The sequence below is a fragment of the Breoghania corrubedonensis genome, assembly GCF_003053845.1.
GTDB lineage: Bacteria > Pseudomonadota > Alphaproteobacteria > Rhizobiales > Stappiaceae > Breoghania > Breoghania corrubedonensis.
Genome location: NZ_QAYG01000001.1, coordinates 1,145,336 through 1,203,006 on the forward strand (window position 1 = coordinate 1,145,336; position 57,671 = coordinate 1,203,006).

The 57,671-nt window shown below is 65.3% G+C and carries 40 protein-coding genes and 1 pseudogene (2 of these 41 running past the window's edge); 10 read left to right on the top strand and 31 right to left on the bottom strand.

Going from position 1 to position 57,671, the window contains the following annotated elements; translation table 11 throughout:
- A protein-coding gene (locus C8N35_RS05040; RefSeq protein ID WP_107988465.1) for a methyl-accepting chemotaxis protein crosses the window boundary here: on the bottom strand, window positions 1-1,483 show its 5' portion. 191 nt of this gene lie to the left of the window's left edge; 1,483 of the gene's 1,674 nt are visible here — the first part of the coding sequence; it begins with the start codon at window positions 1,481-1,483; its stop codon lies beyond the left edge, outside the window.
- Between the two features lie 562 nt (window positions 1,484-2,045).
- Between C8N35_RS05040 and rpsO the strand changes: the two genes are divergently transcribed.
- On the top strand, window positions 2,046-2,315 hold the full coding sequence (gene rpsO / locus C8N35_RS05045; protein ID WP_107988466.1) for a 30S ribosomal protein S15: 270 nt from the start codon (window positions 2,046-2,048) through the stop codon (window positions 2,313-2,315).
- Window positions 2,316-2,659: 344 nt separating this feature from the next.
- Entirely contained in the window at window positions 2,660-4,777 is a 2,118-nt protein-coding gene (gene pnp / locus C8N35_RS05050; protein ID WP_107988467.1) for a polyribonucleotide nucleotidyltransferase, read from the top strand.
- Window positions 4,778-5,226: 449 nt separating this feature from the next.
- On the opposite strand, the gene C8N35_RS05055 is transcribed toward pnp, so the two are convergent.
- The 7 genes from C8N35_RS05055 to C8N35_RS05085 all read right to left on the bottom strand — a co-directional run bounded on the left by C8N35_RS05055 (window position 5,227) and on the right by C8N35_RS05085 (window position 18,805).
- Entirely contained in the window at window positions 5,227-10,644 is a 5,418-nt protein-coding gene (locus tag C8N35_RS05055; RefSeq protein ID WP_107988468.1) for a DUF7933 domain-containing protein, read from the bottom strand.
- Between the two features lie 637 nt (window positions 10,645-11,281).
- On the bottom strand, window positions 11,282-11,689 hold the full coding sequence (locus tag C8N35_RS05060) for a F0F1 ATP synthase subunit epsilon (protein WP_107988469.1): 408 nt from the start codon (window positions 11,687-11,689) through the stop codon (window positions 11,282-11,284).
- A 98-nt stretch (window positions 11,690-11,787) separates the two neighbouring features.
- Window positions 11,788-13,212 (bottom strand): F0F1 ATP synthase subunit beta, encoded by a 1,425-nt coding sequence (gene atpD, locus C8N35_RS05065; protein WP_107988470.1) that lies wholly within the window; start codon window positions 13,210-13,212, stop codon window positions 11,788-11,790.
- 131 nt (window positions 13,213-13,343) lie between these two features.
- Window positions 13,344-14,225, bottom strand: a complete 882-nt coding sequence (locus C8N35_RS05070; RefSeq protein ID WP_107988471.1) for a F0F1 ATP synthase subunit gamma — start codon at window positions 14,223-14,225, stop codon at window positions 13,344-13,346.
- Window positions 14,226-14,255: 30 nt separating this feature from the next.
- On the bottom strand, window positions 14,256-15,788 hold the full coding sequence (atpA, locus tag C8N35_RS05075; protein WP_107988472.1) for a F0F1 ATP synthase subunit alpha: 1,533 nt from the start codon (window positions 15,786-15,788) through the stop codon (window positions 14,256-14,258).
- Complete coding sequence (locus C8N35_RS05080) at window positions 15,788-16,348, bottom strand: F0F1 ATP synthase subunit delta (protein ID WP_107988473.1); 561 nt, start codon at window positions 16,346-16,348, stop codon at window positions 15,788-15,790. The genes atpA and C8N35_RS05080 overlap by 1 nt, the downstream gene beginning before the upstream one ends.
- A gap of 273 nt (window positions 16,349-16,621) precedes the next feature.
- A complete protein-coding gene (locus tag C8N35_RS05085) occupies window positions 16,622-18,805 on the bottom strand; it encodes a primosomal protein N' (protein ID WP_428977086.1) in 2,184 nt (727 codons plus the stop codon).
- A 160-nt stretch (window positions 18,806-18,965) separates the two neighbouring features.
- On the opposite strand from C8N35_RS05085, the gene fsa reads away from it, so the two are divergent.
- The 4 genes from fsa (at window position 18,966) to C8N35_RS05105 (ending at window position 22,775) form a co-directional block, all read left to right on the top strand.
- Entirely contained in the window at window positions 18,966-19,622 is a 657-nt protein-coding gene (fsa, locus tag C8N35_RS05090; RefSeq protein ID WP_107988475.1) for a fructose-6-phosphate aldolase, read from the top strand.
- A gap of 260 nt (window positions 19,623-19,882) precedes the next feature.
- The gene (locus tag C8N35_RS05095; protein ID WP_170122025.1) at window positions 19,883-21,181 is read left to right on the top strand and encodes a DUF1835 domain-containing protein; all 1,299 of its coding nucleotides are present in this window, start codon (window positions 19,883-19,885) and stop codon (window positions 21,179-21,181) included.
- Window positions 21,182-21,293: 112 nt separating this feature from the next.
- Window positions 21,294-22,241, top strand: a complete 948-nt coding sequence (locus C8N35_RS05100; RefSeq protein ID WP_107988477.1) for a tyrosine recombinase XerC — start codon at window positions 21,294-21,296, stop codon at window positions 22,239-22,241.
- 75 nt (window positions 22,242-22,316) lie between these two features.
- Window positions 22,317-22,775, top strand: coding sequence for a hypothetical protein (locus C8N35_RS05105; RefSeq protein ID WP_146177345.1), 459 nt, complete (start codon window positions 22,317-22,319; stop codon window positions 22,773-22,775).
- A 159-nt stretch (window positions 22,776-22,934) separates the two neighbouring features.
- Here the strand turns inward: C8N35_RS05105 and hmgA are convergent, their stop codons facing one another.
- Window positions 22,935-24,293: a homogentisate 1,2-dioxygenase gene (gene hmgA / locus C8N35_RS05110; RefSeq protein ID WP_107988479.1), complete on the bottom strand. Its 1,359-nt coding sequence runs from the start codon at window positions 24,291-24,293 to the stop codon at window positions 22,935-22,937.
- Window positions 24,294-24,415: 122 nt separating this feature from the next.
- Here hmgA and C8N35_RS05115 point away from each other — a divergent pair, with 122 nt between their 5' ends.
- Window positions 24,416-24,904: a MarR family winged helix-turn-helix transcriptional regulator gene (locus C8N35_RS05115; protein WP_245926659.1), complete on the top strand. Its 489-nt coding sequence runs from the start codon at window positions 24,416-24,418 to the stop codon at window positions 24,902-24,904.
- A gap of 47 nt (window positions 24,905-24,951) precedes the next feature.
- Here C8N35_RS05115 and xylB read toward each other — a convergent pair whose 3' ends face one another.
- The 11 genes from xylB to C8N35_RS05170 all read right to left on the bottom strand — a co-directional run bounded on the left by xylB (window position 24,952) and on the right by C8N35_RS05170 (window position 38,768).
- Window positions 24,952-26,397: a xylulokinase gene (gene xylB, locus C8N35_RS05120; protein ID WP_107988481.1), complete on the bottom strand. Its 1,446-nt coding sequence runs from the start codon at window positions 26,395-26,397 to the stop codon at window positions 24,952-24,954.
- Between the two features lie 247 nt (window positions 26,398-26,644).
- A complete protein-coding gene (locus tag C8N35_RS05125) occupies window positions 26,645-28,120 on the bottom strand; it encodes a mannitol dehydrogenase family protein (RefSeq protein ID WP_107988482.1) in 1,476 nt (491 codons plus the stop codon).
- A gap of 146 nt (window positions 28,121-28,266) precedes the next feature.
- The gene (locus C8N35_RS05130; RefSeq protein WP_107988483.1) at window positions 28,267-29,040 is read right to left on the bottom strand and encodes an L-iditol 2-dehydrogenase; all 774 of its coding nucleotides are present in this window, start codon (window positions 29,038-29,040) and stop codon (window positions 28,267-28,269) included.
- A gap of 10 nt (window positions 29,041-29,050) precedes the next feature.
- Window positions 29,051-30,052, bottom strand: coding sequence for an ABC transporter ATP-binding protein (locus tag C8N35_RS05135; protein ID WP_107988484.1), 1,002 nt, complete (start codon window positions 30,050-30,052; stop codon window positions 29,051-29,053).
- Window positions 30,053-30,091: 39 nt separating this feature from the next.
- Entirely contained in the window at window positions 30,092-30,922 is an 831-nt protein-coding gene (locus C8N35_RS05140; RefSeq protein ID WP_107988485.1) for a carbohydrate ABC transporter permease, read from the bottom strand.
- Window positions 30,923-30,924: 2 nt separating this feature from the next.
- Window positions 30,925-31,797 carry a carbohydrate ABC transporter permease gene (locus C8N35_RS05145; protein WP_107988486.1) on the bottom strand — a complete coding sequence of 291 codons (873 nt, stop codon included), beginning with the start codon at window positions 31,795-31,797 and terminating at the stop codon, window positions 30,925-30,927.
- A gap of 228 nt (window positions 31,798-32,025) precedes the next feature.
- Complete coding sequence (locus C8N35_RS05150) at window positions 32,026-33,339, bottom strand: ABC transporter substrate-binding protein (protein WP_107988487.1); 1,314 nt, start codon at window positions 33,337-33,339, stop codon at window positions 32,026-32,028.
- A 505-nt stretch (window positions 33,340-33,844) separates the two neighbouring features.
- Entirely contained in the window at window positions 33,845-35,650 is a 1,806-nt protein-coding gene (gene edd, locus C8N35_RS05155) for a phosphogluconate dehydratase (protein ID WP_107988488.1), read from the bottom strand.
- 30 nt (window positions 35,651-35,680) lie between these two features.
- Entirely contained in the window at window positions 35,681-36,364 is a 684-nt protein-coding gene (gene pgl, locus C8N35_RS05160) for a 6-phosphogluconolactonase (protein WP_107988489.1), read from the bottom strand.
- Window positions 36,361-37,824, bottom strand: a complete 1,464-nt coding sequence (zwf, locus tag C8N35_RS05165; RefSeq protein ID WP_107988490.1) for a glucose-6-phosphate dehydrogenase — start codon at window positions 37,822-37,824, stop codon at window positions 36,361-36,363. Before zwf ends, pgl begins: the two co-directional genes overlap by 4 nt.
- The gene (locus C8N35_RS05170) at window positions 37,824-38,768 is read right to left on the bottom strand and encodes a carbohydrate kinase family protein (protein ID WP_107988491.1); all 945 of its coding nucleotides are present in this window, start codon (window positions 38,766-38,768) and stop codon (window positions 37,824-37,826) included. Before C8N35_RS05170 ends, zwf begins: the two co-directional genes overlap by 1 nt.
- A 449-nt stretch (window positions 38,769-39,217) precedes the next feature.
- Here C8N35_RS05170 and C8N35_RS05175 point away from each other — a divergent pair, with 449 nt between their 5' ends.
- Window positions 39,218-40,441: an ROK family transcriptional regulator gene (locus C8N35_RS05175; RefSeq protein ID WP_107988492.1), complete on the top strand. Its 1,224-nt coding sequence runs from the start codon at window positions 39,218-39,220 to the stop codon at window positions 40,439-40,441.
- Window positions 40,442-40,530: 89 nt separating this feature from the next.
- Here the strand turns inward: C8N35_RS05175 and truB are convergent, their stop codons facing one another.
- The 10 genes and pseudogenes from truB to lnt form a co-directional block, all read right to left on the bottom strand.
- Complete coding sequence (gene truB / locus C8N35_RS05180; protein WP_107988493.1) at window positions 40,531-41,481, bottom strand: tRNA pseudouridine(55) synthase TruB; 951 nt, start codon at window positions 41,479-41,481, stop codon at window positions 40,531-40,533.
- A gap of 228 nt (window positions 41,482-41,709) precedes the next feature.
- Complete coding sequence (gene rbfA / locus C8N35_RS05185; RefSeq protein WP_107988494.1) at window positions 41,710-42,132, bottom strand: 30S ribosome-binding factor RbfA; 423 nt, start codon at window positions 42,130-42,132, stop codon at window positions 41,710-41,712.
- Window positions 42,133-42,210: 78 nt separating this feature from the next.
- A complete protein-coding gene (gene infB, locus C8N35_RS05190; RefSeq protein WP_107988495.1) occupies window positions 42,211-44,862 on the bottom strand; it encodes a translation initiation factor IF-2 in 2,652 nt (883 codons plus the stop codon).
- A 36-nt stretch (window positions 44,863-44,898) separates the two neighbouring features.
- Window positions 44,899-45,531 (bottom strand): RNA-binding protein, encoded by a 633-nt coding sequence (locus C8N35_RS05195; protein ID WP_107988496.1) that lies wholly within the window; start codon window positions 45,529-45,531, stop codon window positions 44,899-44,901.
- Window positions 45,532-45,687: 156 nt separating this feature from the next.
- Window positions 45,688-47,316, bottom strand: a pseudogene (nusA, locus tag C8N35_RS05200) (transcription termination factor NusA); the annotation flags it as partial.
- Between the two features lie 255 nt (window positions 47,317-47,571).
- Window positions 47,572-48,129, bottom strand: a complete 558-nt coding sequence (gene rimP / locus C8N35_RS05205) for a ribosome maturation factor RimP (RefSeq protein WP_107988498.1) — start codon at window positions 48,127-48,129, stop codon at window positions 47,572-47,574.
- A gap of 251 nt (window positions 48,130-48,380) precedes the next feature.
- A complete protein-coding gene (trmB, locus tag C8N35_RS05210) occupies window positions 48,381-49,067 on the bottom strand; it encodes a tRNA (guanine(46)-N(7))-methyltransferase TrmB (protein WP_107988499.1) in 687 nt (228 codons plus the stop codon).
- A 72-nt stretch (window positions 49,068-49,139) separates the two neighbouring features.
- The gene (gene metK, locus C8N35_RS05215; RefSeq protein WP_107988500.1) at window positions 49,140-50,312 is read right to left on the bottom strand and encodes a methionine adenosyltransferase; all 1,173 of its coding nucleotides are present in this window, start codon (window positions 50,310-50,312) and stop codon (window positions 49,140-49,142) included.
- 401 nt (window positions 50,313-50,713) lie between these two features.
- Window positions 50,714-51,121 (bottom strand): helix-turn-helix domain-containing protein, encoded by a 408-nt coding sequence (locus tag C8N35_RS05220; protein WP_107988501.1) that lies wholly within the window; start codon window positions 51,119-51,121, stop codon window positions 50,714-50,716.
- Window positions 51,122-51,792: 671 nt separating this feature from the next.
- Entirely contained in the window at window positions 51,793-53,412 is a 1,620-nt protein-coding gene (gene lnt / locus C8N35_RS05225) for an apolipoprotein N-acyltransferase (RefSeq protein ID WP_107989097.1), read from the bottom strand.
- 376 nt (window positions 53,413-53,788) lie between these two features.
- On the opposite strand from lnt, the gene C8N35_RS05230 reads away from it, so the two are divergent.
- Window positions 53,789-55,000, top strand: coding sequence for an FIST signal transduction protein (locus C8N35_RS05230; protein WP_107988502.1), 1,212 nt, complete (start codon window positions 53,789-53,791; stop codon window positions 54,998-55,000).
- Window positions 55,001-55,004: 4 nt separating this feature from the next.
- Window positions 55,005-56,909 carry a putative bifunctional diguanylate cyclase/phosphodiesterase gene (locus C8N35_RS05235; RefSeq protein WP_107988503.1) on the top strand — a complete coding sequence of 635 codons (1,905 nt, stop codon included), beginning with the start codon at window positions 55,005-55,007 and terminating at the stop codon, window positions 56,907-56,909.
- Between the two features lie 67 nt (window positions 56,910-56,976).
- On the opposite strand, the gene C8N35_RS05240 is transcribed toward C8N35_RS05235, so the two are convergent.
- Window positions 56,977-57,671 carry the 3' portion of a hemolysin family protein gene (locus tag C8N35_RS05240; RefSeq protein ID WP_245926660.1) on the bottom strand. 415 nt of this gene lie beyond the right edge of the window, so only the last 695 of its 1,110 coding nucleotides appear in the window; the start codon falls outside the window, past its right edge — the gene reads right to left on this strand; the stop codon is at window positions 56,977-56,979.

Sequence of the window (57,671 nt, forward strand, 5' to 3'; positions counted from 1 at the left end):
CGACTTCCGACGTCGTGCGGCCCTGGGTCTCGATCGCGTCGAAGATCGAGGACGAGATCTCGCTCATTTCCGTGATCGTGCGGCCGATGCCGCCGATCGCGTTGGTCGCGTCCTCGCTTGAGGTCTGCATGGAGCCGATCTGCACGGAAATCTCGGCAGTCGCCTTGGCGGTCTGCTCGGCGAGCCCCTTCACTTCCTGGGCGACGACGGCGAACCCCTTGCCAGCTTCCCCGGCCCGCGCGGCCTCGATCGTCGCGTTGAGCGCCAGCAGGTTGGTTTGCGCGGCGATCTCGTCGATCAGGCCGATGATCGCGCCGATCTTCTCCGCGTCGGTACGCAGGCCCGTCATGCGGTCGTTGGTGTGGTTGGCTTCCTCGACCGCGCGCGAAGCGACGCTGGTGGAGTGTTGCACGCGCTGGCCGATTTCCCCCGCGGAGGAGGAAAGGATCTCGATCGCCGCCGCCACGGTCTGCACATTCTGGGCGGCCTGCTCTGCCGATGAGGCGACCAGGGAGCATTGCGCGTTGGTCTGATCGGAGGCTTCCGTAAGCGTGCCGACGGTGGCCTGCAGTTCGGTCGCGGCCGAAGCGACCATTTCGACCACCTCGCCGACCGCGGACTCGAACCCGTCGGCCAGCGCGATCATCTCCTGCTTGCGCTTCGTCGTGTTCTGCTCCTCAAGCCGCACCTGCTCCTCGCGCAGCCGCTCCGCCGCCGCCATTCCATCCTTGAAGATCAGGATGGCACCCGCCATTGAGCCGATCTCGTCGCCACGCTCTGTGCCCGGTACTTCGGTATCCATCTTGTTCTCGGCCAGAGCGCGCATTGCCGCGGTGATCTGCGTGATCGGACGCGAGACGCTGCGGATGTTGAGCCATGCGACCAAAAGGCCGGAGAGAACGATGACCGCGAGCGCGACGAGCACGCTGGTGCGCGATGCCGCGCTGATTTCGCTGGCGCTGTCTGCCGTCGCGGCGGCGCGCCGCTCACGGTAGTCGAGCATCGTCTTGGTCGCCGTGTAGAAGGCCGTCGCATCCTTGCGCAGGTCGTTCATCAGAACGCGGTTCGCGAGTTCCCTCTGACCGGCATTGTCGAGGACCGTCACTTCCTCGGCCACAGCAAGAAAGTGTTGCCACGCGTCTTTCAGTTCCGTCGCCAGGCGTTCCTCCTCCGGCGTGGAGATCTGCTTGGCAAACCGGCTCCAGGCGGCGGAGAAGTTGAGGCGGGCCTGGGAAAGTTCCTTCTCGAGGTCGGGATCCGCCTCGCCGGCGAAGTGCCGCAGGATCTCGTAGGCGTTAAGCTGCTGACTGAGGCGCGCCATGTCGCCCAGCGTGGATACGCCATCGAATTCCGAGGCGAGGGCCGACGTCCTCTGCGTGACGCCGTCGAGCCGCTGAAGCGCGAAAACGCCCAGCGCGACAACGAAAATGAGAATCAGCCCGTAGCTGACGAAAAGACGCGCCCGTATCGAAAGCTTGTTCATCACCAGGTCCTGAAGATCGACATATCACCGAAGTCACGATGCACCGTTCGAAAACTGACAAGTATTCGTTAATTTATCATTGTATATAGTATTACTTACTATATACGCATTAGAAAAATTTGATTCTTTACTTAAATTGCACGAAACCGGAATGCGCGAGCCGGGATTTCCGGCATCCCGGGTTCTGTTCGGCGCGCGCAGGCCGGCCTTGCGGCGGCCGGGTTGAATTTCTCCCAACAAATCGCTGGCAAAATGCGCCCGTGTCGGTCATATTCCGCGCGCATTCGGGACCCATATGGTTCCTGCCATTGATCGCGGCCTGCCATAGGCAGCCGGCGATCGTTTCCCGGCGAACCGGAAGAAGCCGTTTCCCTGACAAGGGCCGCGCGTTGTTCTCCCCCGCCAGACCGTGCTGGACGACATCCCGGCACAGGCCTGGGGTTTTGCCGCAGGACCCCCGATCCGGCGCGAGCCGGTCGGTGTCCTATCCTCAATCCGGAGGCGCACAGAGCGACGGGTACGCCCGCCTCGCGCCTCCCCAGTGACCGAAGAAGGAAAGCCGATGTCGATCACACCTGAACGCAAGCAGGAACTGATCAAGGAATACGCCACCAAAGACGGTGATACCGGATCCGCCGAGGTCCAGGTCGCCGTTCTCACGGAGCGCATCACCAACCTGACCGAGCACTTCAAGACCCACGCCAAGGACAACCATTCCCGTCGTGGCCTTCTGAAGATGGTCAGCCAGCGCCGTCACCTGCTCGATTATGTCAAGGGCAAGAGCGAAGAGCGCTACCAGAGCCTGATTCAGCGGCTCGGATTGCGCCGCTAGAGCCGCATGACACAATGAGGCAGCGGGCCATGTGCCCGCTGCGTTCGTATCCGGTCCCGGAAACCGGCGGCGCAGGAAACCCTGCCTCGCCGTAGTCCAGGGCTGAACCCGGAGGGCCATGGGGCGAGATCGCCGGATGCTTTTCACTCACGTTTCGCGTGCGAAAAGCTTCTTGCCGTCTTGCCCATGGCTCGTCTGAGACCCGGATCGGAACGCCCCTCAGGGAGCGCGCCGGTGCGGACTTGAGAGGAACCGACCGGCAGGCACAGCCGCGGCGAGGCCGCGGCGATCCGGTCGCATTCAGGGGCACCCCGACAGGGGCCCTCCTGGAAAGGACAAGCTATATGTTTGATATTCAACGCGAAGAAATCGAGTGGGGCGGCCGCCCGCTGATCCTGGAGACGGGCAAGGTCGCCCGCCAGGCCGACGGCGCCGTGATGGCGTCCTACGGCGAGAGCAAGGTGCTGGCCACCGTCGTCTCCGCCAAGCAGCCCAAGCCCGGCTTCGACTTCTTTCCGCTGACCGTGAACTACCAGGAAAAGGCGTTCGCGGCCGGCAAGATTCCCGGCGGCTTCTTCAAGCGCGAAGGCCGTCCGAGCGAGAACGAGACACTGGTCTCGCGGCTGATCGACCGTCCGATCCGCCCGCTCTTCGCCGAAGGCTACAAGAACGAGACACAGGTCATCATCACCGTTCTCTCCCATGACCTGGAGAACAACCCGGACATCCTCGCGATGGTCGCGGCCTCTGCCGCGCTGACGCTTTCCGGCGTTCCGTTCATGGGCCCGATCGGCGGCGCGCGTGTCGGCTATGTCGACGGCGAATACGTGCTGAACCCGATGACCGACGACATGCCGGACAGCAAGCTCGACCTGATCGTCGCCGGCACGGCCGACGCGGTTCTGATGGTCGAGTCGGAAGCGCAGGAGCTGACCGAGGAAGTCATGCTCGGCGCCGTGATGTTCGGCCACACGCACTTCCAGCCGGTGATCGACGCGATCATCCGTCTTGCCGAAAAGGCCGCCAAGGAGCCGCGCGACCACGTCGTGCCGTCCCATGACGAGCTCTTCGCCAAGGTCAAGGAGATCGCCGAGGCCGACCTCGCCGCCGCCTTCCTGATCGCCGACAAGATCGAGCGTTCGAACAAGGTCAGCGCCGCCAAGGACAAGGTCATGGCCGGCCTGATCGTCGAAGGCGATGCGAACGCGCCGGACAAGAACGTCGTGTCCGACCTGTTCAAGAAGCTTGAGGCCTCGATCGTTCGCGGCCGCATCCTCAATGAGGGGGCCCGTATCGACGGCCGCGACCTGAAGACGGTGCGTCCGATCGTGTCGGAAGTCGGCATCCTGCCGCGCGCCCACGGTTCCGCCCTGTTCACCCGCGGCGAGACCCAGGGTCTCGTGGTGGCGACGCTGGGCACCGGCGACGACGAGCAGTTCGTCGACGCGCTGACCGGCACCTACAAAGAACGCTTCATGCTGCACTACAACTTCCCGCCCTACTCCGTGGGCGAGACGGGCCGCATGGGCTCCCCGGGACGCCGCGAGATCGGCCACGGCAAGCTCGCATGGCGCGCCGTGCATCCGATGCTGCCGGCCCATCACGACTTCCCCTACACGCTGCGCGTCGTCTCCGAGATCACCGAGTCCAACGGCTCGTCCTCGATGGCGACCGTCTGCGGCACTTCCTTGTCGCTGATGGACGCCGGCGTTCCGCTGACCCGTCCGGTCGCCGGCATCGCCATGGGCCTCGTGCTCGAGGGTGACAAGTTCGCCGTTCTCTCCGACATTCTCGGCGACGAGGATCACCTCGGCGACATGGACTTCAAGGTGGCCGGCACGTCGGAAGGCGTCACCGCGCTGCAGATGGACATCAAGATCGCCGGCATCACCGAAGAGATCATGAAGGTCGCGCTGGGCCAGGCCCAGGAAGGCCGTCTGCATATCCTCGGCGAGATGGGCAAGGCGCTGGGCGAGGCCCGCACCGAGCTCGGCGAGTTCGCGCCGCGCATCGAGGTGATCAAGATCGCGGTCGACAAGATCCGTGAAGTGATCGGCTCGGGCGGCAAGGTCATCCGCGAGATCGTGGAAAAGACCGGCGCCAAGATCGACATTGCCGATGACGGCACCATCAAGGTGGCGTCTTCCGACGGCAAGGCGATCCAGGCGGCGATCAACTGGATCAACTCCATCGCGGCCGAACCGGAAGTGGGCATGATCTACGACGGCACCGTCGTGAAGACCGTCGATTTCGGCGCCTTCGTCAACTTCTTCGGCGCCAAGGACGGCCTGGTCCACATCTCCCAGCTCGCCCCGCAGAAGGTCGCCAAGACCACCGACGTGGTCAAGGAAGGCGACAAGGTCAAGGTCAAGCTGATGGGCTTCGACGATCGCGGCAAGGTCCGCCTGTCGATGAAGGTCGTCGACCAGGAGACCGGCGAGGAGATCAAGCAGGACGCGTGATCCGCGCCCGCTGATCGACTGCAAGATACGAAAGGCCGGGGTGGCAACGCCCCGGCTTTTTTTATGCGCGTTGAGCCAAGGGGAAAGAAAGAGTAACGCAGGCGCTAGAGCCTATGCCGATCAGATTTACTTAATCTGAGCGGCAAGACTATGCTCAAGGTATCGACCTGGAGAGGTTTCTTATCGACCAAGCGATTCCGCTTGGTCGGAAGGCACTCTGGCGCGTCATCCGATGTCGGGATTCCGGATCCGCGACCGGCTTCGGGCTCCGCCTCACTTGTCCGGAATGGCGAAGGGGGCGATTTCTACCCGGACGCCGGTCAAGCCTCAGTGTCGGCTCCGATGGCCCGACAGCCCCCGATATGGACGCCGGCCGGCACGCACACCCGGCGCCATGCGCCCGTTAGTCGCGCCGCTTCCCGTCGTTGGCTGCGCCGTCCGCCCCCCACTCAGTTGAGCGGCACGGAGAGCTTCACCTGGCCCGAAACGGCGTTGTAGTCCTCCGCGCCGATGCCGTCATAAGATCCGTTCGCCTCCACCCGCACACCACTGGGCATGCGCACGTTGAGGCCGAGTTCGGCCTTCGCGCGCATTTCCACGCCGGCGGAACTTGTCGTCGTGGTGACCCCATAGGTGTCGCGCTTGAAGTTCCAGATGCCGGTGAGCTTGGCCGAGGGAGCGATCAGATAGCCGGTCTCGGTCTGGTAGGTGTAGGAGATCTCGGGGCCGAAATCGAGCTGGCCAACGCCGACCGTCTGTTCCGGTATTTCCACGCTGAGGCTGTCGGTATAGGCCTCCTGCGTCTCCTGCATGTAGGCGACGTTGGCCGAAGGCCGGAAATTCCAGGCGCCGAAGGCCCAGTCGCCGATGAGACCGGCGCGCACCAGCCAGCGCGTGGTGGAGAAATCGTCCGTGTAGGTGTTGAACGGGCTCACCTGGTTGAAGGACGTGCCCCATGCGGCGCGCGTGTCGAAATAGAGATTGTTCGTCAGCCGCAGAGTCGCGTAGGGCCCGGCCATCCAGCCGACGCCGTTTGCGTTGGCGTTGAGGGTCGTGAAATCCTGATCCATGTAGTCGAGCTGAACCAGCGCGCCGACAAGAATCCGGTCGCTGACAAGATAGTCGGCACCCGCATGGAAGATCGCGAAGACGCCATCGCTGTCCGAACCGTCGGAATTGTCCTCGAACCAGGTGAAGGAGCCGCGGAACCACACGTCCCACAGGGTTTGTTCAGGCGGCAGACCGCTCGGATTGTGCGCGAAGACGCCGGATGTGGCGAGAAGGGCCTGCTTGGCCCGGTCCTGCGCGACATAGGCGGAGCGGATCTGGGCAAGCGAGGTCTCGAAGGCCATGGCCACGCCGCCGGCCCCGGCCTGCGTAGCGGTGACGTCGAACGGCGTGCCGGTGCCGCTCGCCCCACCGCCGAAGCGGTTGCGGAGCCGGTCGATGCGCCGGTTCTGGCCCGGCTCGTTCGACAGGATCAGGTCCACCCGCTTGCTGAGGAAGCGATTGATGATGGCCGTCGTGCGTTCGCGCGAATTCGCCGTCTCGAACACGCAGGTGATGGCCTCACCCGTTTCCACCACAATGGTGGCGGTCGCGGAACCGACACTGGCGGAAGAGTTGGACGTTCCCCCCGTCTCCGTGCACGAGATGCCGGCGAGGCCGAAACCATCCGGCATGCCGGCCTTCGGCAGCGACAGCGTGTAGCTGCCCGCCACCACATCGACCGCGGCGGAACTGCCGGCCCCGTTCGACGTCGTGATGGCAAGGCCGTTCAGCGCCGTGGCACTTGATGAAAAGGTGAAGGTGCCGTCGCCCTGGCTGGAATTCACCATCACGGTAACGGAGCCGAGTTGCTGCACGGTGAGGTTGACGTTGCGGATCTCGGTCGGCGGACCGGAGGCGCTGATGTTGGTGAACGTCACCGTGCCGGAATAGGGCGTCGCGCTCGCCGCGAAGCCGTTGGCGGTCGCGGTGATCGACACGGTGACCGTCTGGCTGCCGCCAGCGGCGATGGTACCACCGGTCGAGGAAAGCCCGATGAAGGCCTGGCTTGCCGCCGCCGTGTAGCTGAGCGGGAAACTGCCGGTGTTGGAGATGACGTAGTCCATCGTCGCGTTGAAGGGACCGCCGACGGCTCCGCTTGTGTTGAAGTCTCCGCTCGTCACCGTGAACTGCGGCGCATCGCCAACCACCAGCGTGTCGCTGGCCGCGGAGACCGTCGTCGCGGTGCTGTTGGCCGTGGCCGCCAGCGTGCTTGTCGAGAAACTGTTGCTGCCGCTCGTTGTCCCGAGCGGAACAAGCACGGAGACGGTGAAGCTGCAATTGGCGCCGGCGGCAAGCGATCCACCGGACACGCTGAGGCTGGACGTGCCGGAAACCACCGCGCCGCCACATGGCGCCGCGGGCGTGGCGGAGGAAACGGTTGCCCCCGTGATCACCGCATCGACCGGCATCGTGAAGGCGAGGCCGGATACGGTCGACACCGAATCGGGATTGGTGATGGTGAATTGGGCTGTCGCGGTCCCGCCTGGCGCAACCGGATCATCGGTGAACTGCAACGCGAAGGTCACATTGTCGGCCGGGTTCGCGACCTCGAACGTATCGGAGGCGGGCGGCGCGATCTGCGCGGCCGTCTCGAAAAGCGCACCGGAGGTGCTGGTATAGGTGTTGGGCGTCGCGTTCGACGGTGCTGCCAGGTTCACCGTGAACTGGCAAGTCTCGGAAGGGTTGAGACTGCCGCCGGTAAGCTCGATCGAGGTGGTGCCGGCCAGCGCCGACCCCGCGCCGCAGGGATTGCTCGGAAGGGCCCCGGAGACGACAAGCCCGGAAAGCACGGCATCATAATCGTCGGTAAAGCGGATATCGCTGAGCGCACTGCCCGACGCCGGGCTGAGGATCGTATAGGTGACGGAGAAGGTGCCGCCGGGCAGAACCGGATCGCCGGAAAAGCTCTTCTGCAGGGTGACATTGGTCGGCGAGATGGTGAGATCGTCGCTCGCCGCCGCCACGCTTCCCGAGCCCGCGCCGATCGTGACGGCAACCGTGCTCGTGGTGTTCGTGGAGATGCCGGGCGATGTCCCTGACGGGATCGCCACGGCGACATCGAATGTGCAGGTCGCACCGCCCGGCAGGTTGGAAACGCTGGCCGAAATCGTCGTGGTGCCGGTGACGTTCCATGAGCCGCCGCCCGAACAGCTGCCCGAATCGGCGGTGACGGTTGCCGCGAAGCCCATCGCGGTCAGGTCGTCGGTGAAGGTCGCGCCGTCGATGGCGACCGAATTGACGCTGTTATCGAGCACGAAGCGCAACGTCACGGAGCTTCCGGCTTCCGCCGGATCGTCGGTGAAGGTCTTGGTGAAGATGATATTTTCATAGGGCGAGGAAACGCTCAGCGTGTCGTTCATGCCGCTGGCGCTGGTCAGCGGGGTGCTGTTCACCGTGGAACTGATCACCGATGTGGTGTTGCCATAGGTGTTGGCGGCCGCATTGGAAGGCACCGTGAACTGGATGGAGAAGGTGCACGAACCGCTCGCCAGGATGTTGCCGCCGGAAAGGGATAGCGTACCCGCGGTGCCGCCGCTGCTCAGCGACAGGCTCGAGCCCGTACCGCAGGGGTCGCTCGGCAGAGAGCCGGACAAGACGAGTCCCGGCGAGGGAAGCCCCAAGCCGTTCAGGTTGTCGCTAAACGAGATGGAGGTCGCATCGTCCGCCGTGTTCGGATTGCTCAGCACGTATTGCAGGGTCACGACGGAGCCCGCGACGACCGGATCGTCGGTGAAGCTCATCGTGCCCGTCACGGCCAGGACGTCGGAGACGACGAGCGTGCCGGTTGCGGCCGAGCCCGTCGCCGTCATGATACCACTGCCGGAATCCCCGCTGACATCGGACGTCGTGTTCGGGTAGGAACCAGCGGCCGCGCCCCCCGGCACCTGCACGGTGACGGAGAAGGTGCATTCGTCGCTGGCCGCCAGATTACCGCCCGAAAGCGCGATGGTGCTCGTGCCGGAAACGGTCGATCCCGTTCCGCAGACATTGCTGGCGGGAAGCCCGGTGGCGACGGCGCCGGTGAGCATTGCATCGAGATCGTCGGTAAACGCGAGGTCGGTAATTGCCGTCGCCTCGTCGTCATTTCGCAGCGTGAATTCGAGCGTTACCGTATCGCCCGGACGAACGGGATCGTCGGTGAAGGTCTTGCTCAGGCTGACATTGATATCCGGCGGAGAGACCTGCAGCGTATCGCTGGCGGGTGCGCCGGTGCCGCCGTCGCTCGTCACGTCGCTGGAAGTGGAGGCGTAGTCGCCGGCCGGCGTGTTTGCGGGAAGCGTCAGGGTCAGGGTCAGGGTGCAGGAGGCGCCGGCCGCGAGTGTGCCGCTGTTCAGGACCACGGACGGCGTTCCGCTAATCTCCTGCGTGAAGAGGAACGATCCGGACCCGCACAGATTGGAGCCGGTTCCCGCGGTGACCGCCGCATCGGCCATCGCGGCGAGGCTGTCGGTGAAGGCGATAGAGCCGAGCGCCGTGATCGTGCTGGGATTGCTGATGACGTATTGCAGCGTCACGGTGCCGCCGGCGGAAACCGGATCGTCGGTGAACGACTTGGTCATCACGGGCGTCGTGGTGACGACGTTGAACGATGCAGACGCGGGGTCGCCCGTGACCGGGGAGCCGCCAAGCTGACCGGATATCGAGCTCGTCGTGCTGGTGACTGTGGTGTCGGAGGCGCTGGCAGGTACATCGAGTGTGACGGTGAAGCTGCAGCTTTCGCGCGACCCGAGAGTGGCCCCCGACAGTGTCAGCGTGGAGGATCCGGTCAGCTGGGACCCCACCCCGCAAAAGCCGGTCGCGGGAAGCGCGGACGCCGTCAGGCCGCTCAGCGCGGCGTCGAGATCATCCGTGAAGGTGATCGCGGTCGCGGCGGAGGAGGAACTCCGGTTGGCCAGCGTGTAGGTCATCTCGATCGTGCCGCCGGGCGCAGCGGCAGTGCGCGCAAACTGCTTGATCAACGTGATGTCACCGGTGGGCGCGGTCACCGTCAGTGTTGCGGTGGCGGCGCCTGAGGTCCCTGCGGACGAACTCAGTTCGGCCGAGTTGACATACGTACCGGCGCCCGTGTTCGTGACATCGACCGTGACCGTGCACGATCCGGCTGCCGTGAAGAACGCGCCGGAAAGCTGAACGGTCTGGGAACCGGTCGTGGCGCTCGCAGCCCCACCGGTACAACTGGTCGCGACACTGCTTGGAGAGGCCACCTGAAGGCCGGTTGGCAGGGTATTGTTGAAAGCAACGCCGGTGACAACACCCGAATTCGGCTTCGTAATCGTATAGGTGATCCTTGATGCGGCGCCGATACCGACGGTCGCGGGCGAAAACGCCATGTCGAACTCGAGGCGGGCGGCATCCACGGTCAGTGTCGCGCTGGCAGTGCCCGAGTTTCCGGCGCTCGATGTCAGGTCACCCGAGGTGTTGTTGTAGGCCCCGCCGGTGGAGGCCGTCACGTAGATCGAGACGGTGCAGCTGCTGTCTGCTGCCACGCTCGCTCCGCTCGCCCCGCCATTGCCTTCGAAGGTGAACGTATCGCTCGCATTCACCGTGACGACGCCGTCTATACAGGTCGTCTCGCCACGCGGCGACGCTGCCACGGTTGTTCCGGCCGGCAACGTGTCGGTGAACGTCATCGCCGTCACCGGCGAGCCGCTGCCGTTCGTGATCGTGAAGATGAGACGGGATTCAGCACCGGCCGCGATCGTGCTCGGCGAGAATTGCGCGCTGAAGGTCGGCTGAGCGTCAGCCGTGTGTGCCGTCGCGATCGTCGCTGCCAACAGCAACCCGATAGCGGCAAGGACGCGCTTGGCCCCGATCATCCGTAATCCTTCCGATACTCGATTTCGTCTCACCGATACGGTGATGAAATATGCAGTGTCCGTTTCACGCGAGGTCCGGCAATACAGGACCAGGTCCACCGCGAATGCGTCGTGCCGGAGATCTTTTCGTTCGAACGCGGCTTGTATTGATTTTATTGAATTTAAACACGCATTTAACGTCGAAAGACACTGGCCGTGGGATGTTCGATTGCCCCAACCCTTACGTCAAGTCGGGTTGCGTGCAGATGATGACTATTCGCCAATGGGTTGCCGATGTGCCACATTTATGCCGGGTTTTTGTCTGCCCGACACATTCCCGGCGACCGGAATGCGGCGCGGCCTTTCGCGCTAACACGAGGGGAACCCGGCCTGGGGGCGATCCGCCCGCCAGGGAGCGCGCGAACAGACCAGCGCGACCGAAAAATTCGGGGCGGGAATTTGGCGCGGGAGCTCGCGGTGGGAATTTGGGGGTGGGAGTTCGGGGCGTATAACGAAAAAGCCCCACCGAATGGATCGGCGGGGCTTTCAAGACCTGATTTTCGGACGTTCGGCGGGGGCTGTCATATCGCCGGACCGCTCGCCCGGCGTCTCGTGACGGGTTTACCGCGGCACCATTCCGGCACCCGCGGCCAACGCTCTAAAGGTTGGCCAGGGCGCCTTTCATGTTCTTCAGATTGTCGAGCTTGGTCGCGGCGGCCAGACGCTGGTCGTCGTCCTTGGCGTCCGCGAAGTCCTCTTCCGCATTGCGGATCTGCTCGGCGAGGTCCTCTGCCTTGATGTCGGCGACGTCGATCGCCTCCTCGGCCAGGATCGTCAGGCCATTCGGATTGACGTCCGCGAAACCGCCGACGACGTAGAGCCTGCTCTCGTGGCCGTCCGTATGCTTCACCGAGATGAAACCCGGGCGGACCGTCGACATGGTCGGCGCGTGGTCCTTCAGGACGCCGAAATCGCCGTCCGTACCGGGCACGACGACTTCGTTCACCGCTTCTGAAATCAGCAGGCGTTCCGGCGAGACGAGCTCAAACTGAAACGGTTCCGCCATGGCAAGCCTCGTTCGTTCCTGAAAATCCGCCGGAGCGTCAAGTCGCTCCGGCGCTCAATTCGATCGGTATCGGCCCATCGGTCAAGACGGGCGTCGGATCAGGCTGCCTCGGCGGCCAGCTTCTGTGCCTTCTCGACCGCTTCGTCGATGGAGCCGACCATGTAGAAGGCGGCCTCGGGAAGGTGGTCGTAGTCGCCGGAGCAAAGGCCTTTGAAGCCCTTGATGGTGTCGGCGAGATCGACGAGCTTGCCCGGCGAACCGGTAAAGACCTCGGCGACGAAGAAGGGCTGCGACAGGAAGCGCTCGATCTTGCGGGCGCGGGCCACCGTCAGCTTGTCCTCTTCCGACAGTTCGTCCATGCCCAGGATGGCGATGATGTCCTGCAGCGACTTGTAGCGCTGGAGGATCTCCTGCACCTGACGGGCGACCGCGTAGTGCTCGTCACCGATGATGCGCGGATCGAGCATGCGCGAGGTGGAGTCCAGCGGATCCACGGCCGGGTAGATGCCCTTTTCCGCGATCGCGCGGTTCAGCACCGTCGTGGCGTCGAGGTGGGCGAAGGTGGAGGCAGGCGCCGGGTCGGTCAGATCGTCGGCCGGCACGTAAACGGCCTGCACGGACGTGATCGAGCCCTTGTTGGTGGTGGTGATGCGCTCCTGCATGGTGCCCATGTCGGTCGCCAGCGTCGGCTGATAACCCACCGCCGAAGGAATACGGCCCAGAAGCGCCGAAACCTCGGAACCGGCCTGGGTGAAGCGGAAGATGTTGTCCACGAAGAACAGCACGTCCTGACCCTGGTCGCGGAAGTGCTCGGCCACCGTCAGACCCGACAGGGCGACGCGGGCGCGCGCTCCCGGGGGCTCGTTCATCTGGCCATAAACGAGGGCGGCCTTGGAGCCTTCCCCGCCGCCTTCCTTGTTCACGCCGGACTCGATCATTTCCCAGTAGAGGTCGTTGCCCTCACGGGTACGCTCACCCACGCCGGCGAACACCGAGTAGCCGCCGTGCGCCTTCGCGACGTTGTTGATGAGCTCCATGATCAGAACGGTCTTGCCCACGCCGGCACCACCGAACAGGCCGATCTTGCCGCCCTTGGCGTAAGGCGCCAACAGGTCCACGACCTTGATGCCCGTGACCAGGATTTCCGCTTCCGTCGACTGTTCGACATATTCGGGCGCCGGCTGGTGAATGCCGCGCGTGGTCTCGGCCTTGATCTCGCCGGCTTCGTCAACCGGTTCGCCGATCACGTTCATGATGCGGCCGAGCGTGCCGACGCCAACGGGAATCGCGATCGATCCGCCGGTGTCCTTGACCTCCTGGCCGCGCACCAGACCTTCGGTGCCGTCCATGGCGATCGTGCGAACGGTGTTTTCGCCCAGATGCTGGGCCACCTCGAGCACCAGGCGCGAGCCCTGGTTGTCCGTTTCCAGAGCGTTCAGGATTTCCGGAAGGTCGCCCTCGAAGTGGACGTCGACGACGGCGCCGATGACCTGGGTGACTTTTCCGACCTTAGTGTCAGCCATCACGAGTTCCTCGTCTCAAATCCGGTCAGAGCAACCCGCCTTCCCAGGCGAAATCACCTGAAGGCGGATACGTTGCCCGTTTCCACAGTGCCAGAGCATCATGTTCCGCGTTCTCATGAACGCGGGATGCCCTAGAGCGCTTCCGCGCCCGCAATAATTTCGATCAGCTCGGTGGTGATCTGCGCCTGACGCTGGCGGTTGTAGCTCGTCGTCAGCTTGTCGATCATCTCGCCGGCATTGCGCGTCGCGTTGTCCATGGCGGACATGCGCGCACCCTGTTCGGAAGCCGCGTTCTCAAGAAGCGCCCGAAAGACCTGAACCGAGACGTTGCGCGGCAGCAGATCCTGCAGGATCTCCCCTTCGTCCGGCTCATACTCGTAGATCGCGCCCTGAAGGTCGACCGTCTCCGCCCCTTCCGGCACAGCGGCCGGGATGAGCTGCTGCTCGGTCGGGATCTGCGAGATCACCGACTGGAACTCGGCATAGAACAGCGTGCAGACGTCGAACGCCTCGTCATCAAACATCGCCAGAAGACGCTTGCCGATATCGTCGGCGTGGCCGAAGCCGAGCTTCTTGACCTCGCGCAGGCTGATCGTATCGACAACCAGCTTGCCAAAGTCGCGGCGCAGGATGTCGAAGCCCTTCTTGCCGACGCAGAGGATCTTCACCTCCTTGCCGTCGGCCTGAAGGCGGCGCGCACGCTCCTTGGCGAGCTTGACGATGGAGTTGTTGAAACCACCGCACAGGCCACGATCGGCGGTACAGACGACGAGCAGATGCACGTCGTCCTTGCCTGTGCCGGTCATCAGTCTGGGCGCGTCCTGGCGGCCTTCGAAGGCGACCGCCAGATTGGCCAGAACGGCGTCCATGCGTTCCGCATAGGGCCGCGCGGCCTCCGCGGCCTCCTGGGCACGACGCAGCTTCGCCGCGGCCACCATCTGCATGGCCTTGGTGATCTTCTGCGTCGCCTTAACAGAGGCGATGCGGTTTCGTAGGTCCTTGAGTGACGCCATAGGCGCTCCCGATCCCGGTCCTTGCGGTTGTTAGGCGGCGAAGGTCTTGGAGAAGTGTTCGACGGCGGACTTGAGCTTCGACGTCAGCTCGTCGTTCAGCGCCTTCTTCTCCCAGATCTCGTCGAGCAGCTCTTTCTGTTCCCCACGCATGTAGGTGAGCAGACCCTGCTCGAAGGCACCGACCTGATCGACCGGCAGCTTGTCGAGATAGCCGTTCACGCCGGCGTAGATCACGGCGACCTGTTCCTGCGTCTTCAGCGGCGAGAACTGCGGCTGCTTCAGAAGCTCGGTCAGGCGCGCGCCGCGGTTCAGCAGACGCTGGGTGGTGGCATCGAGATCGGAGCCGAACTGCGCAAAGGCCGCCATTTCGCGGTACTGAGCCAGCTCGCCCTTGATCGGGCCCGCCACCTGCTTCATCGCCTTGACCTGGGCCGAAGAACCCACGCGCGACACCGACAGACCGACGTTCACCGCCGGGCGGATGCCCTGGAAGAACAGATCCGTCTCGAGGAAGATCTGGCCGTCGGTGATCGAGATCACGTTGGTCGGAATGTAGGCCGACACATCGTTCGCCTGGGTCTCGATGACCGGAAGCGCGGTGAGCGAACCCGAACCGTAGTTCTCGTTGAGCTTCGCCGAACGCTCCAGCAGACGGGAGTGCAGGTAGAACACGTCGCCCGGGAAGGCTTCACGTCCCGGCGGACGACGGAGCAGCAGGGACATCTGACGATAGGCCACGGCCTGCTTCGTCAGATCGTCGTAGCCGATCACCGCGTGCATGCCCTTGTCGCGGAAGAACTCGCCCATCGCGCAGCCGGTGAACGGCGCCAGGTACTGCATCGGCGCCGGGTCGGACGCCGTGGCGGCAACCACGATGGAGTATTCCAGGGCGCCACGATCTTCCAGTGTCTTCACGAACTGGGCAACGGTGGAGCGCTTCTGACCGATCGCGACGTAGATGCAATAGAGCTTCGCGCTCTCGTCATCACCCTCGTTCAGCGACTTCTGGTTGAGGAAGGTGTCGAGGATGATCGCGGTCTTGCCGGTCTGACGGTCACCGATGATCAGCTCGCGCTGGCCACGGCCGATCGGGATGAGCGCGTCCACGGCCTTGAGGCCCGTCGACATCGGCTCATGCACCGACTTGCGCGGCAGGATGCCCGGCGCCTTGACGTCGACGCGGCGGCGCTCGTCCGACTCAATCGGCCCCTTGCCGTCGATCGGGTTGCCGAGACCGTCGACGACGCGGCCCAGGAGCCCCTTGCCAACCGGCACGTCAACGATGGTGCCGGTCCGCTTGACCGTGTCGCCTTCCTTAATTGTGCGGTCGTTGCCGAAAATAACGACACCCACATTGTCCGTCTCAAGGTTCAGCGCCATGCCCCGGATATTGCCCGGGAACTCGACCATCTCACCGGCCTGCACATTGTCCAGACCATAGACACGGGCAATGCCGTCACCGACGGACAGCACCTGGCCGACTTCGGAAACTTCGGCTTCCTGGCCGAAATTCTTGATCTGATCCTTGAGGATGGCGGAGATTTCCGCGGCCCGAATATCCATCAGCCGACCTCTTTCATCGCGATTTTGAGAGAATTCAAGCGGGTCCGCAGGGACGTATCGATCATCCTGCTGCCGACCTTAACGATAAGACCGCCGATCAGTTCGGGATCGACGGTCGCATTGATCTTAACGTCCTTGCCCGTGGCCTTGTTGAGGGCGGCCTTGAGGGCAGCGACGTTCGCCTCATCGAGCTTGGCGGCGGAAACGATATCAGCCGTCACCTCGCCGCGCGCGGCGGCGGCAAGCTCGTGGAAACCGCGGAGCATGTCGGGAAGCGCAAACAGGCGACGGTTGGAAGCCACCAGCTTGACGAAATTGGCGGTCAGACCACCGATTTCGGCCTTCTTCAGGACGGCGCTCATGGCACCGATCTGCTCGTCGGAGGAGAATGTCGGGCTCCTGACGAGCCGCACAAGATCTGCGCTCTCACCGAGGAGCTTCTCAAGGGCGGCGATGTCGACCTCGGTCGGCTCCACCACCTTCTGCTCTTCGGCAAGCTCGAAAAGGGCGGAGGCGTACCGCTTTGCAACACCTGAGACGTGGGAGAGGTTGTCTGTCACCGTGTCCGTGCTCTGCTGACGCGCGTCAAGTCCCCATCCAAGCGCGTATCCTTGGGTAGGGACCTGAATTCAAAGGATAATTTTTGGCGGCACCAGCCCAGCCCGAGCCCGCACCGCCAAAGTCGCGCTTCGCATAGCATAGCAATCACGGGTGCGCAACATTACCGGTAGGACGGAATAGGTGGTTTCACGCCATTCCTCGACCAAAGGCGTATATAAACGCCCTCAAGATCATACCGTTGCGTCATTTCCACAGCCGCTGGGGACAGCGGCTCACATGAAGCTTTGCGGGTCGACATCCACCTGAACACGGAGCTGGCCCTTGGCGGCGGGCGCGGCGGCAAGCCAGGCGCGCAACCAGGCCTGGAGATCGAACCCGCGCGGAGCCTGCACGAGAATGCGCTGGCGGTGACGCCCGCGCACCAGCGCAAGCGGCGCGTCCGCCGGCCCGAGAACCACGATCGAGCGATCCTGCACACGCGGCGCGGCGCGAACGAGCGCGCGGGCATAGCCCTCCGCCTCGCTGCGCTGCGGCGCGGACACGATGATCGCGGCCAGCCGCCCGAATGGGGGCAGGCCGGCAGCGCGGCGTGCCGCGATTTCCTCTTGATAGAACCGGTCGAGATCGCCGGAAAGCAGCGCCCGCAGGACCGGGTTCTCGGGAGCGTAGGTTTGCAGGAACCCCAGTCCCCCGCCGCCGATGCGCCCGGCGCGCCCGGTCACCTGCGCCAGCAGCTGGAACGTCTTTTCCGCCGCCCTGGGATCGCCGTTGGCAAGCCCCAGATCCGCATCGACAACACCGACGAGGCGCATCAGCGGAAAATTGTGGCCCTTGGCGACAAGCTGGGTGCCGATGACGATATCGACCTCCCCGTCTTCCACGAGTTTCAGTTCATGGCGCATGCGCTCGGGCGACGAAAAGCTGTCGGAGGAGAGCACGAGGCGGCGCGCATCGGGGAAAAGGTCTCCCACCTCCTCCGCGATCCGCTCCACGCCGGGGCCGCAGGCCACCAGCGAATCGGCCGTACCGCAGGCCGGGCAGGCGTCGGGCCGGCGCTCGTGATGGCCGCAATGATGACAGACAAGCTGGCCGCGAAAGCGGTGTTCGACCAGCCAGGCGGAGCAGTTGGAGCACTGGAAGCGATGGCCGCAATGGCGGCAGAGCGTCAACGGCGCATAGCCGCGCCGGTTCAGGAACAGCAGGCTTTGCGCCTTGTCTTCCAGCGCGTCGGTCATGGCGGAAACGAGTTTGGGAGCCAGCCAGCGGCCGCGTTCGGGGCCGTCATTGCGCATGTCGATGGCGGTGAGCCGCGGCATTTCGGCGCCCGAGGCGCGCTCCTCCAGAACGACGCGGCGGTAGCGGCCGGTTTCCGAGTTGACCCGGCTTTCAACCGAGGGCGTGGCGGAAGAGAGAATCACTGGAAAACCCGAAATATGACCCCGGACAACCGCCATGTCGCGGGCGGAATAGGGCACGCGGTCGTCCTGCTTGAAGGCCGAATCATGTTCCTCGTCCACGACGATAAGGCCGAGATCGCGGTACGGCAGAAACAGCGCGGAGCGCGCGCCGACCACCACGCGGGCCTCTCCGAAGGCGACATCGCGCCAGGTGCGCGCACGCATCTTCGGCGAAAGCTCGGAATGCCATTCGGCCGGACGCCCGCCGAATCGCGCCTCGAATCGGTCGAGAAACTGGCTGGTCAGCGCGATTTCCGGCAGCAGTACCAGAACCTGCCGCCCCTTGCGCAGCACCTCCGCCACCGCCTCGAAATAGACCTCGGTCTTGCCCGAGCCGGTAACGCCGTCGATGAGGGTGACCGAATAGCCGTCGCGGGCCGCGGCGCGCAGCTCCACCGCCGCCTCGCCTTGCGCCGGCGTGAAGATCGGGCCCGGCATGTCCGGATCGAGCGCGGGCCGCGGCTTGCGCGGCAGATCGACCAGCGCAAGCGTGCCATGCTCGATCAGCCCGTCGACGACACCGGTACTGACGCCGGCGGCGTCTGCCAGCGCCGCCTTCGTCCAGCCCGACGGCTTGTCCTCGATGATCTCAAGCACGCGCGTGCGGGCGAGCGTCATACGCGCGGGCGGCTCGCCGGCCGGCGCGATGCCCTTGACCGGCGCCTCCGGCTCCAGCGCATCGCGCACCCTCAGCACCATCCGCAACACCATGCCGGGAGCGGCCAGCGTCCAGTTCGCCACCCACTCGACGAAGCGGCGCAGATCGTCGGAAATCGGCGGCACGTCGAAGACGCGTTCGATATTACGCAGGCGTTTCGGATCGATGGAGGTGTCGGGCTCGCCGTCCCATACCGCGCCGATCACCTTGCGCGGGCCAACCGGCACCTGAACGACGGACCCCGGACGCACGTCCATCCCCTCCGGCACGCGGTAGGACCAGGGTCCCTCCACGGCGACGGGAACAAGCACGGGAACGATTCGTTCGGGTTCGAAGAGCACGGCTTTTTGGCGTTCCAGGGTCACAGATTGGCCGAATCGGGATGCGATTTGCATCCGACTGCGTTAAAGAAAGCGCGAAACCCCGTCAGACGGTCCGTGTTGAGGCCGCCATCAGGATCCGGGTCCCTACCCGGTTAGCGCAACAGGAGCCCCCGCGCCCATGAAATTCTTCGTCGATACAGCCGACATCGCCGAAATCCGTGAACTGGCCGAAATCGGTCTTCTCGACGGCGTCACCACCAATCCCTCCCTTATCCTGAAGGCGGGCCGCCCGTTCAAGGAAGTGATCGCCGAGATCTGCGAGACGGTCGACGGCCCGGTTTCGGCCGAGGTCACGGCGACAGAGGCCGACGCCATGATCGCGGAAGGCCGCACGCTCGCCAAGATCGCCGACAATGTCGCGATCAAGCTGCCGCTGACGCTGAACGGCCTCAAGGCCTGCCGGGTGCTGACCGGCGAAGGCCACATGGTCAACGTCACGCTGTGCTTTTCCGCAAACCAGGCGCTGCTGGCGGCCAAGGCGGGCGCGACCTTCATCTCGCCGTTCATCGGCCGGCTCGACGATCTGGGCGTCGACGGCATGGAGCTGATCCGCGAGATCCGCGTGATCTACGACAATTACGACATGCTCGATACCGAGATCCTCGCCGCCTCGATCCGCTCCGCCGACCACGTCAAGCAGGCGGCGCTGATCGGCGCCGACGTCGCCACCGTCCCGCCGGCCGTGTTGAAGGGCCTGGTCAAGCACGCGCTGACCGACAAGGGCCTCGAGCAGTTCCTGGCCGACTGGGCGAAGACGGGACAGACGATCCTGTAAGCAGCGGGAACCTTCTTCCGCTTTCAACGGGCGCCCGGTGACGGGCGCCCGTTTTCGCGTGTGCCTTCCGCCTTGCCGGCACCAACGCAACTCGTTAGGGTCATTGACAGGCGCTTGCACGGTGCCTCCAAGTCCGCGGAAAGGGCCCCGCCCACGGCAAGAATATGGCACCGCGCCACTGCGCGGCGCGAATGATCATCGGCGACACCCGCTCGATCCGGCTATTGCGGACACTGGAGATAACCGAGCAAGGGGTCCCCATGACGCACGATGCAGCCGAGCTGCCGCTTTTCAGCGATTCCGATTCCGCCCTTCAGCTTGACCGCCTCCGCAAGAAGACCAAGGCTCTCAAGAAGGCTCTCCACGCGCGCGAGGCGGATGCGCTCGACCGCCTCAGAACCTTTCATCCGCGCGCAGACCGCCTCGATCCTGCCAAGGTGAAGCTGGCGGATGCGCAATGCATCATCGCTCGCGAGGCAGGGCTCTCCAGCTGGCCCGCCCTCAAGGCTCACGCCACGGCCATGGACGCGGCGCGCAGCGACATCGAAACCGGCGCGCCTGCCCCCGACAGCGACCGCCCCACACTTCATATCCGTCGCGGCAATGACATCGAGGCCGCGCTCAAGCGCGCCGGCTTTGCCGGTGATTTTCTCGAATATTCCGACCCGATCTGCCAGGGTCCCATCCGCGAGGGGGCGGATGCACTGGCGCATCGCGCTCGCTTCATCGCGCGGGAGTATCCGGGCACCAACGAGATGGAGACGCTTGCGAAGCTCAGGACAGCTGAACGCCGATTGCGCGATGCCGCATCATATTCGCGAATCGTGCTGTGGTTCGAGCACGATCCGTATGATCAGCTGCTGCTCGTTAGGATCCTCTCGCTTTTCAAGGAAACCGGCGCAGATCGCCGGCTTGTGGAGATCGTCAGCCTCGACCGCTTTCCCGGAATCGAGAAATTCCATGGCATCGGGCAGCTTTCGCCGGCCGCGCTGCGACACATGTACAATACCCGTCAGCCGGTGAGCGATGCAGCCTATTCCCTGGCCCTGCGGACCTGGCGGGCACTCCTGGCGGACACCGCGCTCCCGCTCGCCGCGATCGCAGCTGAGGAAACCCCGGCCTTGCCGTTTCTTTCCGGGGCTGTGAGGCGCTATCTCGCCGAGTTTCCCGGGGATCGCGACGGGCTTTCCTTCACGCAGCGCCAATGTCTGGATCTCCTTGGCGGGGGCGCCTTGCCCTGGGGCCAGGTTTTCACCCGGTTCATGCGCGAACGGGATCCCTTGCCGTTCCACGGCGATCTCATGTTTCTCGGCATGATGCTCCAGCTCGCACAGGCTGACGATCCGGCTTTGACGTTCGATGAAACCACCCGTTTCAACGACGATTGGGGCAAGGCGCCCTTTACGCTGACGCAGACCGGCCGGGCGCTTCTCGAAGGCCGGCGGGACTGGCGTGATTGCGGCCCGCGCGAGCGCTGGCTGGGCGGTTTGCGCTGTTTTGGCGAGCCCGACTGGCGCTGGCGGGCCCCGGACGGTGAGATGCTCGCCGTGGAACGCTGAGCCAGCGGGGTCGCGAATAATCCGTGCGCGCCTTCGCCGCTGCCATTGCCGGCGAGGATGCGCTCTGCGAACCTGAGGGCTCATCAACCGAGTCGCAGGATACTCCTTCGCGATGAACCAGACCGCCGCCCCGCTTGTCATCGCCGAACCCGCCCTGATGCACCTTGTCGCGCAATGGCTCGACCATCTGGGTTCGGAGCGGCGGCTCGCCGACAAGACGCTGACCGCCTATGAGCGCGACGTCAGCCAGTTTCTTTCGTTCATGACGATCCATCTCGGCGGCGCGCCGGGGGCGGACGAGATCTCGCGGCTGACGCCGGCCGATATCCGCGCCTTCTTCGCCCGCAGGCGGATGGAGGGCGCGGGGGCGCGCACGCTGGCGCGCGGGCTTGCCGGGCTCCGCTCGTTTCTCGGCTATCTGGAGAAAAAGGGGCTCGCCAACGCCGCCGCGGTCAGGGCCGTGCGGGCGCCGCGCCAGCCCAAGACCCTGCCCAAGCCGCTGAACACGGCCGATGCCGCGCGCGTGGTCGATGCCGATGAAAGTCTGTCGGAGGAACCATGGATCGGCGCGCGCGATGCCGCCGTGCTGACGCTTCTCTATGGCTGCGGCCTTCGCATTTCCGAAGCGCTGGGACTGACGCGGGCGCAAGCGCCGACACACGAGACCCGTGTCCTTCGTATCGTCGGCAAGGGCGGCAAGGAGCGGCTCGTGCCCGTCCTGCCCGTGGTCGGCGAGGCGGTCGCGCAGTATCTCAAGCTCTGTCCCTTCGCGATAGACGACGACGGTGCGCTCTTTCGCGGCGCGCGCGGCGGGCCGCTTTCCCCGCGCATCATCCAGCTCGCCATGCAACGTCTTCGCGGCGCCCTCGGCCTGCCGGACACGGCAACGCCACACGCCTTACGCCATTCCTTCGCCACCCATCTGCTGGCCGGCGGCGGAGATCTCAGGACAATCCAGGAATTGCTGGGCCATGCGAGCCTGTCGACGACGCAGGTTTACACTGGCGTCGATACGGAACGCCTGGTCGCCATCTACCGCAAGGCCCATCCGCGCGCGTAAATATTACGTAAACCTCGGCAGTTTATCCTAGTGTCAATGGTTGCCATTGATGCGGCACGACAAAGGACGAAACCGATGTCCGGGACGCCTCTCTCAATGCCGGTTCGCGTGCTCCTGGCTGCTGCCATGAGCCTTTCCGGTGTCCTCGTTACCGCCTGGCTGGTCTGGCCGGAACCAACCGAGGCCGAAACCATCGCCTGTTTCATCGAGGAAACGGGCACCTGGAGCAACCGGCACGCCCGCACCGGCGATATCAGCCGCGTGCAGGTCGAATCGCAGTGCAAGGGCAACAAGCTCGTCCACCGCGTTCGCGTGCTGACCAAGTGCGCTCCGCGCGACTGCACCTGGGGCTGGGCGGCCGGTGCGAAGAAGTCCGGCGGACGTTTCGTTGCGACCTTCTCCACCTATTCCGCCTATCGCTACTTCCAGATGGAAGTGACCGGCAACCACGCGCTCGTCTCCGTCACCTACGACTACCACGACGAGCGCAAGGAAGATGAAGCCGCAAGCTTCCGCATGGTGCGCGACGACTGATCGGGCGTAACGACCGGCGGCACGCGCCGCCGGCACCCGCCCGAGAGGGCGCGCACGGTACCGATACCGGCACCTGCGTCTGCCTGCCAGCGTCTGCCTGAATACCCCCGTTCCCGCCGCAGCGTTGAAAACGCATTTGCAGGGGTGCGGGTGCGTCGGCTATTTCTCGCCGGGCGTACCGTCGAACTTCTTTTCCAGGCTGTCCCAGCAATCGATGTAGTTGTCCTGCAACGGCGCCTCGCTGGCCGCGAAGGTCGTGAGATGCTGCGGGAAACGGGTCTCGAACATGAAGCTCATGGTCTCGTCGAGCTTTTCCGCCTTCAGATCCGCGTTGGAGGCGCCTTCGAAGGCATCGCGGTCGGGCCCATGCGGCAGCATCATGTTGTGCAGGCTCATGCCGCCCGGCACGAAGCCCTGCGGCTTGGCGTCGTAGACGCCGTAGATGTTGCCCATCAGCTCGCTCATGATGTTCTTGTGGTACCAGGGCGGGCGGAAGGAATGTTCGGCCACCATCCAGCGCTCGCGGAAGAGCACGAAATCGATATTCGCCGTGCCGGGCTGGCCCGACGGCGCGGTCAGCACCGTGAAGATCGACGGGTCCGGGTGGTCGAACAGGATCGCGCCGACGGGCGAATAGGTGCGAAGATCGTATTTGCAGGGCGCGTAATTGCCGTGCCAGGCGACCACGTCGAGCGGCGAATGCCCGATCTTCGTGGCGTGAAAGGCGCCGCACCATTTCACCACGACGGTGCTTTCCGCCTCGTGGTCCTCGAAGGCGGCGACGGGGGTCTTGAAGTCGCGCGGGTTGGCCATGCAGTTGGCGCCGATGGGCCCGCGGCCCGGCAGGTCGAACTTCTGGCCGTAATTCTCGCAGACGAAGCCGCGCGCGGGGCCTTCCAGCACCTCCACCCGGTAGACGAGACCGCGCGGCAGGATGGCGATCTCCTTGGGCTCCAGGTCGATGACGCCGAGTTCGGTGGCAAAGCGCAGGCGGCCGGCCTGCGGCACCACGAGAAGCTCGGAATCGGCGGAGAAGAAATACTCGTCCTGCATGGAGCGGGTGACGAGATAGACGTGCGCGGCCATGCCGACCTGGGTGTTGACGTCGCCGGCCGTCGTCATCGTGCGCATGCCGGTGATCCAGGTGAGATCCACGTCGGTCATCGGCACCGGGTCCCAGCGGTACTGGCCGAGGCTGATCACGTCCGGGTCGACGTTCGGCGCGCTCTTCCAGTAAGGCACGTCGATCTTCTCGAAGCGGCCGGTATGTTTCACCGAGGGGCGGATGCGGTAGCACCAGGTCCGCTCGTTTTGACCGCGCGGGGCGGTGAAGGCCGTGCCGGAAAGCTGTTCGGCATAAAGGCCGTAATTGCATTTCTGCGGGGAATTCTGCCCTTGAGGCAGCGCACCGGGCAGCGCCTCGGTCTCGAAGTCGTTGCCGAAGCCCGGCATGTAGGACGCAGGGCCAGCCTTCGTCGCGTCCGGTTTGGCCCTCGCGGCCGTGGTGAGCTCGTTCATGGCGCCTGCCTCCCTTTGCGTCGTGAAACGACCATCGCGCGCAACACCCCGCGCAACGGCCTGTCATTCCACGAACAGATGTCCTATTGGTTGTAAATGTAACTAACAAGACGGACGAATCAATGCGCGCACGGATGGGAAACGAGGTTGTTGTCGGGATCGAGGACGACGGAGAGCGCCGGGAGGAGGACGACTTCGACCTGAAAAGCTTCCTGCCTTACCTTCTCAACCAGGCGGCGGAGCAGGCGGGAACCTCGTTCCAGCGCATCTACAAGGCGCGCTACGGCATGCTCAGGACGGAATGGCGGGTGCTGTTTCATCTTGGCCGCTACGGGCCGATGACCGCCAAGGCGATCGGGCTCAGGACCCGCATGCACAAGACCAAGATCAGCCGCGCGGTCGCCGCCCTCGAGGCCCGTCGCTATCTGACCCGCACCGAGCTGGAAAACGACCGCCGGCTGGAGCGGCTGGAGCTGACGGCGGCCGGGCGCAAGGCCTACGAGGACCTGTCGCGCCATGCCCGCGAACACGACGCGGAGCTGATGGCGCAGTTCTCGCCACAGGAGCAGGACGTGCTCCGGCGCTGCCTCGGACAACTGGCCGGATTTTGACAGAGAGGCTGTCGTAGGGCGTTCGTCGGGCGGGCCCGCCCGCGCGCTTACGCCTTCAGCGCGCAATAGAGCGCGCGGTAGCGCCCGTAAGCCTCGTCATAGGCACCGCGCAGATCCGCAACCGGCTCGATGGTCGCCTGCGTTTCCGGGGGCAGGCATACCGTTTCGGGATCCGCGCCCGTCGCCGCGATCAGCCCGAGACGGGCGGCACCGAGCGCGGCTCCCGTTTCTCCCTGCGCAGGCACCACAACCGGCAGGTCGAGCGCCGTGGCGATCGCCTTCAGCCACAATCGACCACGCGAACCGCCGCCGACCGCCGTCACCGCCTTCAGCTGCGTCCCCGCAACCTTCAGCGCCTCCTGGCAATCCTTCAGCGCGAAGGCGACGCCATCGAGCACGGCGCGGGTCAGAAGAGCGCGGTCGTGGTCGTGCGAAAGACCGATGAAGGCGCCACGAATGTCCGCATCGTTGTGCGGCGTGCGCTCGCCGGAGAGATAGGGCAGGAACGACACGGCGGACGGTGCCTCCAGGCTGTCGCCCAGTTCCGCCATCAGCTCGGCGGGCGCGACGCGGGCGATACCCGCCCACCAGTCCAGCGCGGCGGCCGCCGACAGGATCACGCCCATCTGATGCCAGCGCCCGGGCAGCGCATGGCAGAAGGTGTGAACCGCGCTTTCGGGATTCGGCAGGTAACGCTCGTTGGCGGCAAAGAGCACGCCCGACGTTCCCAGCGAGACGAAGGCCTCACCAGCCGCGATCGTGCCTGTGCCGATGGCCGATGCCGCGTTGTCGCCCGCCCCGCCGGCGACGATGACCGGGCCGGTCATGCCCCAGCGCGCCGCAAGTTCTGGCCTGAGCGTGCCGGATGCGTCCGTTCCCTCGACAAGCCGTGGCATCTGCGCAGCCGTCATGCCGGTGGCGTCGAGCAGCTCGCCCGACCAGGCTCGCTTGCCGACATCGAGCCAGCTCGTGCCGGCGGCGTCCGACATGTCGCAAGCGTGTTCGCCGCTCAGCCAGAGGCGCAAGTAGTCCTTCGGCAATAACACCTTGGCGACCCGCGCGAAGATGTCCGGCTCGTTCTCCCTGACCCAGACGAGCTTGGGCGCGGTGAAGCCGGGGAAGACGATGTTGCCGGAAAGCGCGCGAAAGCGCGGATCGGCATCGAGGCGGGCGGCTTGCGCATGGCTGCGGGTGTCATTCCACAGGATGCACGGGCGCAACGGTTCGTCGGCGCCGTCGAGCAGCGTCGCGCCGTGCATCTGGCCGGACAGGCCAATGCCCCGGACCGCGGAAAGCCCCGCCGCGTGGTCGCGCCTCAAGGCGTCGAGCGCCGTCTCTGTCGCCGCGATCCAGTCCGCAGGCGCCTGTTCCGACCAGCCGGGATGCGGTCTTGAGACGGTCATTGGCGCGGTCGCGGAGGCGATGACGGTCTGGTCGTTGGCGATGAGCAGCGCCTTGACGCCGGACGTGCCGAGATCGATGCCGAGATACATGGGGTCACTCTGCCGAAACTGTCAGTGTTGGTCGAAAGAGAGGCGCTTTTCAGAGGGGCTTCGCACGGAACGGGCTGTCTTTCCCCGTTCCGGCGCTGTCGTCGCCGTCATCCCCGGCGCGGTCCGGGGGATCCATTGCCGTTTCCGCATCGACGGAAGGCCCTATGGATTGCCCGGACTTTGCCGGGCAATGACGATCGAGGGAGGGGAGAGGCGCGGTCACGGCCCGATGGGCAATGTCCCGACCTTACAACTCGCCCGAGAGATAGCGCCGGAGCACCGCTTCCACGCCGTCCGCCCACAGCGCGTTCAGTGCATGCGAAAAGCTCGTGCGGAAAGCCTCGTTGTTGGCGAGATCGCCGTAGACCGCTTCCTGATCGAGCCAGACATGGGGCTGTTCCTTCGCGTGGCGGGCGATGGGAACGAGGTTGTCCCAGTTGGGGTCGTTCGGCTCGATGATCTTTCCCGTCTCCGTCTCGCCAAAGCAGTAGCGGCACCACAGCGCCGATTCCAGTGCCAGGCCGGTGACGTCGGCACCCGCCTTCAGCCGGTCGGCGATGGTGGTGACGATGAATTTCGGCTGGCGGTTGGAACCGTCGAGGCAGAGCCTGCGCACCGTGTCGCCGATCTTGGGGTTGGCGAAGCGGCGCTTGATCTCGCCGAAATACCAGTCGAGATCGGTATCGGGCACCGGGGGGACGACGGGAATGATCTCCTCGCGCTCGATCTTTTCCAGGAAGGCGGAAATGAGCGGATGCTCCATCGCCTCGTGGACGAAGTGGATGTCGAGCAGCCCGGCCGGATAGGCGATCACCGCGTGGCCGCCGTTGAGAATGCGGATCTTCATGATCTCAAACGGCGTCACGTCGGGCACGAACTGCACGCCGACGGTTTCCAGCGCCGGGCGGCCAGCGGGGAAATTGTCCTCCAGCACCCATTGCCGGAAATCCTCGCAGAAGACCGGCCAGGCGTCCTCGATGCCGAAATCCGCCTTCAGGCTTTCCCGCTCCCGTGTCCCCGTGGCCGGGGTGATACGGTCGACCATGCCATTGGGAAAGGCGACCTCGCGCGCGATCCAGTCGCCGAATTCCTTGTCCCACAGCCGGGCGACACCTGCGACCGCATCGCGGGCGACCGCACCGTTGTGGGGGATGTTGTCACACGACATGACGGTGAAGGCCGGCGTGCCTTCCGCCTTGCGCCGCTTCAGACCCGCCGCGATCAGGCCGAACACCGTCTTCGGGCTGTCGGGCGCCTTGCCGTCTTCGATGATGGCGCGCTGGGAGGGATCGAACTGGCCCGAGGCATCGACGAAGTAGCCGCCCTCGGTCACCGTCAGCGAGACGATGCGGATGGCGGGATCGGCGAGCTTTTCGATGATCGCGCCGCTGTCGGCAACGGGCAGCATGCCGATCATCGGCCCCGTGACGCGCGCCTCGCTCTTTTCCGCCGACTGGTCGACCACGGTGGTCAGCCAGTCCTGACCTTCGAGCGCCGCCTTCATCGCGGCATCCCCCGGCATCACGCCGGCGCCAAGGATCGCCCAGTCGTGATCCTTCCCGGTCGCGAACAACGCATCGAGATAGACCGCCTGATGGGCACGGTGGAAATTGCCGATACCGAAATGCACGATGCCGGCGGAAAGCCCCTTTCGGTCGTAATCCGGCACGGGGACGGTTCTTGAGATGGCGCCGAGCGTGTCGGCGGAAAGCCTGATGGTCATTATCGTCCTTCTCGATCGAATTCGCCTCGCCTGGCGACTGCCGCGCCGTCCGTACCCCTCGGACGGCGGGTTTCTTCAGGCGGCCGTTCCTGTCTGGCGCGCTTCGCGTTTGTCGCCCTTCCTTCGAGACGCGGCCCGCGCCCGCCTCAGCTCATCCAGTTGCCGCCGTCCACATTGTAGGTCTGGGCGACGATATAATCCGCTTCCGCACTCGCCAGGAAAATTGCCATTCCTGTCAGGTCCTGCGCCCGCCCCATGCGGCCGAAGGGCACTTCGGCGCCAACGAGTTTCTTCTTCTCGCCGATCGGCCGGTTCTCGTATTTCGCGAAAAGCGCGTCGACCCCGTCCCAGTGCTCGCCGTCGACGACGCCCGGCGCGATCGCGTTCACGTTGATGCCGTGCCTGATGAGGTTGAGGCCGGCGGATTGAGTGAGGCTGATCACCGCCGCCTTGGTCGCGCAGTAGATGGCGACAAGCGCCTCGCCGCGCCGGCCGGCCTGGCTCGCCATGTTGATGATCTTGCCGCCCGTTCCTTGCGCGATCATCTGCTTGGCCACCGCCTGCATGGTGAACAGCGTTCCCGCCACGTTGACCGAAAACAGCCTGTCGTAGCTGGAGCGGGTGATCTCGACGATGGGAGCGAGATCGAACAGCGCTGCGTTATTGACGAGAATGTCGATACGCCCGTGCCGTTCGACGATCTCGGCCACGGCGGCGTCGATCGAGGCCTGGTCGGTCACGTCGAGACGGACGGCGGACGCATCGGCGCCGATCTCGCCGGCCGTGATTTCGGCTCCTTCGAGATTCACGTCGCCGATGACCACCTGCGCACCTTCGCCGACATAACTTTCCGCGAAGGCCCGGCCTATTCCGCGTGCCGCGCCGGTGATCAGCGCGATCTTGCCATCCAGTCTTTTCATTTTCGTTGTCCTAGCGAATGGCGAGGCCGCGCGCGTCGAAGCGGTGCATCTTGTCTTCCTGCGGAGTGAGGAAGACACGGCTGCCGTGGCGTACGGAAAACTCGCCGTCGACCCGGGCGGTCAGTGTGCCCAGATTTTCGGTCTGCACGTGAAGAAGGGTGTCGGAGCCCAGATGCTCGGCGACGGAGACAACGCCCGCCCACGATCCGGCATCGGTTGAGACGGCGATATGCTCGGGGCGGATGCCGACGGTCGTCGCCCGGTGCGCCTCGGCGGTTTCGCCCTCGATGAAGTTCATCTTCGGCGAGCCGATGAAGCCGGCGACGAAGAGATTGCGCGGCGCGTTGTAGAGATCGAGCGGCGAGCCCACCTGCTCGACGCGGCCCGCGTTCAGCACCACGATCTTGTCGGCCATGGTCATCGCCTCGACCTGATCGTGGGTGACATAGATCATCGTGGTCTTGAGGCTGTTGTGAAGCTCCGAGATCTCCAGCCGCATGTTGACGCGCAGCGCCGCATCGAGGTTCGACAGCGGTTCGTCGAAGAGGAAGGCGGAGGGCTCGCGCACGATGGCGCGGCCGATGGCGACGCGCTGGCGTTGGCCGCCGGAAAGCTGCCCCGGACGGCGGTCGAGATAGTCGGTGAGGTTCAGCACCTTCGCCGCGTTCTCCACCTTCTCCTCGATCACGGACTGCGGCAGCCCCGCCATTTTCAGTGGAAAGGCGATGTTCTTCTTCACCGACATGTGCGGGTAGAGCGCATAGGACTGGAACACCATCGCCAGTCCGCGCTTTGCCGGCGCCGTATGGGTCGCCGGTTCGCCATCGATGCGGATCTCGCCCGTCGTAACGTCCTCAAGACCCGCGATCAGGCGCAGCAGCGTGGACTTGCCGCAGCCCGAAGGCCCGACGAAGACCACGAACTCGCCGTCCTCGATCTGAAGATCGAGCGGCGGAATGACCTGGACATGGCCGAATGTCTTGGTGACCTGGTCGAGAACGATTTCTCCCACGTCCTCCTCCCCCTTGTATCTTGCCCGGTTATCGCGGGCCTATTTCACGGCGCCGAATGTCAGACCGCGCACGAGTTGTTTCTGGCTGAACCAGCCGAGTATCAGGATCGGTGCGATGGCCATGGTCGAGGCGGCGGAGAGCTTGGCGTAGAACAGGCCCTCCGGGCTTGAATAGCTGGCGATGAAAGCTGTCAGCGGCGCCGCTTTGGCGGCCGTCAGGTTGAGCGTCCAGAAGGCCTCGTTCCAGGCCAGGATGATGTTGAGCAGCAGCGTGGAGGCGATGCCGGGCACGGCCATCGGTGTGAGCACGTAGAGAAGTTCCGCCTTCAGCCCGGCCCCGTCCATGCGCGCGGCTTCCAGGATCTCGCCCGGAATCTCGCGGAAGTAGGTGAACAGCATCCAGATGATGATCGGCAGGTTGATCAGCATCAGGACGATGATCAGGCCGAGGAGCGAATCGAGCAGTCCGATATCGCGGAAGATCAGATAGATCGGAATGAGGACGCCGACGGGCGGAAGCATCTTGGTCGACAGCATCCACATCAGGATGTCCTTGGTCCGTTTGGCCGGAACGAAGGCCATGGACCAGGCCGCCGGAATGGCGATGATGAGGCCCAGCACGGTGGAGCCCAGAGAGATCACCACCGAATTGAGGAAGTGGCGGAAATAGTCGGAACGCGACTGGACTTCCGCATAGTTTTCGAGCGTCCAGTGGAAGTTGATGAAGGAGGGCGGCGAGGCGACCGCCTCGGCCTCGGTCTTGAAGCTCGTCAGCACCGTCCACAGGATCGGAAAGAAGATCAGGAGGCCGATCGCCCAGGCCAGGACGGTCACGACGGTCTTGCGGCGATTGGAACTCGCGCGGGCCATGGTCAGATGTCCAGGTTCTTGCCGATCATCCGCATCAGGAAGATCGCGACGATGTTGGCGAGGATGACGGCCACGATACCGCCGGCGGAACCGCCGCCCACGTCGAACTGCAGCAGCGACTGGGCATAGACGAGATAGGTGATGTTGGTGGTCGCGTAGCCCGGCCCGCCATTGGTGGTGACCAGAATTTCGGCGAAGACCGACAGCAGGAAGATGGTCTGGATCAGCACGACCACGGTGATGGCGCGCGCCAGATGCGGCAGGGTGATGTAGAAAAAGGTCGAGAACGGACTGGCCCCGTCCATCTCCGACGCCTCGAGCTGTTCGCGGTCGAGCGACTGCAATGCGGTCAGCAGGATCAGCGTGGCGAATGGCAGCCATTGCCAGGCGACCATGCCGATGATCGAGGCGAGCGGCGCCTGGGCGAGAAAGTCGAACGGCTGAAGCCCGAGCGCCTTGGCCATGTGCGCGAAGAGCCCGTTGACCGGGTTCATGAACATGTTCTTCCAAACGAGCGCGCCGACGGTCGGCATCACGAAGAACGGTGCGATCACCAGGATACGCACGATGCCCTGGCCCCACATTGGCTGGTCGAGCAGAATCGCCAGCAGAACGCCGCCGACGATGGTGATCGCGAGAACGCCGCCGACAAGAAGAAGCGTGTTGAAGAGCGCGGCGAAAAACGCCGGATCGGTGAGGAAATAGCTGTAATTGGCAAAGCCGATGAAGTCGTGGGTGCCGGGGATCAGCAGGTTGTAGTGCAGGAACGAGAAATAGATGGTCATCGACAGGGGGATGATCATCCAGCCCAGAAGCAGCAGCACGGCCGGCGAAAGCATCAGCCTTGCCGCGGCCCGCGAATGGGTTGTGGCCATGGTCGCACACTCCACCGATCAAACAAACGAGCGATCAAACGAACGGGCCCATCCGGCAGGACGCCTTTGAAATCCGGATCGAAGACCGCGAAAGGAAAAGGACGCGGACGCCGTCCGGCCAAAGCGTGGCCCGCAAGGACCCCGAGCAGGGGACGTCAATGCCCCATGCTAACACGGCCCCCATGCTAAAACACGGCTTTGCCGAAAGCGCCCGCGCAAGGAGGGCGGCTACTTGATGTAGCCGGCCTTGGTCATCTCCCGGCTCGTCAACGCCTGGGCTGCCTGCAACGCCTGATCGGCCGACATGTTGCCGGCAAGAGCGGCGGAGAAGAGCTGGCCGACGGCGGTGCCGATACCCTGGAACTCGGGGATCGAGACGAACTGTCCACCGGTATAGGGAACCTCCTGGACCGACGGCTTCTTCGTATCGACGGAGTTGATCGCATCGAGCGTCATCTTCGCGAACGGCGCGGCCTTCTGGTACTCCGGGTTCTCGTAGAGCGAGGTGCGCGTGCCCGGAGGCGAGGCAGCCCAGCCCTCGCTGGCGGCGACGAGCTCGGTATAGTGCCTGGAGGTCGCCCAGGCGACGAAGGCCTTGGCCGCGTCCGCCTTCTTGGTGGAGGCGGGGATGGCGAGGTTCCACGACCACAGCCAGTTGCCGTGATTGTCGACGCCGTCCTTGTTGGGGAACTGGGCGAAACCGACACTGTCGGCGACCGTGGAATCCTTGGCGTTGGTCACGAAGGAGGCGGCCACAGTGGCGTCGATCCACATGCCGCACTTGCCCTGCTGGAACAGCGCCAGGTTCTCGTTGAAACCGTTGGAGGACGCGCCCGGAGGCCCGTACGTCTTCATCATGTCGAGATAGTCGGTGAGCGTCGCCTTCCACTCAGGGCTGTCGAACTGGGGCTTCCAGTCCATGTCGAACCAGCGCGCGCCGTAGGAATTGGACATGGCGGTGAGGAAGGCCATGTTCTCGCCCCAGCCCGCCTTGCCGCGCAGGCAGATGCCGTAGACCTCGTTGTCCTTGTCGGTCATCGCCTTGGCCGCGGCCTTGATATCGGTCCAGGTAGGCTGGTCGGACATCTTGATGCCGGCCTTCTCGGCCAAGTCCGTGCGGTACATCAGCATGGCCGATTCACCGTAGAACGGCACGGCGTAGAGCTTGCCCTCGACCGAGAGGCCGCCGGCGATGGCGGGCAGCAGGTCGGCGCGGTCATAGCCTGCGGGAAGATCGTCAAGGGCCATCAGCCAGCCCTGCTTGCCCCAGATCGGCACTTCGTAGTTGCCGATCGTCATGACGTCGTACTGGCCGCCCTTGGTGGCGATGTCGGTGGTCACGCGCTGGCGCAGGACGTTTTCTTCCAGCGTCACCCATTCGAGCTGGATATCCGGATGATCCTTGGTGAAATCGTCGGTGAGCTTCTGCATGCGGATCATGTCGCCGTTGTTGACGGTGGCGATGGTGATGGTTTCCGCATGCGCAGCGAAGCCGAGTGCGCACGCACTGACCGCGCCACAGAGCCAAGCCCTGTAATTCATGGTTCCTCCCAATCTGCGGTCTGAAGCCGCATGGCTTATGAGCCGGGTCCGGCGGCCTGCCAACCTCCGCGGCAGACCGATCGATCAATCGTCAAACTATGCAGGAGCCCTCCGGTCTTGTCCATTATTAAATCACATTGATTTTATATTAGACCTTTTCAATGTGTGGAAGACACGGAGCGGGGAAAGACGCGCGGGGCGTCAGATGGATTGGCCGCCGAGAACCGCGCTGTGCTCCGTCCGCACGCACGCGGATGACGCGCCTGCGGGGTGCGGAAGCCCGCGCCGCACCTTGGCGATGGGCCGCGTGAGCAGCCTGCGCACCCGCCCCGCCGGCGGGCAATGGCGGTCCGGAGCAGGTCGAATCCCTGCGGCATTTCGCGATTTCACGCTACAGGGCGTGATGTCGCGCCCCTTGCGATCGCCGCCCGCCTTGCCCATCCCGCCGACGTTCGGGCAAGGCCGGACTATCGGGCGCGAACGCGGCGATGCGCGGCAGGTCCGCTCACACCACCACGGCCGCACCCGTATCCGCCGTGCCCACCGCCTCGCGGAAGGCGGCGAAGAGTTCGCGACCCAGGCCGTGCCCGTTGGCGGAAAGATCCGGTTTCGCCGGCGCGCGCGCCGCGAATTCGGCGACATCGACCAGCACCTCCAGCGTGCCGGACGTCGCATCGAGGCGGACGATATCGCCATCGCGCAGACGGGCGATCGGCCCGCCGTCGGCTGCCTCCGGGCTCACATGGATCGCCGCAGGCACCTTTCCGGACGCCCCCGACATGCGGCCATCGGTCACCAGCGCGACCTTGTGCCCACGGTCCTGGGTGACGCCCAGCGCGGGGGTGAGGGAATGCAGTTCCGGCATGCCGTTCGCCTTGGGGCCCTGAAAGCGCACCACGACGATCATGTCGCGGTCGAGTTCACCGGCCTTGAAGGCGGCTTTCACCTCCTCCTGATCGTGGAAGACGCGCACCGGCGCCTCCACAACGAGGCGTTCGGGCTTGACGGCGGAGGTCTTGATGACCCCCCGGCCGAGATTGCCGGAGAGCTGCTTCAACCCGCCATCTGCCTGGAAGGGATCGGATACGGGCCGCAGGATCGCGTCGTTGCCGCTCGCCGTCGGCCCGTCGCCCCACACGATCTCCTCGCCATCGAGCTTCGGCTCGCGGGTGTAACGGGCGAGCCCGTCGCCGGCCACCGTGCGCACATCCGCGTGCAGCAGTCCCTCGTCGAGCAGATCGCCGATCATGTAGGCAAGTCCGCCGGCGGCATGGAAATGGTTCACGTCCGCCAGACCGTTAGGATAGACGCGCGCCATCAGCGGGGTGACGGCGGAAATCTCCGCCATGTCCTGCCAGTCGAGATGGATACCGGCGGCGCGCGCCATGGCGACAAGGTGCAGCACAAGGTTGGTGGAGCCGCCCGTGGCGTTGAGCCCGACGAGGCCATTGACGAAGGCGCGCTCGTCGAGCACGTCGCAAACGGGCGTGAACTCATTGCCCTTGGCGGTGATCGCCAGCGCGCGTTTCGCGGCCGCCTTCGTCAGCGCGTCGCGCAAGGGGGTGTTGGGATTGATGAAGCTCGCGCCCGGCAGGTGCAGCCCCATGAATTCCATCAGCATCTGGTTGGAGTTGGCGGTGCCGTAGAATGTGCAGGTGCCGGGACCATGATAGCTCGCCATCTCCGCCTTAAGCAGTTCGTCGCGGCCGATCTCGCCCGCGGCAAAGCGCTGGCGCACCTTCGCCTTCTCGTCGTTGGGAAGGCCGGAGATCATGGGTCCGGCGGGCGCGAACACGGCCGGGATATGGCCGAAGGTCGCCGCCGCCATGACGAGGCCCGGCACGATCTTGTCGCACACGCCGAGGAAAATGGCCGCATCGAAGCAGTTGTGCGAAAGCGCGACACCCGCCGCAAGCGCGATCACGTCGCGCGAGAACAGCGACAGCTCCATGCCGGGCTGGCCTTGCGTGACGCCGTCGCACATGGCCGGCACGCCGCCGGCGACCTGCGCCGTGCCGCCTTCCGCGCGCGCCGCCGCCTTGATGAGATCGGGGAAGCGCTCGAAGGGCTGGTGCGCCGACAACATGTCGTTATAGGCGGTGACGATGCCGATATTGCCCGCCTCGCCTTTGGCGATCGCTTCCTTGTCGGGGCCGGACGCGGCGGTGACGTGGGCGAGGTTTCCGCAGGTCAGGTGGGCGCGGGCGGGGCCCGCCTCGGCGGCACGCCGGCAGCGCTCCAGATAGGTGGCGCGGCTTTGCCGCGAGCGCTCGCGAATGCGGTGTGTAACAGCCGTAATGGTCGGGTTCATGGGACCTCTCCCGAATTCCTGTTTGTCGCCTTACTCGGCGAAATGAACTGTGGCGCCCTCCAGCACGGCGCGGATCGGCGCCTGAAGCGGATCCGTCGCCGCGAGCGCGCGTTGCAGGGCTTCGCGCTTGGCGGTGCCGGTGATCAGGATGTGACGCTCGCCGGCGCCCCTCAACACGCGGGCGGACAGGGTGACGCGCGGTTCCGGCTGGTCGCCGGTGCGGATGGCGACCACCACCGGAGCGTCTTCGGCGAGCGCCTCATGCAAGCCCACGGAGCCTGGAAAGAGCGAGGCGGTGTGCATGTCCGCCCCCATGCCCAGAACGGCGATATCGAGCGGCAGCGCGGTCTGTTCCAGTCCGGCGGCGACAGCGGGCAGCGAGCCGGCCGGTTCCGCCGTGCCGCCGTACAGCGGCGAGAAGGTGGCGGCCGCCGCCGGCCCCGCGAACAGCGTCTCGGCCAGCAGCTTCTGGTTGGAACGCGGCTCCGTGGTCGGAACCCAGCGCTCGTCGGTCAGCGTGACGACGACCTTTTCCCAGTCAAGCCGCTCACGCCCGAGCCGTTCGAGCATCGCCCCCGGGGTGGTGCCGCCGGGAACGGCGATGCGCGCGATGCCGCGCTCGTCCACCAGGGTGCGCAGGCGCCGGGCGACAAGTCCCGCCACGCCTTCCGACAGCGCCTCGCGGGAGGGATACTCGATGATCTTCGGGCTCATTGGGCAAGCTCCCGCCAGCGACGGCCGTCGCGGTGCATCAGCATGAGCGCATCGTCGGGGCCGGCGGAACCGGGCTCGTAAAGCTCCGGCCGCTCGCCATCGACACGCGCGGTGATCGCATCCACCCAGGCCCAGGCCGCTTCCACTTCATCGCCGCGCATGAACAACGTCTGGTCGCCGCGAATGACATCCATCACCAGCCGCTCATAGGCGTCCGGCATGCGCATGTTGGAGGCGCCCAGCGTATCGGCGAAGGTCATGTCGAGGACAGCCGGGGCAAGCCGCATGCCGCCGGGGCCGGGCTCCTTGATGGTCATGCCGAGAGTAATGGCCTCGTCGGGCTGCAGGCGCAAGGCCAGCACGTTCTGCGCCGCGCGGCCGCTGGCGGCGGGAAAGATCGAATGGGGGGCCGACTTGAACACCACAGCCACTTCCGAGACCCGCGATTTCATTCGCTTTCCGGTGCGCAGATAGAAGGGCACCCCCGCCCAGCGCCAGTTCGCGACCTCGGCCTTCAGCGCGATGAAGGTCTCGGTGCGGCTTGTCGGCGCGTTCGCGTCCTCGACATAGGACGGCATGCCCGGCCCGGCGGCGTACTGACCACGAACCACGTCTTCCAGCCTGGTGAGGGGGGCAAGCGCGCGCAGAACTTTAAGCTTCTCGTCGCGCACCGCGTCCGGCTCGAACTGGGACGGCGGCTCCATGGCGACCAGACAGAGAAGCTGGAGCAGATGGTTCTGCACCATGTCGCGCATCGCGCCGATGCCGTCGTAATAGGGCCCGCGGCCTTCAACGCCGACCTTTTCGGCGACCGTGATTTGCACATGGTCGATGTGACGCGCGTTCCACAAGGGCTCGAAGAAGGCGTTGGCGAACCGCAGCGCCATCAGGTTCTGCACCGTCTCCTTGCCGAGATAATGATCGATGCGGAAAATCTGGTGTTCGCTGAAGTGGCCGGCGAAGACGCCGTTGAGCGCGGCGGCGGAGGCGAGATCGTGGCCCAGCGGCTTCTCGATCACGATGCGCGAATTCGCGTCCGTCAGCCCGGCCGCATGCACGCCTTCCGCGATGGGGCCGAAAAAGCGCGGGGCGACGGAAAGGTAGAACGCACGGGGACGATCTCCGCAGGCGGTGGGCAGCGCGTCCTTGAGACGCGACCAGCCGGCCTCCTCCATCACGTCGAGCGGCACGTAATCGATGGTCGCGAGGAACTTGCGGCGCATCTCGGCGTCGCGGGCGTCCTCGCCGCCGAATTCGTCGAGTGCGGCTTCGGCCATGCGACGGTAGCCCTCCGCATCCAGCTGCGCGCGCGCGACACCGACGATTCGCGCGTCTTCCGGCATCTGTCCGTCATGCATGCGGTGGTAAAGCGCCGGGATCAGCTTTCGCCGGGCGAGGTCGCCCGTGGCACCGAAGACAACAAGATCGAACGGATCCACGGGGACAACGCGTGCGACCATCAAGAATTCTCCTTGCAGCATTCGGCCAGTTCGGCTCGATGGGGCAGATCTGCCCCGCGGCGGGTACAGGTGACCGCCGCGGCTTCCACGGCGAAACAGATGATATTGGCGAGCCTGTCACTGTCGATCTCGTCAAGCGCGGCGCGGGTCGTCATACCACATTCGGCAAGACAGGCGATGAGGGCTGCCTGGAAACTGTCGCCCGCGCCGACGGTGTCAACCACCTGAACCCGTCGCGCCTCCACTTCGACCATGACACCGCAGCCGAATGCCTGCACGCCCGCACGCCCGCACGTGACGATCACCAGCCCCACACCGGCAGCCCGCCAGCGCGCCGCGATGCCGGCCGGACATTCGCCCGGGTAAAGCAGCTCGAGATCTTCCTCGCTCACCTTGACGACATCGGCGTGACGGGCAAAGGCATCGATGCGCTGTCGCCACAATTCGCGGTCGCTCTCGACGTTCAGACGCACGTTCGGATCGAGCGTGATCAGCCGACGTCCCGCCTCGCGTTGCGCGAGGGTGAGAAACGCGGAGCCGACAGGTTCGACCACCAGCGAGTAGGAACCGAAATGGATGCCCCACACGCTGTCATCGAGCGCGGGAAGGTTTTCGCGCGACAGGGCGCGGTCGGCAGCGCCTGTACCGTAGAAGGTATAGGCGGGGCTGCCGTTGGCGGCGAGATCGACCAGGCTCAGCGTTGTCGGGCACCGGAAGAGCGTCAGGTAACCGGTATCCACCTGTTCGCGCTCCAGCGCCGCGATCAGCCGCGTGCCCAGCGGGTCGGTCGACAGACCGCTCAGAAAGGCCGTGTCCTGGCCAAGGCGCGACAGGCCCGTCGCCACATTGAAGGGAGACCCGCCGACGCGCGCGTCGAAGGTCAAGGCGGGGCCGTCCTCGTTGGCGAAGAGGTCCCAGAGCGCTTCACCGCAAACCAGAAACATTCGTTCTTTGCCGCGACACCGTTGGCGCCGCGTCCCTGCATCCGTGATAATGGACATGGCACCACCGTCCCTTGATCCACGGGATGGATGATGCCTGTTCGCCGAGGGCGGGAGATGGGGCAATCCCAGCACCGCCTGCTTGGTGGCCAACGCAATCGCCGACCGCTACAACAGGCTCATCCTTGCCGAGATTTGTTCTTCCGCCGCCATTGCACCCGAAGGGCCGCCTGAAACAGGCCGGGTCCGGGCACCTTGCCGTCAGCCGGCCGAAATACCGGATCCGGCGACGTGGCGGCACCGCGTTGCGAGACTGCGCGGCGGGATCTCCTCTATTGGCGCTACATCCGCCACAGCGGCCGCGGATTGTCAATAAATAAATCACTTTGATTTTGATATTAGTTCCCGGGTAGCATCCAGCCTCCCGCGACCGAGAACGATGGAGGGCCTTGATGCGAGGCGGTGATACCACGGGTCTGCGCGCCTACAACGAACGGCTGATCATGAACGCCCTGCGCCGGGCGGGCGCGCTCTCACGCGCCGAAATCGCCCGGGAAACAGGGCTTTCGGGACAGGCGGCGTCGGTCATCGTCAGCCGTCTCATCGAGGCGGGGCTCGTCGTCAAGCGGGAGAAAGTGCGCGGCCATGTCGGCCAGCCCTCGACGCCGATCGCGCCGAATCCGGCCGGAGCCTATTCTCTCGGCGTGAAGATCGGACGTCATTCGGTGGAGGCCTTGCTGGTCAATCTGACCGGCGACGTCATCGGAAGCTGCCGCGAGCGCTTCCCCGCGCCTCTCCCCGACCGCACGATCGCGACCGTGATCACCCAGGTCCGGGACCTGCTTGGCCTCCTCGACGAGGAGGCGCGCCGGCGCGTGATCGGCGTCGGCATCGCCATGCCGGGCGAGATCGAGGCCTGGGCGACAGAACTCGACCTGGCGCCGGGCTCTCTCGACGGCTGGCGCACCGCGGATGTCCCGGGTGCGCTCTCGGCCGCGACAGGTCTCGAGGCCTCGCTCTACAACGACGCCACGGCGGCCTGCGCGGCGGAGATGATCGCCGGAACGTCGATCACCACGCGCAGCGCGCTCTATGTCTATATGGGCACCTTCATCGGCGGCGGCGTCGTGCTCGACGGCAAGCTCTATGTGGGCGAACAGGCCAATGCCGGGGCGATCGGTTCCATGCCCACGGGCAGGGCGCAGGGGCGCAGGCGCGCGGGACAGCTCATCCACTGCGCCTCGGTGCTCCAGCTCGAACGCGCCCTTGAGGCGGCCGGCTTCAACAGCCAGGAAGTTCTCTTTACGGGAAACACGACGCCGGAAATCGAGGCGGTCTTCGCGCGCTGGATGGAGGGGACTTTGCCGGAATTCGCGCGCGCCGTGGTCGCCGCGCTGTCGATCATCGACTTTGAAGCGGTGGTGGTCGACGGATTGCTGCCGCCGGCCTGGCGCAACCGGCTGACGGCCGGCCTTGAGGAATCGCTGGCGGATTTCAACCTGTCCGGCCTGTCGTCGACACTGGTCACGGCGGGAAGCATCGGCCCGATGGCCCGCGTGCTGGGCGCCGCCATGCTGCCGCTGGAGGCGCGTTTTTCCCCCGATACCGACCTGCTGGTACGCTCCAGCCAGCGGCCTGCACTCGAACCGCGCGAGGCGGTGCGAAAGGCCGGCTGAACCGGTTGCCCCCCGGGGGGAGGGGAATTCGCGCGTTCCGCTCATGCCCCGCCCGATGCCGGGGGCGCGCTATGTGTCGGCTCTGCGCGTCAGCTCTCCGTGGCGCCGATTGAGAAAACCCGCCTGGGCTGCAGTTCGCCACGCGCCGCCGTGCAGATGGCGACCAGACGGCCCTGGCAGGTGACGTAGACCTCGCCGCCCAGCACCGGCGCGTCGCGCCCACGCACGATCACGCTCTGGCCACGGCGCAGGCGCGCCTCGTCGTTGCGATTGACCGGCACTTCCATGAGGGCTTCTTCAAGCGCCGTCTCCACCGGCATAAGCTCCGCCTGCGCGGCCTCCACGGGCGTTTCCGCCTCTTGCACGGCTTCCGCCAGTTCCTCGAGCGTCACCATGTCGTCTTCGCCAAAGGGGCCGACAAGGAGGCGGCGCAGTTCGACCACGTGGCCACGGGTGCCGAGACGGCGGCCCATGTCGCGCGCAAGCGCACGGACGTAGGTTCCCTTGCCGCATTCCGTTTCGAAGATGGCGGTGTCGTCATCGGGCTGATCGGCCAGATCGAGCCTGTGGACCTCGATCTCGCGCGATTTCATCTCCACGTCCTGCCCCTCGCGGGCCAGATCGTAGGCGCGTTCGCCGGCGATCTTGATGGCGGAGAATTTCGGCGGCACCTGTTCGATCGTGCCGGTGAACTCCGGCAGGATCTCGCGGATCTCGTCGCCCGAGGGGCGGACCGGCGAGGTTTCGATCACCTCGCCCTCGGTGTCGTCGGTATTGGTTTCCTCGCCCCAGCGCACGGCGAAACGATAGACCTTGCGACCGTCCATGACGTAGGGCACCGTCTTCGTCGCCTCGCCGAAGGCGATCGGCAGACAGCCGGACGCCGCCGGATCGAGCGTACCCGCGTGCCCCACCTTCTTTGGATGGAACAGACGCTTCAGCCGTGACAGCGCGTCGTTGGAGGTGAGGCCGACCGGCTTGTCGAGGACGAGCCAGCCATCGATATCGAATTTGGGGTGCTTCGTCTGCTGACGCTTCATGGAGTGTCGTTCGTTAGGGCGGTCGAGCCGCCGAAGGTTTCTTCCGGATAATGATGCCTGGCTCGTTGTCATTCCCGCCAGAGCGGGGACCCGGCAACCACGGAAGGCACAGCAATTCCGTGGGCTTGGTCCCTTGAGCCGCATACCATCCCCGCCCTTGCGGGGATGACAATCGTGGATGAGGCGGCACCGGAGAAAAGGCCGCCGGCCTTGCGCGTGCCGGAGCGCCTAGTTCTCCGCGCCGTCCTCGTCGTCGTCGTCGTCGAGATCGCGCGCCACTTCCGGGCGATGCAGCAGCTGGGTGATGCGGTCGTCGTCGTCGAAACGGGTGTCGAGGCGGAAATGCAGGTCGGGCATGTACTTCATGGTCATGCGCCGCGCCACCTGGCCGCGCAGATATTTGCGATGCCGGCCGAGCGCGTCGACCACCTTGTCGGCATCCACGCCGCCAAGCGGCATGACAAGCACGGTGGCGTGCTTGAGGTCGGGCGCGACGCGCACCTCCGGCACGGTGATGACGTGGGTCTCGAGCACCGGATCGCGCACGTCGCCGCGCGAAAGGATGTCGGAAAGTTCCTTGCGCAGCAATTCGCCGACGCGAAGCTGGCGCTGCGAGGGCATGCCCTGCGCCTCGTCCTTGAAGCGGCTCATGATCGTCTCGTCCAATACGAGGACGCCGGCGGGGATCGAACCACGCCGGCGTCGCTGAAGTGTCTGCGGCCCCGTACGCTAGAGCGTACGGGCGATCTGCTCGACGCGGAAACACTCGATGACGTCACCAGGACGCATGTCCTGATACTTCTCGAAGTTCATGCCGCATTCCTGGCCGGACTCGACGCTCTTGACGTCGTCCTTGTAGCGCTTGAGCGTGGCGAGCTTGCCTTCGTGCACCACCACGTCGTCGCGAATGAGGCGCACTTCCGCGCCGCGTTCCACGATGCCCTCGGTGACCAGGCAGCCGGCGATCTTGCCGACCTTGGAGATGTTGAACACCTGCAGCACCTCGGCATTGCCGAGGAAGGTCTCGCGACGCTCCGGCGACAGAAGTCCCGACATCGTCGCCTTCACGTCGTCCACGAGGTCGTAGATGACCGCGTAGTAGCGGATCTCGATGCCTTCGCGTTCCGCAGCTTCACGGGCCTGCTTGTTCGCACGCACGTTGAAGCCGATGATCGGAGCGTTGGACGCCGCCGCCAGCGTGACGTCGGCCTCGGTGATGCCGCCGACGCCGGAATGCAGCACGCGGGCCGCGACCTCGTCGGTGCCGAGCGCGTCGAGCGCGCCGACAATGGCTTCCGCGGAGCCCTGCACGTCGGACTTGATGACCAGGGAGACTTCCTTCTTACCCTGCTCCTGCAGACGGTTCATCATCTGCTCGAGCGAGCCGCGCGTTCCGGCCGCCGTGATCGACGCCTTCTCGCGCTTCTGACGCTGACGGTAGTCGACGATCTCGCGGGCGCGGCCCTCGTTCTCGACCACCGCAACCAGATCGCCGGCTTCCGGCGTCCCCTGGAAGCCAAGAACCTCGACAGGCTTGGACGGCGGGGCTTCCTTCACCTGGTTGCCGTTCTCGTCGAGCATGGCACGCACGCGGGCCCACTCGGAACCGGCGACGAGGATGTCGCCAACCCGCAGCGTACCCTTCTGCACCAGAACGGTCGCGACCGGGCCACGGCCCTTGTCGAGCTGGGCTTCGATGACCGTGCCTTCCGCGGTGCGGTTCGGGTTGGCCCTGAGTTCCAGCACTTCCGACTGCAGCAGGATCATCTCGAGCAGCTTGTCAAGATTGGTCTTCTCCTTCGCGGAGACCTCAACCTCGATCGTGTCGCCACCCATCGATTCCACCACGATCCCCTCGGAGAGGAGTTCGGTGCGCACCCGGTTGGGGTCGGCACCCGGCTTGTCGATCTTGTTGATCGCGACAATGATCGGAACATCGGCCGCACGCGCATGGGCGACCGCTTCCTTCGTCTGCGGCATGACGCCATCGTCGGCTGCCACCACGAGGATGACGATGTCCGTCGACTTGGCGCCACGGGCACGCATCGCGGAGAAGGCGGCGTGGCCCGGCGTATCGATGAAGGTGATCTTCTGGCCGTTCTGCACGACCTGATAGGCGCCGATATGCTGCGTGATGCCGCCGGCCTCGCCGGACACCACGTTGGCGTGGCGCAACGCATCGAGCAGCGACGTCTTGCCGTGGTCGACGTGACCCATGATGGTCACCACCGGCGCACGCGGCTGAAGATCGGTGTCGTTGTCGGTCGCGGAGAAGAGACCCTCCTCGACGTCGGATTCGGACACGCGCTTGGCCGTGTGGCCCATTTCCTCAACGAGGAGCTGTGCCGTGTCGGCGTCCAAAACGTCGTTGATCTTCAGCATCTGGCCCTGCTTCATCAGCAGCTTGATGACGTCGACCGAACGCTCGGACATGCGGTTGGCGAGTTCCTGGATGGTGATCGCATCCGGGATCGTCACTTCACGCATGACCTTCTCGCGCACGACCTGCTGGCCGGCACGCTTTTCCTTTTCGCGACGACGACGCAGCGCCGCGAGCGAACGGCCGCGCTGGTTGTCGTCGGAGAAGTTGGAGTTGATGGTCAGCTTCGACTTGCGACGGTCATCGACGCGCGGTGCCGGCTTGTTCGCGGGCACCGCCGGCTTGGCCGGGGCACGCTTGGCAGGACGCGCGGCGCCACGTTCGGACGACTCGTCCGCCTTGGCGGCGGGACGGGACGGCTGTGCGGGCGCAGACGAAGGCGCGGCGCGTGCCGGGGCCCTGGCCTGTGCCGGGGCGGGCTCGGGTTGAGGCGCGGAGGCGGGGTTGGCCGCCTCTTCCGCCTTGCGCTTGGCCTCTTCCTCGGCCTGACGCTTGGCTTCCGCCTCTTCTTCCTTGCGGCGAGCCTCTTCCTCGGCCTGGCGCTGGGCCTCTTCCTCGGCGCGGCGCTTGGCGTCGATCTCTGCCTGCTTGCGCTCCTCGACGGCACGCACCTGCGCGTCGCGCAGGGCTGCTGCGCGCGCGGCAGCCTCGTCGGCCGTCAGCGTGCGCAGCACGTTACCGCCGCTACGCTGCCTGCCCTGCTGGGAGGACGAGCCATGGCCATGACGCTGCTTGTTCTGCTGAGGCGGCCGCTTGGGCTGCTCTGGCTTTGGCTGCTGGGGAGCAGCGGGCTGCGCCGCCGCGGCCTCGGCCTTCGCCGCTGCCGCCTGCTCGCCTGGCGTCATCATACGCCGCTTCTTCTTCTCGACGACAACCTGCTTCGTCCGCCCATGGGAGAAACTCTGCCGCACAGTCCCAGCCTCCACGCCACGGGAAAGGGACAGCGTCTTCTTACGCTCCACGGGAATCGTCTTGTCGCCGGTGTCTTTGGTATCGCTCATTCTTGCCTTCAGTCCTGCGCCGCCGCTCCTGGCGCCCTACCTGTCGTCCGTCATGCGTCCGTTCGCGGCGGAATCTGCCCGGAACCTGTCCAGCGCGCAAGCGCACGCCATGAAACTTCTGCTCGCCCGGCCCGCGAGAATTGCAGCATGTATCACATTTGCCCGCCCCAATGCCAAATCCATTTGGCCGGAGGTAAACGAGCGCAAGACCGGGGGTCCGCCGGCCGGTCCAAAGCGCGCCACCCGGATGGCGGCGAGCTTGCGTATTCCATCCTCCGCCGCATCCGATGCGTGCACCAGCGCGGCAAGCTCTTCCTTCTTCAGCGCGCTCTCCACCTTGGAGAAGCCGGTCACCACGGCGCCCGCCTTGCGTGCAAGCCCCAATGCGCCCAGGGCCTGAGCCCGGAGCCGTTCCTCGACGCGGTCAGCCAGACCCGGTTCGACGCGTGCCTCGGCCTTGAAACCGCGGGAAAAGACCCGCTTCTTCTCAGCCGCTTCCACTGCGCCCCGCGTCGCCGTCACCCAGACGCCGCGGCCGGGAAGATCCCGCTTCAGGTCCGCCACCACCGTTGCATCCGGCGCCAGCACAAACCGTATCATCTCATCGACGGGGCGTTGCTCGCGGGTCACCGCGCATTGCCGCTCCGTCGGCTCGCTCTGCCGGGGCATGGCCGCGCGCGCCTAGCGCGCCTCCTCGTCCTCGTCGCTCTGCGTATCCGCCTCTTCGGCGGGCGCAGAGAACATGGCCTCGGCCGCTTCCAGGGCCTCGGTTGCTTCCGGCGCGAGTTCCTCGTCGGAAGCCGCTTCCAACGCCAGCGTCTCACCGTCTTCGGCGACGCCTTCGTCTTCACCCGCGTCCTCGACGGCCTCGTCGTCTTCCGCCTCGGGCTCCTCGACGATCAGATCCTCCGCCGAAATCCAGCCGGCGGCAACACGCGCCTGCATGATGATCTGCTCGGCCTCGGTCTTGGACAGATCGAAACCGGACAGCGCGCCCTTGAACCGGGTCACTTCGCCGTCCTTGCGTTCCGACCAGCCGATCAGGTCGTCGGTGGCGCAGCCGGCGAGATCCTCGATCGTCTTGATCCCGTCCTTGCCGAGCGCGACCATCATCGCGGTGGTCATGCCGTCGAGCTCGCGAAGCTCGTCGGCGACGCCGAGTTCGCGGCGCTCCTCGTCGAGCTTGGCTTCCAGTTCGTCCAGGTGCTCGCGGCCGCGGGCCTGAAGTTCCTCTGCGGTCTCGACGTCGAAGCCCTCGATGGAGGCAATCTCGTCGGGATCGACATAGGCCACTTCCTCAACGGAAGAAAAGCCCTCGGACGCCAGAAGCTGAGCGACCATCTCGTCGACGTTGAGCGCCTCGGTGAAGAGCTGGCTGCGCTCGGTAAATTCCTTGTGACGGCGCTCGCTCTCGTCGGCTTCCGTCATGATGTCGATGTCCCAGCCGGTCAGCTGGGAGGCAAGCCGCACATTCTGGCCGCGACGGCCGATGGCCAGCGACAGCTGGTCGTCCGGCACCACCACCTCGATGCGCTCGGCATCCTCGTCGAGCACCACCTTGGCGACTTCCGCCGGCTGCAGCGCGTTGACGATGAAGGTCGCCGCATCCGGGTTCCATGGAATGATGTCGATCTTCTCGCCCTGAAGCTCACCGACGACCGCCTGGACGCGCGAGCCGCGCATGCCGACGCAGGCGCCGACCGGATCGATCGACGAGTCGCGCGAGATCACCGCGATCTTGGCGCGCGAACCCGGGTCACGGGCAACCGAGCGGATCTCGATGATGCCGTCGTAGATCTCCGGCACTTCCTGGGCAAAGAGCTTCGCCATGAACTGCGGATGCGTGCGCGACAGGAAGATCTGCGGTCCGCGCTGTTCGCGCCTTACGTCATATATGTAGGCACGGATGCGATCGCCAGTGCGGAAGGCCTCGCGCGGGATCAGCTCGTCGCGGCGCACGATCGCTTCCGCGCGGCCCATGTCGACGATGACGTTGCCGTATTCCACCCGCTTGACCACGCCGTTGGCGATCTCGCCGATGCGATCCTTGAACTCGTCGTACTGGCGGTCGCGCTCGGCCTCGCGGACCTTCTGCACGATCACCTGCTTGGCGGACTGGGCGGCGATGCGGCCGAAATCAAGCGGCGGCAGCGGTTCGGAAATGAAATCGCCAAGCTGCGCTTCCGGGTTGCGGACATGCGCATCCTCGAAGGAAATCTCGGTGGAAACGTTCTCCACCTCTTCCACAACCTGCAACAGCCGCTGCAACCGGATCTCGCCGGTCTTGGGGTTGATCTCGGCCTTGACCTCGGTCTCCGATCCGTAGCGCGAGCGTGCGGCCTTCTGGATCGCGTCTTCCATCGCCTCGATGACGATCTGGCGATCGATCACCTTCTCGCGCGCAACGGCATCCGCAATCTGCAGCAATTCCAGGCGGTTCGCACTGACAGCCATCGTCATTCTCCTTGCATCGCGAAGGGCCCTTGCGCCCCGTCCGTCGCGATTGCTTGTCTTTTCTCTCCTAGAGAGCGTCCCGCCAAGGCGCATGCGCCTCACCGAAAAATGCACTCAAGATCAATTCCTCGAGCCTGTTGCGGCCGATCCGGCCACTTCGACCGCTTCAACCCGATCGTAACATGCTCTCGTGCGGGCGCCGCCGGCGCCCTTCCTCCCCGCCGCGCCCGAGCGGGCACCGCGCAGTATCTCTCGTCAGTTGTCGCCAGCACCCGGCGCGACGCCCTCGTTCTGGGCCGCCGCGATCAGTGCATCGGTGAGAACAAGCTTCGCCTCGCCGATATCGGTGAGCGGCAGCCAGAAGGTATCCGGCTTGTCGTCCGGGGCATCCGGGAGCCGGATCCCGGCCGCGTCGTCCTTCATGCCCAGCAGAATGCCGCGAAAGCGCTTGCGGCCATCGTGCGGCATGTCGAGCTCGATCTTCGCCTCGTGCCCCGACCAGCGGTCGAAATCCTCGGCGCGCACCAGCGGCCGGTCGATGCCGGGAGAGGAGACTTCCAGATTGTAGGCGTCGGAAATCGGATCCTCGACGTCGAGCACCGGAGAAAGGGCCCGGCTGATCGCCTCGCACCCTTCCACGTTCATGGTACCGTCGGGCCGTTCGGCCATGATCTGCAAGGTACCGCCGTTCAGGGCCAGATAGCGCACCCGCACCAGACGGAAACCCAGATCCTCGACGACCGGTTCGGCAATCGCGGCGATGCGGGCATCCAGTCCCTTTTCCTGAACGATGCGCGGAGCGTGTGCGGACATGGCACCTCTTGTAAGCAACCTGTCCACCGGCAAGGGCGCCCGCAATGCGCAAGCGGCGGCGCCGAAAGCGGGCCCGACTAACAAAAAAGAGCGGGACCCGCCGGGACCCACTCTCTAACTGCCGGTATCGGCCGATGGAGAATTTGAACTTGCCGGGAATATAGTCAAATACGCCGAAGACGCAAGCCCGCAGATGCCTTTCGGGCCGATTGCCGCCCGGCGACACGTCGCATCACACCTCCTGCAACGGCTCAAAAGCGCCGAAACGTCAGGTAATATCCCCGCCGCCCCTCGTGGATTGCCTTGGCCTCGTAGCGGGTACCCGGCCAGCCCTGCCATGGCTCGCGCCAATCCGCCGCGCACTCCGCGCTCCATTCGAAAGCGGGGTGGGCGCGCACGTGCCTGAGCGTCCAGTCGACATAGGTGTCGATGTCGCTTGCGAAGCGGAACTCGGCGCCCGGCTTCAGCGCCCGGGCCAGCCGGTCGAGATTGTCGGGCCCGACGAAACGGCGCTTCCAGTGGCGCTTTTTTGGCCAGGGATCGGGATAGAGCAGGTAGGCGCGGTCAATGGAAGCCGCCGGCAGCCAGTCGAGCAGGCCGATGGCGTCGTCGTCGTGAAGGCGGATGTTCTCCAGCCCCGCCGCCTCGATCGCGGCGAGCGCCTTTGCCATGCCGTTGACGAAGGGCTCCACGCCAATGAAGCCGGTGCGCGGCGCCTCGCCCGCCCGGTGGACCAGATGCTCGCCGCCGCCGAAGCCGATTTCCAGCGTGATATCGTCCACGGCCCCGCTAAAGAGCCGCCCAAGCGGCGCGGGCGCCGGCTCGTGCAGATCGACGGCGAGCCGCGGCAGCAGCTTGCCCATCCGTTTCGCCTGTGCGGGGCGCAGTGTCTTGCCCTTGCGGCGCCCGAAAAACGCGCCTTCGTAAATATCGTTCATACCGTCCGACCATAGAAAGAAAGCCGGCCAGAGGGGCCGGCTTTCCGCATCAGTTCCTGTCCGTGCGACCAATCAGGCCATCGCGCTCTTCAGCGCATCGACCAGGTCCGTCTTCTCCCAGGAGAAGCCGCCGTCGCTCTCCGGCGCGCGACCGAAATGGCCGTAGGCCGAGGTGCGGGCGTAGATCGGGCGGTTGAGCTGCAGATGCTGGCGGATGCCGCGCGGCGTCAGGTTCATCACCTCGCGCAGAACCTTTTCGAGCTTCGCCTCGTCGACGTTGCCCGTGCCATGCAGATCGACATAGACAGACAGCGGCTCGGAAACGCCGATGGCGTAGGAAAGCTGGATCGTGCAGCGCTCGGCGAGGCCGGCCGCGACCACGTTCTTGGCGAGATAGCGCGAGGCATAGGCCGCGGACCGGTCCACCTTGGTGGGATCCTTGCCCGAGAAAGCACCGCCGCCATGAGGTGCGGCACCGCCATAGGTGTCGACGATGATCTTGCGGCCCGTCAGCCCGGCGTCGCCGTCAGGCCCGCCGATGACGAACTTGCCGGTCGGGTTGACGTGCCATTCCGTATCGGAAGAGAGCCAGCCGTCGGGCAGAGTCCGGATGATGTAGGGCTCGACGATCGCGCGCACGTCGGCGGAGGAGAGGTCGGGGTCCGTGTGCTGCGTCGACAGCACGACCGAGGTGATGCCGACCGGCTTGCCGTCGGCATAGCGAACGGTGACCTGGCTCTTGGCATCGGGGCCCAGCAGCGGCTCGCGGCCGGATTTGCGGGCCTCGGCCAGCACCTGCAGGATCTTGTGCGCGAAATGGATCGGAGCCGGCATCAGCTCATCGGTCTCGCGGCAGGCGTAGCCGAACATGATGCCCTGATCGCCCGCGCCTTCGTCCTTGTTGCCGGCGCTGTCGACGCCCTGGGCGATGTCGGCGGACTGGGTGTGCAGATGCACCTTCACATCGGCCGTCTCCCAATGGAAGCCGTCCTGTTCGTAGCCGATATCCTTCACCGCGAGGCGGGCGAGATGCCCGATATATTCGTGGGTGATTTCTGCCGGACCACGGGTCTCGCCCGCGATCACGATCCGGTTGGTCGTCGCCAGTGTCTCACAGGCGACGCGCGCCTCCGGCATTGCTGCGAGAAATGCGTCCACGACGGTATCGGAGATACGGTCGCAGACCTTGTCCGGGTGCCCTTCGGACACCGATTCGCTGGTGAAAAGATAGTCTTTGCGGGCCACTGTCACGGTCCTTCTGGGAAATGGGTATAGGAGTGCCGGCGGACGGCCGCCCGCCAAAAGGCCATGAGGAAGTTGCAGGGATTGCGGGGAACGTCAAGTCCCGTGACGGACGATGGACCGGCGAAGTTTCACGTAAAGCACGCCGTTTCACGCGCACGAATGCTCCGCTCCCGACCCCGCATGGCGACCCGGACAAGGGCGCAAGCCGGCTCCCTTACGGCACAAGGCGGCGGGAATGTTCGCGGGCGACACCGCCTCGTATTCGCGAACGAATTCAAGGCGGACACCAGGGTCCGGACCTTCCGGACGACGTTTCCTTCGGGGAATTCGGTACGTTCGGGAAGCCGGCCGTGCCCCGGTTTCGGGCGTGGCCCGCCTCCCTTGGCAAACAACCGGCGCAGTCAGGTTTCCTCGCCGGCCACGGCACGCACCAGATCGACGATCCGCCGCCGCACCCGGCTGTCCTCGATGCGCACGAAGGCCCGGTTGAGCGCCAGCCCCTCGGAACTGGAGAGGAAATCGACGACATAGGACGTCGGCTGGGACTCGGCGAAACCGGGCTGGTCCTCCCCCACCCCCGGCGCATCCTCGAAAAAGAACGAAATCGGCACGTTCAGGATGGTGGCGATGTGCTGAAGCCGGCTGGCGCCGACGCGATTCGTGCCCTTTTCGTATTTCTGGATCTGCTGAAAGGTGATCCCCAGATGCTCGCCCAGCTTCTCCTGGGACATGCCGAGCATCATGCGCCTCAGCCGGATCCGACTGCCGACATGGACGTCTACGGGATTGGGTGCTTTCTTACTGGGCATTTTTCGCCTTCATTGTTCTCGTCAATGTCTGCGGCCTGCTCCGGCGGGCCGGAACATCCTCGACAATGTTAGCCACCGGCGCCCGGCCCGGCCCCAAACGGAACCGCGACAGACGGAATGGCGACAGACTGCCGCAACGGCATCAGCCGTCGCGAATGATCCCCTCTCACCTTTGCGGATCTCTCCTGTGTGTCCTCCTCCTTGCCTCGCGCCCTCGCATGACAGCCCCCTCGCGCGGTCGCGCCTCGCGCAGGTGTCATGAGCGCCCTCTCTCCCCGCCTCGTCACCTGCAGGCCTGACTGCCACTCCCGCGTCCGGGCGTGCCGTGTCGCTGCGCCGCGCGCGCCCTGCCCGCAAGCGGGCGGGGGGCAAGGCGCCCAACCGACGCCTTCCGCCTCAGATCGGCGCCACCGGGGCGGAGGGAACGCTTTTCAGGAAGAATCGACGCGCCCGTGCTGGCATTGCGAGCCTCCAATGTCTTGCCAGCCGCACTTTTTCCTGCAGCAGCGGCGGTCGAACACGTGCTTTCACTCCACCCGACGCTCGGGCAGGATGCAGGATCGTGCTTGAGCCACTCGCTCGATCACTTGTGACCCGCAAATAATGCCCGCAGCGGAGCCCCCTCGTCAATTGCTGCAATTTGCTGCGTTTTGTCCGGTCACATCAGGCAATTAGGAAAGACCGCGACGACGTGTCCGCGCAACCCCCGCAACCGCGAATATCGTAATAAATATCAAGGCCAGAGGCCAGTCGCCAACCTTCACGTAAAGAGTCGGCGCGTCCGCTCCCGGCAGCGCGGAATCGAAGGCGCCCTTGCGGCCCAGCGGCAATTGGGCACGGATCCGCCCGCGGGCATCAATGACGGCGGAAATGCCGGTATTGGCGTCGCGCACCAACGGCAACCCTTCCTCCACGGCGCGCAGCCGCGCCTGGCGAAGGTGCTGGTGGGGGCCCGGCGTATCGCCGAACCAGGCATCGTTGGTGAGGTTCAAAAGCCAGCCCGGCCGGTCATCGCGATCGGCCACGGCACCGGAGAAGATCGCTTCGTAGCAGATCAGCGGCGAGAATTCCGGCGCGCCGGGCGGGCTCAGCTCGCGGTGACGGAAGCCGGGCGTGAAACCGCCGGGCACGCGCACCAGGTTCTCGAGCCCCAGCCTTGTGAGCAGGGCGCGCAACGGCAGGTATTCCCCGAAGGGGACCAGATGCACCTTGTCATAGGCGTCGACGATGGTGCCGTCGTCGGTGATCACGTAGATGGAGTTGTAGAAATCGGTCTTGTGCCCCGATGCGCCCGCATCGGCCGCCGGTTCCGCTCGCGCGGCGCCGGTGATCAGCACGGTTCCTTCGGGAAGCAGCGCCGCGATGGAGGAAAGTGCGCCGGGCTCCTGGGTCAGGATGAAGGGAAAGGCGGATTCCGGCCAGATCACGTGGGTGATCTTGTCGAGACGGGTATCGTCCGGCCCCAGCGGCGCGGAGGAAAGATCGAGATAGCGCTCGAAGATCCAGCGGGCATTGCCGGGCACCCATTTTTCCGCCTGCGGGATGTCGGGCTGAACGATGCGCAGCCGGACATCGGCCACATCCGCCGGCCCCGGCTGGTTCAAACGCCAGGCGCCATATCCCAGACAGGCCGCGAACAGCACCCCGACGGCGGCGAGGAAGGCGAGGCGGCGGGCGGGGCGCCCCGTATCGGCAAGCACCGCCGGCGCGGCGAAGACCAGCACGGCGATGAAGCCAAGACCATAAACGCCGACGAGCGCGGCGGGCTGCATCATCACCGTATTGGCGGCGAAACCGTAGCCGATGGCATTCCAGGGAAACCCGGTCAGCACGTGGCCGCGCAGCCATTCCGCGCCCGAAATCGCCGCCGCCAACACCAGGATGCGCAAGGGCCCTTCCATCCACAAGAGACGGGAAAGCGCCGTCGCGCCAGCCCAGAACAGCGCCAGTCCCGCCGGCATCGCCAACACCGCGAACGGCATCATCCAGGCGAAATCGTCGGCCTCCACCAGGAAGGCGGAGCCGATCCACCACAACCCGGCCAGAAAATAGCCGAACCCGAACCACCAGCCGACGGCCGCCGCACCGCGCACCGCGTTTCCCATCCGCCCTCCATCGTCGGACACGGTCGCGTCGATCAGCCAGACAAGACCGGGAAAGCAGAGCCAGAGGACGAAGAAAAGATCGAAGGGCGCCTGGGACAGCGCCGCCAGCGCGCCAAGCAGAAAGGCCGCGCCCCAACGGCGCCAGCCCCAGCTCAAGATCAGCGTATCGGCCAGGCTCTGGATCATGAACGCGTCCCGAATCATCCCCTGTGCGCGGGAATGCATCATGTGCGCGGGCCGGCTTGCCCGGTCAAGAGCGGGGGAGGCCGGCGGCCTGTCGCCCCTCCGAACCGCTTTCGCCGACGCGCACCCGTCATCTCGCCCGTCATCTCGCCCGTCATCTCGAATGTCGCAGGCCGGGAAAGGACAATATTAGGAGTTGCGGTGGTAAAATCTGACGTAATCGCGGTTGCCCGCCAGATCAGGTGCCGGATCCCCCGTCAGTTTACGCGGATGCGCCTGACAGGGAATCTCCGCAGGTGCCCTGGAGCAACCAGTTCAAACAAAAGGGGAAAGTTCTGCTTTTCCCACCCTTACGTGATCACCCTGCCAGGAATGCCAGATGCGGGCTGCCTCCATCATCGTCGACGCGACATCTCAACACGATCTGTCCGGCAAGCTGGAAGCCGCGCTGCGCACCACCGACATTTCGGCCGACGTCGTCTTCGCGTTCTACGGACAGAACCAGGACGGCGACCGGATCAGCCTGCTCGTTACCGACCGTTTTCCAGATGCCACACTGATCGGCGGCAGCTCCTCGCACGGCGTCATGGACCAGTACGGACTGCACCAACCCGACTCCATCGGCCTGCTGATGATCGAGGACCCGGACGGCGACTACGGATCCGCCTCCCGCCCGCTGGGAGACGATCCGGCAGGAGCGGCGGAGGAGGCGTTGCGCGCGGCGCTGGAGGATGCCGATTGCGCGGGGGAGCTTCCGGATCTGGTGTGGACTTACCAGGCGCCCGGACACGAGGAACAGGTCATGGCCGGGCTCAAGCACCTGGTCGGCGATCGCTGTCCCGTCATCGGCGGCAGTTCCGCCGATGATGATGCGACCGGCGTGTGGACGCAGATCTCGAGACAAGGCGCGACCCGCGATGCGGTGGTCGTGTGCGTGCTGTTTCCCTCCCGCCCGCTCGGACACGGTTTCCAGGGCGGATACGAGCCCAACGGCCACACCGGCAAGATCACCCGGATCGACGGAGGCCGGGTGACCAAGGTCGAGGGGCCGCGGCACAGCCGCATCATTCTGGAAATCGACGGAAGGCCGGCCGCGGCGGTCTACAATGGCTGGATTGGCGGAGAGCTTGACGGCAAGCTTGCGACCGGCGGCACAATTCTCGCGGAGACCACCCTGGCACCGCTTTCAGTCTTCGCGGGCGTGGAGGACGGGATAGATCAGTTCCTGCTCGTCCATCCCGAAGCGGTACGCTCGGATGGCGCGTTGACCACCTTCGCCGACGTGGAGGAAGGCAGCGAGATCTACTGCATGCGCGGCGATGCCGATCACCTGATCCGCCGTGCAGGCCGCGTCTCGCGCCATGCGATCAAGCAGATCGAGGATGCCGAGCCCGCCGCCGCCCTGATCATTTTCTGCGGCGGTTGCCGGATGGCGGTGCGCGACCAGATCGGCGAGCTGTGCGGCACGCTGAAGGCGGAACTCGGCGACACCCCGACAATCGTCTGCTTCACCTTCGGCGAACAGGGGCCGGTCCTCGGAGTCAACAAACACGGCAACCTGATGATTTCCGCCGTCGTTTTCGGATCATAAGCGTATGGACAGACTGCAGACCACAGAAGCTCTTCGCGACATCCTGCAGGACCTGCAGAGCGAGAACGCATCACTGCGGCTGCAGGCCTACCAGGCGAAGCTGCTGTTCACCGCGCTGCAGTCGCTGCTGTCGCTGGACACCGGCAACGATCCCTTTGCCATCGCCTTCTCGTCGCTGCACGCGGTGTTCGAATTCCATGCCGCGGCGGTGCTGGAGGAAGAAGGCGAGACGCTGGAGTGCATCGCAGCCACCGAACCCGTGCTGGTGGGCACGCATTGGGAAAAGACCCGGCTGATGTGCAAGGTCATGGGCGGGCGTGCGGTCGCGCGGATCGAGGGCGGCGGACGGTCCCCCACCCCGTCGTGCCCCACGCGCGTCTCGTCGGACCAGCCGGCCATGTTCCTGCCGATCCGCCTGGAGGCAAAGCGCGGTGCGATCGTGCTCCTGCGCAAGGTCGGACAAGACGAGTTCACGCGCGATGACGCCACGCTGGGCGAACGTTTCTCTCTGCTCGTCTCCCAGGCCCTTGCCATCCGCCGGCGGCATCTGAGCGAAACGGAGAACCAGCGGCTGCAGGAAATCACCCGCAAACTGGAACACCGCGCGCAGCACGATGACCTGACCGGGATCGGCAACCGGGCGATGCTGGAAAAACACGGCACCGAGGCGCTGGCGGCACGGCGCGAGGACGAGATGATCGCGCTGGTCTTCATCGACGTCGACCGGTTCAAGCGGATAAACGACTATTTCGGCCACGAGACCGGCGACGCGCTGTTGAAGGAGATCGCGGAGCGGCTGTCGGTGGAGGCACGCCCCGCCGACTGCGTCGTGCGGATGAGCGGCGACGAATTCGTCATGCTGATCAGCGAACTGCCGGATATGGAGGCAGCGCGGGCGCGGGTGGAGCGGGTGCGCCGGACGCTGTGCAGCGCCTATGAGGTGGAGGGCAACCGGATCGACGTGACCTCCTCGATCGGCATCAGCGTGTGTCCGGAACACGGCACCGATTTCCAGGAATTGCGGCGCAACGCCGATTTCGCGATGTACCGTTCAAAGGCCGAGCGGCACGGCGCGGCGGTGTTCTTCTCCACCGAGATGGGCCGCGACCTCTACAGCTCGATGCAGCTCGAACGGCTGCTGCGCGAGGCGGTCGCGGACAAGGCCTTCGAGGCGGCGCTTCAGCCCAAGGTGCGCATCGCCGATCGCAAGGTGGTCGGTTTTGAAGCGCTGGCGCGCTGGCGCGAGGCGGACGGAACGATACGCTCGCCGGCCGAGTTCATTCGCGCGGCGACGGAGCTGGGGATTCTCAACGCGGTGACGTTCGCGGTCACCGACGACGCGCTGACGGCGTTCGACACGCTTGATGCGCGCTTTGGCGACGAAACGTCCATTTCGCTCAACATCGCCGGCGTGCAGGCGAACGATCCCGCCTTCATGTCGGAACTGGTCGCCCGGATCGCCGCCAGCGGGCGCGCCAACCGGATGATTCTGGAACTGACGGAGGACGCGATGGTGCAGGCGCCGCAATTCCGTGCCCTCGTCCAGCCGATGCTGGGCGCGGCCGGCATTCGCGTCGCCATCGACGATTTCGGCACCGGCTATTCGTCGCTGTCGGTGCTGGCCGAACTGGACGCGAACGAGTTGAAGATCGACCGTTCCTTCGTCACCCGCATCCAGCACAATCCGGTCAACCAGCGCATCCTGCGTGCCATCGAGAAGCTGGCGCACGCCATCGGGCTGCAGACGGTGGCGGAAGGCGTGGAGACCCAGGAGGAACTCGCCTACCTTCAGGCGGAAAGCTCCGTCGACATCGTTCAGGGCTACTACTTCTCCCCGCCGATGATGGTGGAAGACCTGATGATCTGGACGCGACCCGACACCTCGCGACGGATCTACCGGATCGGCTGAGGGACGCGCACTCTTACGGGCGACGTGTGAACGACGGAAAGGTGGGAAAGGGTATGCCCCCCGCCCGCTACTCCGCCGCCTGTTCCTCGCCGTCGATCTTGCGGGCGCGGCGGCGGGCGTCGGCGGTCGGCAGGCCTTCAGCCCCCTCGCGGATGATCTTCACCCGCTTCACCCGGCGCGGATCGGCGTCCATCACCTCGAATTCCAGGCCCGGGATCATGTCGGCCGAGATCAGCTCGCCACGCACCGGCACCCGGCCGACGATGGTGAACAGAAGGCCGCCGAGCGTGTCGATTTCCTCCGACAGCTCGCCCACGTCGAAGCCCGCGCCGAGTTCCGCCTCGAGGTCCTCGATGGTGACGCGCGCATCCGCGACCCAGGCGCCCTCGCCCTGGCGCACCAGCATCGGCTCCTCGTCCTCGTCGTGCTCGTCCTCGATGTCGCCGACGACCGTCTCCACCAGATCCTCCAGCGAGACCAGACCGTCCGTGCCGCCATATTCGTCGATGACCAGCGCCATCTGCACGCGTGACGCCTGCATCTGCGCCATCAGATCGGCCGCGCGCATGGAGGGCGGCACGAACAGCACCGTGCGGATGATGTCGAGACCGGCGAGCGGGCGGGCAAGATCCAGATGGACGGGTTCATGGTCGTCGTCGTCGCCCGCCTTCGCCGCCGCGTTCGCGTCGCCGGGGCTCTCCTCCACGCCGTGCGGCGTGCCGTTCAGCGCGCCGGTAAAAAAGGAGAGAAGGTCCTTGATGT

What these genes read in the sequence shown, in the direction of transcription:
- rpsO (WP_107988466.1), top strand. Translation starts at nt 2,046, where the DNA reads ATGTCGATCACACCTGAACGCAAGCAGGAACTGATCAAGGAATACGCC.
- pnp (WP_107988467.1), top strand. Translation starts at nt 2,660, where the DNA reads ATGTTTGATATTCAACGCGAAGAAATCGAGTGGGGCGGCCGCCCGCTG.
- C8N35_RS05055 (WP_107988468.1), bottom strand. Translation starts at nt 10,644, where the DNA reads ATGATCGGGGCCAAGCGCGTCCTTGCCGCTATCGGGTTGCTGTTGGCA.
- C8N35_RS05060 (WP_107988469.1), bottom strand. Translation starts at nt 11,689, where the DNA reads ATGGCGGAACCGTTTCAGTTTGAGCTCGTCTCGCCGGAACGCCTGCTG.
- atpD (WP_107988470.1), bottom strand. Translation starts at nt 13,212, where the DNA reads ATGGCTGACACTAAGGTCGGAAAAGTCACCCAGGTCATCGGCGCCGTC.
- C8N35_RS05070 (WP_107988471.1), bottom strand. Translation starts at nt 14,225, where the DNA reads ATGGCGTCACTCAAGGACCTACGAAACCGCATCGCCTCTGTTAAGGCG.
- atpA (WP_107988472.1), bottom strand. Translation starts at nt 15,788, where the DNA reads ATGGATATTCGGGCCGCGGAAATCTCCGCCATCCTCAAGGATCAGATC.
- fsa (WP_107988475.1), top strand. Translation starts at nt 18,966, where the DNA reads ATGAAATTCTTCGTCGATACAGCCGACATCGCCGAAATCCGTGAACTG.
- C8N35_RS05095 (WP_170122025.1), top strand. Translation starts at nt 19,883, where the DNA reads ATGACGCACGATGCAGCCGAGCTGCCGCTTTTCAGCGATTCCGATTCC.
- C8N35_RS05100 (WP_107988477.1), top strand. Translation starts at nt 21,294, where the DNA reads ATGAACCAGACCGCCGCCCCGCTTGTCATCGCCGAACCCGCCCTGATG.
- C8N35_RS05105 (WP_146177345.1), top strand. Translation starts at nt 22,317, where the DNA reads ATGTCCGGGACGCCTCTCTCAATGCCGGTTCGCGTGCTCCTGGCTGCT.
- hmgA (WP_107988479.1), bottom strand. Translation starts at nt 24,293, where the DNA reads ATGAACGAGCTCACCACGGCCGCGAGGGCCAAACCGGACGCGACGAAG.
- C8N35_RS05115 (WP_245926659.1), top strand. Translation starts at nt 24,416, where the DNA reads ATGCGCGCACGGATGGGAAACGAGGTTGTTGTCGGGATCGAGGACGAC.
- xylB (WP_107988481.1), bottom strand. Translation starts at nt 26,397, where the DNA reads ATGTATCTCGGCATCGATCTCGGCACGTCCGGCGTCAAGGCGCTGCTC.
- C8N35_RS05125 (WP_107988482.1), bottom strand. Translation starts at nt 28,120, where the DNA reads ATGACCATCAGGCTTTCCGCCGACACGCTCGGCGCCATCTCAAGAACC.
- C8N35_RS05130 (WP_107988483.1), bottom strand. Translation starts at nt 29,040, where the DNA reads ATGAAAAGACTGGATGGCAAGATCGCGCTGATCACCGGCGCGGCACGC.
- C8N35_RS05140 (WP_107988485.1), bottom strand. Translation starts at nt 30,922, where the DNA reads ATGGCCCGCGCGAGTTCCAATCGCCGCAAGACCGTCGTGACCGTCCTG.
- C8N35_RS05145 (WP_107988486.1), bottom strand. Translation starts at nt 31,797, where the DNA reads ATGGCCACAACCCATTCGCGGGCCGCGGCAAGGCTGATGCTTTCGCCG.
- C8N35_RS05150 (WP_107988487.1), bottom strand. Translation starts at nt 33,339, where the DNA reads ATGAATTACAGGGCTTGGCTCTGTGGCGCGGTCAGTGCGTGCGCACTC.
- edd (WP_107988488.1), bottom strand. Translation starts at nt 35,650, where the DNA reads ATGAACCCGACCATTACGGCTGTTACACACCGCATTCGCGAGCGCTCG.
- pgl (WP_107988489.1), bottom strand. Translation starts at nt 36,364, where the DNA reads ATGAGCCCGAAGATCATCGAGTATCCCTCCCGCGAGGCGCTGTCGGAA.
- zwf (WP_107988490.1), bottom strand. Translation starts at nt 37,824, where the DNA reads ATGGTCGCACGCGTTGTCCCCGTGGATCCGTTCGATCTTGTTGTCTTC.
- C8N35_RS05170 (WP_107988491.1), bottom strand. Translation starts at nt 38,768, where the DNA reads ATGTTTCTGGTTTGCGGTGAAGCGCTCTGGGACCTCTTCGCCAACGAG.
- C8N35_RS05175 (WP_107988492.1), top strand. Translation starts at nt 39,218, where the DNA reads ATGCGAGGCGGTGATACCACGGGTCTGCGCGCCTACAACGAACGGCTG.
- truB (WP_107988493.1), bottom strand. Translation starts at nt 41,481, where the DNA reads ATGAAGCGTCAGCAGACGAAGCACCCCAAATTCGATATCGATGGCTGG.
- rbfA (WP_107988494.1), bottom strand. Translation starts at nt 42,132, where the DNA reads ATGAGCCGCTTCAAGGACGAGGCGCAGGGCATGCCCTCGCAGCGCCAG.
- infB (WP_107988495.1), bottom strand. Translation starts at nt 44,862, where the DNA reads ATGAGCGATACCAAAGACACCGGCGACAAGACGATTCCCGTGGAGCGT.
- C8N35_RS05195 (WP_107988496.1), bottom strand. Translation starts at nt 45,531, where the DNA reads ATGCCCCGGCAGAGCGAGCCGACGGAGCGGCAATGCGCGGTGACCCGC.
- rimP (WP_107988498.1), bottom strand. Translation starts at nt 48,129, where the DNA reads ATGTCCGCACACGCTCCGCGCATCGTTCAGGAAAAGGGACTGGATGCC.
- trmB (WP_107988499.1), bottom strand. Translation starts at nt 49,067, where the DNA reads ATGAACGATATTTACGAAGGCGCGTTTTTCGGGCGCCGCAAGGGCAAG.
- C8N35_RS05220 (WP_107988501.1), bottom strand. Translation starts at nt 51,121, where the DNA reads ATGCCCAGTAAGAAAGCACCCAATCCCGTAGACGTCCATGTCGGCAGT.
- lnt (WP_107989097.1), bottom strand. Translation starts at nt 53,412, where the DNA reads ATGATCCAGAGCCTGGCCGATACGCTGATCTTGAGCTGGGGCTGGCGC.
- C8N35_RS05230 (WP_107988502.1), top strand. Translation starts at nt 53,789, where the DNA reads ATGCGGGCTGCCTCCATCATCGTCGACGCGACATCTCAACACGATCTG.
- C8N35_RS05235 (WP_107988503.1), top strand. Translation starts at nt 55,005, where the DNA reads ATGGACAGACTGCAGACCACAGAAGCTCTTCGCGACATCCTGCAGGAC.